Source organism: Mycoplana azooxidifex (assembly GCF_014196765.1).
Lineage (GTDB): Bacteria > Pseudomonadota > Alphaproteobacteria > Rhizobiales > Rhizobiaceae > Mycoplana > Mycoplana azooxidifex.
Genome location: NZ_JACIEE010000008.1, coordinates 1 through 57,671, shown reverse-complemented (window position 1 = coordinate 57,671; position 57,671 = coordinate 1). Strand labels below are relative to the sequence as shown.

Genomic DNA, 57,671 nt, shown 5'->3' with positions numbered 1-57,671 from the left:
CCACCGATCCCGCGCTGTGGCAGGCCCTGCAGGCGCCCGGCCGGAGCGCCTTCGACGCCGCGGCCGCCCGGCTGTCGGTGATCGCCAAGTACTATACCGTCTACCTCGACCTGGTCATGACCGACGCCGAAGGACGGGTGGTGGCCTCCGCCAACCCCGGCTATGCCAGCTCCGTGCGGGGCGTGAACCTCTCCGACAAGGACTGGTTCCGCGCGGCGGCGGCAACGAAGAGCGGCGACGACTATGCGGTGGAGCGGGTCCAGCCGAGCAACCTGCACAACGGGCGGCATGCGATCGTCTATGCCGCGGGCATCCGCGAGGGCGGCCTGCCGAACGGCCGGCTGCTCGGCAGCCTCGGCGTCTACTTCGACTGGCAGCAACAGGGCCAGTCGATCGTCGAGAAGGAGGCGAGCCTGCCGCCGCACGTGGCCGAGCGCACCCATGTGATGCTGCTCGACGGCGACAACCGCGTCATCGCCTCGAACCGCCCCGCGATGATCTTCACCAGCTTCGGCCTCAGCAATCCGAACGGCGCGATGCGCGGCAGCTACTACGCCCCCGACGGAACCATCGTCGCCTTCGCAAGGACGATCGGCTACGAGGACTATGACGGGCTCGGCTGGACCGGCGTGGTCGTCCAGCAGACCGAGAACGACGCCGAGATCCGCGCCGCGCTGGCCGCGCAGAAATAGGGCATCCGCCCTCGCCTCCACCGCCCGACCGATCCGGCCTGCGGCCGGCCGCCCCCTGCTGGCAGCTTGCCAGCCGCGGCAACCTTCGGCACACTCCCTGCATCGATGACAGCCGTCAATTGCATAAAGTCATGCGGGCGGGGCATCCGGCAATGAGATGTTAAGCCCGCACGAATATGAAGGGACCAGCCGAAGACCAATCGTCCTTTCCCCTCTTGGCTGGTTCCTCTAAAACGACAAGAGGCGAAGGACACGAGCAGGACCGAACATGCGCACTGAGAACGGCCGGATCATCCATCTGGCAGATTACCGCCCGACCGATTTCGTTCTAGAACGCGTCGACCTGACCTTCGAACTCGACCCGACCAACACCAAGGTCGACGCCCGCCTGATCTTCCATCGCCGGGAGGGAGCCGATCCGGGCGCTCCGCTCGTGCTCGACGGCGACGAACTTTCACTTTCCGGCCTTCTCTTCGACCAGGGGGAAATCCCCGCCAGCCAGTACGACGCAACCCCCGAGAGCCTGACGATCCGCGACCTGCCGGCGCAGACGCCGTTCGAGATCACGATCACCACCTTCATCAACCCGGAGGCCAACACCCAGTTGATGGGCCTCTACCGCACCAACGGCATCTACTGCACTCAGTGCGAGGCGGAAGGTTTCCGCCGCATCACCTACTTCCCCGACCGCCCGGACGTGCTGGCGCCCTACACGATCACCATCATCGCCGACAAGGCCGCCAACCCGGTCCTGCTGTCGAACGGCAATTTCCTCGGCGGCGGCGGCTATGACGAAGGCCGCGCCTTCGCCGCCTGGTTCGACCCGCACCCGAAGCCCAGCTATCTGTTCGCGCTCGTCGCCGGCGACCTCGGCGTCGTCGAGGACACGTTCACCACCATGTCCGGCCGCGAGGTGGCGCTGAAGATCTATGTCGAGCACGGCAAGGAAGCGCGCGTCGGCTACGCCATGGATGCGCTCAAGCGCTCGATGAAGTGGGACGAGGAGGTTTTCGGCCGCGAATACGACCTCGACATCTTCATGATCGTCGCCGTCTCCGATTTCAACATGGGCGCGATGGAGAACAAGGGGCTGAACGTCTTCAACGACAAGTACGTTCTGGCCGATCCCGAGATCGCGACCGACGCCGACTACGCCAATATCGAGGCGATCATCGCCCACGAGTATTTCCACAACTGGACCGGCAACCGCATCACCTGCCGCGACTGGTTCCAGCTATGCCTGAAGGAAGGCCTGACCGTCTATCGCGACCACGAATTTTCCGCCGACCAGCGTTCGCGCGCGGTCAAGCGCATCGCCGAAGTGCGCCACCTGAAGTCGGAGCAGTTCCCGGAGGACGCAGGCCCCCTCGCCCATCCTGTCCGCCCGACCAAGTACCGCGAAATCAACAACTTCTACACCACGACCGTCTACGAGAAGGGCTCCGAGGTGACGCGGATGATCGCGACCATCCTCGGGCCGCAGCTCTTCAAGGCCGGCATGGACCTCTATTTCGAGCGCCACGACGGCGAAGCGGCGACGATCGAGGATTTCGTCAAGTGCTTCGAGGATGCGAGCGGGCGCGACCTGACGCAGTTCTCGCTCTGGTACCACCAGGCCGGCACGCCGCTCGTCTCCGTCTCCAGCGCCTTCGACCAGCCCAAGGGGGTCTTCACGCTCTCCTTCGAGCAACTGGTGCCGCCGACGCCGGGCCAGTCCGCCAAGGAGCCGATGCACATTCCGCTGCGCTTCGGCCTGCTTCTTCCCGACGGAACCGAGGCGAAGCCGACTGCGATCGAGGGCGCCGAGGTCACCGGCGACGTGCTGCACCTCACCAGGCGCAACCAGGTCGTCACATTTTCGGGCATCGCCGGCCGCCCCGTGGTCACGCTCAACCGCGGCTTCTCCGCGCCGGTCAACGTGCATTTCGAGCAGGCGCCGGCCGATCTCGCCCACATCGCCCGCCACGATGCCGACCTGTTCGCCCGCTGGCAGGCGTTCAGCGACATCGCGCTGCCGAACCTTGTCGAAGCCGCGCGCAAGGCCCGCGACGGCGGCGAGATCACCGTCGATCCGCTGCTGGCAGAGACGTTGATCGCGGTTGCCGGCGACGAGACGCTGGAGCCCGCCTTCCGCGCCCAGATCCTGGCGCTGCCGAGCGAGGCGGACGTCGCCCGCGAGCATGGCAGCAACAACGATCCCGATGCGATCCGCGCCGGGCGCGAGGCCGTCCTCTCGGTCGTCGCCCACCAGGGTGCGGCGCTGTTCGCAGCGCTGTTCGACCGCAACCACACCAGGGGCAGCTTCACCCCGGACGCTGCAAGCGCCGGCAAGCGGACGCTGCGCAACGCAGCCCTCGGCTACCTCGCCATTGCCGAAGGTACGCCTGAGCGCGCCGCAAAGGCCTTCGCCACAGCCGACAACATGACGGACCTGAGCGCGGCGCTGACCGTCCTCGCCCACCGCTTCCCCGAGGCGCCGGAGACCGAAGCGGCGCTCGAGAGCTTCCGCGCCCGCTTCGCCGAAAACCCGCTGGTGATCGACAAGTGGTTCGCGATCCAGGCGACGATCCCCGGCAGCGGCGCGCTCGCCCGCGTCGAGCGGCTGATGGAAAGCCCGCTTTTCAACGGCAGCAACCCGAACCGGGTGCGGGCGCTGGTCGGCACCTTCGCCTTCTCCAACCCGACCGGGTTCAACCGTCCCGATGGCGAGGGCTATCGCTTCCTCGCCTCGCAGATCCTCGAGATCGATCCGAAGAACCCGCAGCTCGCCGCGCGCATCCTCACCTCCATGCGCTCCTGGCGCGCCCTGGAAGAGGTTCGCGCCGAGCATGCGCTCAACGCGTTGCGGCGCATCGCCGGGGCGGAAAAGCTTTCGGCGGACGTCTCCGACATCGTCGAGCGAATGCTGAACGGCTGAGAACGCGGCCTTTTTCCCTTCCGGCGGCGCTACGTCGCCGGACTACAATTTTCCAACGATGAGAACTGGTTAAGAAGTCGTTACCTTTTCCTCTGGACAAGGCGAATCGCGAATGATTCATTAGCTTAGATTCGGACGCGGCGTTTTCGAATCACCAGAAGAAACAGGATATTGGACATGGCGGACGCGCAGCGGGGACGCGCAGCCGAGGGGCGGATTCGTCTCAAATTTCCGGGCTCGGCACCCTGGAACCAGGACCTGGCAGGGCATGCCAGGATCTTTGCCGGGCCGGCTTCGTTCCGCCTGTCGCGCGCAGAGCCCGTGCTGAAGCGTTCGATCCCGATCCTGATCATCGCCTTCCTCCTGGTCGTCGGCATCTCGCGCCTGACGGGGCTCATGCTCGAGCACCAGCGCATGGACGCGAGCCTGCGCGACGGCACCACGCTGATGGCGGCTGCCGTGTCGATGCTCGTCTCCGCCGACGATGGCCGCCTGATGGCCGAGGGCCAGCGCGCCGGGATGGAGCAGGCGCTGTCGAAATTCCTCCCGCAGGACCGGCTTCCCGAAGGCGCGCTCGTGCTGTTTGTGCAGAAGGGCGGACAGGTCTTCGCCGCTTCGCTCTCCGGGGCGTCCTTCGTCGGCATGTCGGTGGCGCGGATCGCGCCGGACGTGGCCGCGTCGCACTATTTCGGCGATCCTGCCGGGATCATTCGCGCCCGGTTCGGCGACGTCGAACACTACGTCTCGATCGTCAACGGACCCACGGACGGCAGCTACGCGCTGGTGGCGAGCCCGGTCGGCACGATCGACGAATCGTGGCGCAGCGAACTGTCGCTGAACGTCACGCTGTTTGCCGGCATTTCCGCCATTCTCGGCATCATCCTCTACGCCTATTTCCTCCAGGCGAAGCGCTCGCGCGATGCCGATGCGATCTTCGCCGAATCCAACCTGCGGGTGGAGACGGCGCTGGCGCGCGGACGCTGCGGCCTGTGGGACTTCGATCTTTCCGGTCGTCGCCTGTTCTGGTCGCGCTCGATGTACGAGATGCTCGGCATGACCCCGCGCGAGGACTATCTTTCCTTCGGCGATGCCGCGCGACTGATGCATCCCGACGACGACGGCATCTACCAGGTCGCCCGCGCCATCGCCAAGGGCGAGGCCCGCCAGGTCGACCAGGTGTTCCGCATGCGCCATGCCGACGGGCACTATGTCTGGCTGCGCGCCCGCGCCCAGCTGATCCGCATGGGATCGGGCCGCACCCACATGATCGGCATCGCCATGGACGTGACCGAGCAGCACAAGCTGGCGCAGCGCTACCACGAGGCCGACCAGAGGCTGGCGGTCGCGATCGAATGCACCTCGGAGATCTTCGTCCTGTGGGACAAGGACGATCGCCTCGTCATGTGCAATGCCCATTACCAGCAGGCCTACGGGCTGCCGGACGAGGTGCTCGTGCCGGGCACCGAGCGGCTGGTGGTACTGGCCGCGGCCGCACGGCCGGTGATCGCCCGACGCATCGCCGACAGCGGCGGCAACGCCGGTTCGCAGACCACCGAAGTGCAGCTCGCCGACGAGCGCTGGCTGCAGGTCAACGAACGGCGCACGCGCGACGGCGGCCTCGTCTCCGTCGGCACCGACATCACCATGATCAAGCGCCACCAGGCCCGCTTGCGCGAATCCGAGCGGCGGCTCGTGGCGACGATCGGCGACCTGTCGGCTTCGCGCGCGACGCTGGAAAAGCAGAAGGCCGAGCTTTCCATCGCCAACGCCAACTACCAGGCGGAAAAGGAGCGCGCCGAGGCGGCCAACCGCGCCAAGTCGGAATTCCTCGCCAACATGTCGCACGAGCTGCGCACGCCGCTGAACGCCATCCTCGGCTTCTCGGAAATCCTGCAGAACCAGATGTTCGGCCCGCTCGGCTCGGACAAGTACGACGAGTACGCCCACGACATCCACGAGAGCGGCCAGCACCTCCTGAACGTCATCACCGACATCCTCGACATGTCCAAGATCGAGGCCGGCCACATGCGCATCAGCTGCGATGCCATCGATCTCGCGCCCCTGATCGAGGAGACGCTGCGGCTGACGACGATTTCGGCAAAGCAGAAGAACATCCGCGTCGACCAGCAGGTGTCGTCAGGACTTTCGCTCATCGCCGACCGCCGCGCGATGAAGCAGATCCTGCTGAACCTTTTGTCGAACGCCATGAAGTTCACCAACAGCGGCGGCCAGGTGCATGTGCGGGCGAAGAAGCGGGGCGGTGCCGTGACGCTGACGATTGCCGACAGCGGCATCGGCATCCCCAAGGCGGCCCTTGCCAAGATCGGCCAGCCGTTCGAGCAGGTGCAGAGCCAGTATGCCAAGAGCAAGGGCGGCTCGGGCCTCGGCCTTGCCATCTCCCGGTCCCTGACCCGGCTGCACGGCGGCAGCATGCGGATCTGCTCGCAGGAGGGCAAGGGCACCGTCATCTCGGTCCGCATCCCGGCTGCCGACGACCTCGTCGCACCCTGCCGGCAGGCGGGCTGACGCGCCGGAAGCGCCCCGGCCCAATCACCTGTCGCAAACCCCCTCTGGCCTGCCGGCCATCTCCCCCACAAGGGGGGAGAAGACTTGCGGTGCCCGTCTGCCCGAATGGAACCTCGACAGCGCGGCCGGGTTAAGCCCTCCCCCTTGTGGGGAGGGTGGGGAGGGGTCTTCAGCCAGATGCGACGGCGCCCAAAATCAGATCGCGACGGTGGCCTGGAAGATGCGCCGCACGGCCTTAGAAAGCCGCTTCAGCTCCGCCTCCAGCGTCTTCAGGTCCGGGCAGTCGCCCGCGCGGCAGACGAGATCGACCAGCCCGGCCGGCGCCTCCTTCGGGTCGAACGGCCCGTCGATGCACAGCCGCACGATCTGGGAGATCTCGGAATAGATCCGCAACGCCTGCTGGACCGTGTCGAGGTCGTTTTCGTCCATCTGCCCGCGTGCGACGACCGAAAGCGCGTCCGCGGTCGGCAGCGCCTGCTCCGGCAGGGCCACGCCTCGCGCCGGCGCCACCAGCGCCAGGAACTGCGCGATGAACTCGATGTCGATCAGACCGCCGGGAATGAGCTTCAGGTCCCAGATGTCGCGCGGCGGCTTCTCCTTGTCGATCAGGGACCGCATCTCGGCGACATCCTTCGCGATCACGGCGACGTCGCAGGTCCGGTCGAGCACGGTGGCGATGGTGGCGCGGGTTTCTGCCGCAAGGTTCTCGTCGCCGCAGACGACGCGGGCGCGGGTGAGCGCCATGTGCTCCCACGTCCAGGCCTCCTCCTGCTGGTACTTCGCAAACGAGGTGATGCGCGTGGCGACCGGCCCCTTGTTGCCGGAGGGGCGAAGCCGCATGTCCACCTCGTAGAGCACCCCTTCCGCGGTCGGCGCGGACAGGGCGGCGATCAGCCGCTGCGTCATGCGGGCAAAGTATCGCGTCGCGTCGAGCGGCCGGGAACCATTCGATTCCACCGAGGCCGCGCCGTCATAGTCGTAGAGCAGGATCAGGTCGACGTCCGAGCCGGCGGTCAGCTCGAAGCTGCCGAGCTTGCCCATGCCGAGGATCGCCACGCGCCCGCCCGGAAACGTCCCGTGCGCCGCCTCGATCTCGCGCTTCACTGCGCCCAGTGCCGCTTCGATGATCAGGTCGGCGACATGGGTCAGGGCGCGCCCGGCCTGGGCGCCGCCGATCGATCCGGTCAGAAGCCGGATGCCGATCAGGAAGCGCTGCTCGGCGGCGATGATGCGCAATCGGTCCAGCACGTCCTCGTAGTGGCTTGCGCCGGCGAGAAAGCCCTCGATGCGCTCGGCGAGGTGGCTGCGGGTCGGTAGTTCGGCCAGAAGCCGCGGGTCCAGCATGCCGTCGAAGACGTGCGGCCGGCCGGCGATGATCTCGGCCAGCCGCGGCGCGGACGACATGATGTTGACGATCAGCGAGAGCAGCCGCGGATTGTTGCCGAGCAGCGAGAACAGCTGGATGCCCGCCGGCAGGCCGGAGATGAACTGGTCGAAGCGCAGCAGCGCCTCGTCGGCGCGCTTGCTCTCGCCGAACACCTTCAGGAGTTCCGGCGTCAGTTCCGTCAGCCGCTCGCGCGCCTCCACCGATTGCGTGGCGCGGTAGCGGCCGTAGTGCCAGGTGCGGATCGTCTGCGAGATCGCCTCCGGCCGCTGGTAGCCGAGCTTGCGCAGCGTCTCCAGCGTGTCCGGATCGTCGCGCTGGCCGGTGAAGACGAGGTTCCCGCCCTCCGTCGAAAGCTTGGCCTCCTGCTCGAACAGCGCGCCGTAGCGTCGCTCCACCGTTTTGAGTACCTCGACCAGTGCTGCGGAAAACTCGGCCGTATCGGCAAAGCCCATCATGAAGGCGATCCGCCTCAGTTCGGACTCGGTCTCCGGCAGCAGGTGCGTCTGCTCGTCGCGCACCATCTGGATCCGGTGCTCGATGTCGCGCAGGAACCAGTAGGCCGCTGTCAGTTCGTTGCAGGTCGTCTCGTCGATCCAGCCGGCGCGGACGAGTTCCTGCAGCATCGGCTCGGTGGCGCGCAGCCGCAGCGCCGGCATCCGGCCACCGGCGATCAGCTGCTGGGTCTGGACGAAGAATTCGATCTCGCGGATGCCGCCGCGGCCGAGCTTGATGTTGTGCCCCTTCACGGCGATCTCGCCATGCCCCTTGTGCACGTGGATCTGGCGCTTGATCGAGTGGATATCGGCGATCGCCGCATAGTCGAGGTACTTGCGGAAGACGAAGGGGACGAGTTCACGCAGGAAGCCGTCACCGGCGGGAATATCGCCTGCCACGGCCTTGGCCTTGATGAAGGCGGCGCGCTCCCAGTTCTGGCCGCGGCTCTCATAGTAGAGCAGCGCGCTGTCGACGGAGATCGCCAGCGGTGTCGCGCCCGGATCGGGCCTGAGCCTCAGGTCGGTGCGGAACACGTAGCCGTCGGCGGTCCGCTCCTGCATGATCCGGATCAGTCGGCGCACCAGCCGGGCGAAGGTCTCCGTCGCCTCGCTCGCGTCCAGAGCGATCCCGGCCTGCGGGTCGAAGAAGACGACGAGGTCGATGTCCGACGAATAGTTGAGTTCGCCCGCTCCGAGCTTGCCCATGCCGAGCACGATCACGCCCGAGCCCTCCCCCGGCCGGGTGGCGTCCTTGAGCTTCAGCTTGCCGGCCGACTGCCCGGCAAGGAGCAGATGGTCGATCGCCGCGCAGACGGCGGCTTCGGCGAATTCGCTGAGGAAGGCGGTGGTCTGGCGCCCGTCGATCAGCCGGGCGAGGTCGGCCAGCGCGGTCAGGAACGACAGCTTGCGCTTGGCCTGGCGCAGCCGCGCCATCACCGCCGCCTCGGAGGCGTCCTCGTGGATTGCGGGATCCCAGGCGCGCCGCACTTCGGCGATGACCCGCTCAAGCTGCGGCAGGAGCGGCCCGCCGATCGCGTTTGCCAGCAGGTCCGGCGATACGCGGGCGATATCGCGAAGATAGGGGGACAGCGAAAGTGCTGCGACGACGAAGTCCTTCAGCGCGCCCTCTGTGCCGAGAAGGGCTGCGACATCCGGCTGCCCGCGGGCGATATCCTTCAGGTCGGAGAGGACGGACTTGACCTCCGTCTGGCTCAGCGGCCGGATCGGGCAGGTCTCCATCTCGCTCAGTCGCACCGTCTCTCTCATCGTCATCGCCTCCCCGACGCGCATCCGTTCCGGCCACAAGCCGTGGTCGACGCGGATCCTGCTCTAGCAGGCCGATCGCTTCGGGAAAACCGATGCCAGCGCAATGCCAGTGCAAAATGCGGTGAGGAACGTGGCCGCCGCGATGGCAGAACGGGTCGCGTCAGGCCTTGCCGACCGCGCTTGCGGGAAAGCACATCGTCGCCGTCAGCCCGTGCTCCATCCCCTTCTCGTCGGCGGTGGCGCTCAGCTTGAGCGTGCCGTGATGCACCTCCATTACCGCCTCGACCAGCGACAGGCCGAGGCCCGTGCCCGGCTTGCTGCGGCTCTTGTCGAGGCGGACGAAGCGCTTGAGCGCGTCTGCGCGATGCTCGGCGGGAATGCCGGGGCCGTTGTCGGCCACCGACAGCAGCGCCGTCTCGCCCTCGCGCGCCAGGCGCACGACGATGCGCCCCTCGGACGCCCCTTCCGCATATTTGATCGCATTGTCGAGCAGGTTGCCGAGCGCCTGTCCGATCAGCTCCCGGTTGCCAATGATCTGGATGTCGGGCGCGATCTCGGACTTCACCGAAAGCCCGGCATCCTCGGCCGCCGGCTCGTAGAGCTCGACGCAGTCGGCGACGATCTGCGTCAGGTCGACCGGACCCATCTCGGCGACCGCAGAGCCCGCCTCGACGCGGGAGATCATCAGGAGCGCATTGAAGGTGCGGATCAGCTGGTCGGATTCGGCGATGATCTCCGACAGGGATTCGCGGAACTCCGCCGGCTCCGTCTTGCCGGCAAGGGCAGCTTCCGCCTTGTTGCGCAGCCGCGTCAGCGGCGTCTTCAGGTCGTGGGCGATGTTGTCGGAGACCTGCCTCAGCCCCTCGTTGAGCTTCTCGATGCGGCCGAGCATGGCGTTCAGCGATTCCGACAGCCGGTCGAACTCGTCGCCGGAACCGCCGACCGGCAGGCGCTGCGTCAGGTCGCCATCCATGATGCGCTGGCTCGCCCCCGACATGCGGTCCATGCGGCGCAGCGCATTGCGCCCGATCAGGTACCAGATCGCCAGCGCCCCGATGCCCATGATGCCGAGCGCCACGACCAGCGACTGGCGCACGAGCCCGCGGAAATTCTCAGGATCGCCGAGATCGCGGCCGACCAGGATCTTGAGGCTGTTGGGAAGCAGGAAGACCTCGGCCAGTGCCGCGTGACGTTCCGACTTGCCCTCGTCGCCGTAGCGCTCGTAGCGGAACGGCGCCGTGGTCCAGCCCTCCTGGTCGAGCACGCCCGGCTGCAGCGACAGCACGTTGCCGGCCAGGATCTCGCCGGCGGGGCTGGCGATGATGTAGAGGTTGGCGCCCGGCTGGCGGGCGCGGCGCTCCAGCGCCCGCAAGAGCCCGTTCATGCCGCCGCGGGTAAAGACCTGCTCAATCTCGGAAGCCTCCTGCGCCACCGTCTCCCGGATCTGGTCGCGCAGCAGCCCCTGCGACATGGATGTCACGTAGAAGACGAGAAAGGCGGCGCAAGCGGCAAACAGCAGCAGGTACAGCGCCGAGAGGCGGACCGCCGTCGTGCGAAACAGCGCTTTCACCCCTGAGGCCATCCTGGGCGCAGCCATGTCAGGCGGAAACCTCGTCCTTGATCATGTAGCCGGCGCCGCGCACCGTACGCAGCAGCGGCTGGTCGAAGTCCTTCTCGATCTTCGAGCGCAGCCGCGACACGTGCACGTCAATCACGTTGGTCTGCGGATCGAAGTGATAGTCCCAGACGTTCTCCAGCAGCATGGTGCGCGTCACCACCTGGCCTGCGTTCTTCATCAGGTATTCCAGCAGGCGGAACTCGCGCGGCTGGAGCAGGATCTCCTTGCCGCCGCGGCGCACGACATGCGCCAGCCGGTCGAGTTCGAGGTCGCCGACGCGATAGGTCATGTCCTGGTCGGGCGAGCCCTTGCGGCGGCCGAGCACCTCGACACGGGCCAGAAGCTCGCTGAAGGCATAGGGCTTGGGCAGGTAGTCGTCTCCGCCGGCGCGCAGGCCCGTCACCCGGTCGTCGACCTGGCCGAGCGCCGACAGGATCAGGGCTGGCGTGTGGATGGCCTTCGCCCGCAGTTCGGAAATCAGCGACAGGCCGTCGCGGCGCGGCAGCATGCGATCGACGATCAGCACGTCGTAGGTGTTTTCCGTCGCCAGAAAGAGGCCGCTGTCGCCGTCGCTGGCATGGTCCGAGACGATGCCGGCCTCGCGAAACGCCTTGGTCAGGTAGGCGGCGGCATCCAGATCGTCTTCTACAATCAGTATCTTCATGGATGAACCTTACACGTGTTGGCGCGCGCTTGAACAGACCGCCCCGAAGGTGACATGTCCCGATACGCAAGCGCCGCGAAACCTTGCGATTCCGCGGCGCACCGGATCGAGCTGTGCGGGTCAGCCCTGGTCGATCGGCAGGGCAACGAAGCGGCTGCCACCATCGGTCTCGACCTGGAACAGCGCCTTGGAGCGGCCGTCCTTGCGGGCCTGGTCGATAACCTTGGTGATGTCCTCAGCCGACTTGATTTCCTTGTTGTTCACCGAGGTGATGCGGTCGCCTTCCTTCAGGCCGCGGTCGCTCGCATCGGAGTCCGGATCGACGGCGGCGACGGTGACGCCGTTGCCGTCATCGGACGGGCTGACGGCGATGCCGAGGTCGGCGAGCTCCTCCTCGCTCGACTGCGGCTCGTCCGGCGTTGCCTGGTCCGGCGAGGCCGAAGCCTGCTGGTCGGCCTCGAGCTTGGCGATCTCAACCTTGACGGTCTCGGACTTGCCGTTGCGCCACACCGAGAACTCAGTCTCGGTGCCCGGCGCGATCAGGGCGACGCGCTTTGCGAGGTCGCGGGGGTCCTTAATCGGGTCGCCGTCAAGTGCGGTGATCACGTCACCCTTCTTGATGCCGGCCTTCTCGCCCGGCGAGCCGGCCTGCGGCTCGACCACCAGCGCGCCCTGCGCCTCGGCCAGCCCCAGCGATTCGGCGATGTCCTTGGTCACCGGCTGGATCTGCACGCCGAGCCAGCCGCGCTCGACCTTGCCGTCCTTCATCAGGTCGGCGACGACGTCCTTGGCGACGGAAGCGGGGATCGCGAACGCGATGCCGACATTGCCGCCGGAAGGCGAGAAGATCGCCGTGTTGATGCCAACGACCTGGCCGTCGAGGTTGAAGGCCGGACCGCCCGAGTTGCCGCGGTTCACGGCAGCGTCGATCTGCAGGTAGTCGTCATAAGGACCAGAGCCGATGTCGCGGCCGCGGGCGGAAATGATGCCGGCCGTGACCGTGCCGCCGAGGCCGAACGGGTTGCCGACGGCGACGACCCAGTCACCGACGCGGACCTTGCTGTCGTCGGCAAAGCTGACATAGGTGAACTTGCGGTTCTCCTTGTTGTCGATCTTCAGCACGGCCAGATCGGTGCGGCTGTCCTTGCCGACCAGCTTGGCGTCGACCTCGGAACCGTCGTTGAGCACGATGGTGAAGGCAGCGCCGTCATCGACGACGTGGTTGTTGGTGACGATGTAGCCGTCCTCGGAGATGATGAAGCCGGAGCCCTGCGAGGTCGGGCGCATGTGACCCTTGCGCTTGCCGTCGCGGTCACCGAAGCGGTGCGGGCCGCGGTCGGCGCGCGGGCCGTCCTGGCCGCCGCCGAATTCACGGAAGAAGCGCTTGAGCGGATGATCGTCCGGCAGATCGTCGAAGCCGCGGCCGCCGAAATTGAAGTTGAAGCTGTTGCCGTCACCCTCGTCGGAGACCGGCTTGACGTCGGACTGGACGCGGACGGAGACGACAGCCGGGGATACGGCGTCGACGACGTCGCCGAAGCTCGCAACCTGCGGCGCGGTGACCTTCACCGGCTCGGCGAAGGACTGCACGACCTGCGCGGGAATGCCGGTCGAAAGCATGAGCGCTGCCAGACCCGCGACGGTGGAGGTCTTCAGAACCGTCTTGAGCGAAGGGCGGAGGGAAATTTGCTTGGACATCGCGGAACCTTTTCTCTTGTGTCTCGACTGGAGATCGATGACCAACAGATAGGGCCCAACACATTACCGCGCACTATCCGCGGCATGAAATTTTGGTAATGTTTGCGCGAGGCCGGCTTATTTTTCGCTGCCGACACTCTTTGCGTGGCCCTCGCCGACGATTCGATCCAGCGCCGCCTTCTCCTCCACCGTCAGCGGCTCGCCCACGGCTTTGCCCGCGCGCCGGCGCACAAACAGCGTCATCGCGACCGCTCCACCGAGGAAGAGAACGATCGGTGCGCCCCAGAGCAGCAGCGTCTCGCCCCGCAACCGCGGCTTGAGCAGCACGAATTCGCCGTAGCGCGAGACGACATAGTCGATCACCGCCTCGTCGCTGTCGCCGCTGACGATGCGCTCGCGCACCAGCACGCGCAGGTCGCGGGCCAGTTCCGCATTGGAATCGTCGATCGACTGGTTCTGGCAGACCATGCAGCGCAGCTGCGCCGAAAGCGCCCGCGCGCGCGCCTCCAGCGCCGGGTCCGGCAGCACCTCGTCCGGATTGACGGCGAAGGCCGGCAGCGGGGAAAGCAGCAGGAAGAGGACCAGTGCCAGCCTGGCGAATACGCCGCGATGCCCCTCATCCGCCTGCCGGCACCTTCTCCCCGCAAGCGGGGAGAAGGACGATCGCGTCGCATGGGGCACGTCCCCTCTCCCCGCTTGCGGGGAGAGGGCTAGGGTGAGGGGCAAGTACCGGAACAGGAGGGGCGACCACCGCATCATTCCGCCGCCCCCAGCGCCGGGGCCGGCCTTGCCTTGCGCGCGCCCTGCGGGGCGCCGATGCGCAGCCGGCGGTCGCACAGCGATACGAAGCCACCCACCATCATGATCAGGGCGCCGAACCAGATGCACAGGATCATCGGCTTCCACCAGACGCGCACGACGATGCCGCCGTCGCTCATGGCGTCGCCGAGGGAGACGTAGAGCTGGCTGAAACCGAAGGTGCGGATGCCGGCCTCGGTCGTCGGCATCCGCCGCGCCGTGTAGAGCCGCTTGGAAGACCAGACCTCGCCCTTCGCCACACCGGCGCGGGCGATGGTGAAGTGGCCGCTCTCCTCGGTGTAGTTCGGCCCGCGGCCCTGACGCATGCCGTCGAAGGTCAGTGTATACCCCCCGGCCGTAACGCTCGCGCCCGGCTTCATCTCAACCACGTGCTCGGTCTCGAACGCGGTGACGGCGACGATGCCGATCACGATGACGCCGACTCCGAAATGCGCGAGCGCCGTGCCGAAGGCGGAGCCCGGAAGCCCGAACAGGCGCCGGCGCGCGACGCCCGCCGTCACCTTGCCGACGCCGGCGCGCAGCGCCATGTCGGTCACCGCGCCGGCCAGCATGTAGAAGCCGATCGCCAGCCCGAAATAGGCGAGCACCGGCCCGCCGCCGTGCGTCCATTGGACGATCGCCGCGAGAAAGAGCCCGACGCCTGCGGCCGCAAACAGCCGCTGGCCCGCCGCCAAAAGGTCGCCGCGCTTCCAGGCGAGCAAGGGGCCGAACGGCACCGCCAGCAGCAAGGGCAGCATCAGCAGGCCGAAGGTCAGGTTGAAGAAGGGCGCGCCGACCGAGATCTTCTCGCCCGTCAGCGCCTCCAGCACCAGCGGATAGAGCGTGCCGGTGAGCACGGTCGCGGCCGCCGTCGTCAGGATCAGGTTGTTGAAGACGAGCGCCCCCTCGCGCGAGATTGGCGCGAACAGCCCGCCGGCCTTCAGCGTCGGCGCGCGCAGCGCGAAGAGCGACAGCGCCCCGCCGATGAAGACGACGAGGATCGTCAGGATGAAAACGCCGCGGGTCGGGTCGGTCGCAAAGGCATGCACGGAGGTGAGCACGCCCGAGCGGACGAGGAAGGTGCCCAGCAGCGACAGCGAAAACGTCAGGATCGACAGCAGCACCGTCCAGATCTTCAGTGCCTCGCGCTTCTCCATCACCAGCGCCGAATGCAGAAGCGCCGTGCCGGCGAGCCAGGGCATGAACGAGGCGTTCTCGACCGGATCCCAGAACCACCAGCCGCCCCAGCCGAGTTCGTAGTAGGCCCAATAGGACCCCATGGCGATGCCGGCGGTCAGGAAGCTCCAGGCCATCAGCGCCCAGGGCCGCACCCAGCGCGCCCAGGCGGCGTCGATCCGCCCGTCGATCAGGGCCGCGATGGCGAAGGAGAAGCAGACGGAGAAGCCGACATAGCCGAGATAAAGCAGCGGCGGATGGATCGCGAGACCCACGTCCTGCAGGATCGGGTTGAGGTCCTGCCCCTCGCCCGGCGCCGGGTCGAGCCGCAGGAAGGGGTTGGAGGTCAGCAGGATGAAGAGCGCGAAGGCCGCCGTGATCCAGCCCTGCACGGCGAGCACGTTGGCCCGCAGCCGTTCCGGCAGGTTGCCGCCGAAGGTCGCCACCAGTGCGCTGAAGAAGGTCAGGATGAGAAGCCACAGCATCATCGAACCTTCATGGTTCCCCCAGACGCCGGAGATCTTGTAGATCATCGGCTTCATCGAATGGGAGTTCTGCCAGACATTGGCGACCGAGAAGTCCGAGGTCACATAGGCGAAGGTGAGGATGGCGAAGGAAAAGGCGGTCAGCAGGAAGCCCGCCACCGCTGCCGATGGCGCCACCGCCATCAGGGCGGGATCGTTCCTGGCCGTGCCAACCAGCGGCAACAGCGACTGGACGATCGTCGTCGCCAGCAGCAGGACCAGGGCGTAGTGTCCGATTTCGATGATCAACGGATCGTCTCCTTGCCGCCCAGCGTCACGCCCTGCGCCTCCAACCGGTCGGCCACGTCCTTCGGCATGTAGGTCTCGTCGTGCTTGGCCAGCACGGTGTCGGCCACGAAGACCTGGCTGCCGGCGGTGAAGGCGCCCTCGGCAACGACGCCCTGCCCCTCGCGGAACAGGTCCGGCAGGATGCCGGTATAGGTCACCGGAACCGTGCCGATCGTGTCGGTGACGACGAAGCTCACCGTCGAGCCCGAACCGCGCTCGACCGAGCCTGCCTCGACGAGGCCGCCAAGCCGGATACGGGTGCCCGGCGGAACCTCGGTCTTCTGAAGATCGCCGGGGACGTAGAAATAGGCGATCGACTGGCTGAAGGCGAACATGACGAGCAGCACCGCCGCAACCAGGAAGCCCACGCCCCCGCCGATGACTGCCAATCGTTTCTGCTTGCGTGTCATTGTCCGCTACCCTCGGCCGTTATCCGAAGCTCGCCCGCCAGCGCCAGCAACTGCCTGCCGTTGTCGCTCTCGGGTGGAAAGCTCTTCAGCGCCACGGCTAGCGCCTCTTCGGCGGCCCGTCTTTGATCCAGTACCACATAGGAGCGGATGATGCGCATCCAGCCCTCGAAATTGTCCGGATTCTCCTTCAGCCGCGCAGCCAGGCTGTCGACCATGCCTTCGATCATCTGCTGGCGGCCCTGCGCATCCATCTGCCCGGCCGCGGCCACGTCTTCCTCGGTCGGGCCGCCCGGCGCGCCGTTCCCTGGTTGAACGGGAGCCTGCCCTGCCGTCTGCCCGCCTGCGTCGCCCCCGAGCGAGGCGATGTGGCGGTCGACCAGCGGCAGCCACGGCGCGTCGGCCGGCGAATCCTTCGCCAGCGCCTCGAAGGCGCCCCTCGCCTCGTCCCGCTTGCCTTCCTGCTCCAGCGCCAGCGCCAGGTAGAAGCGCGTGCGCGGATTGCTCGCGTCGAGCGCCTGCGATTGTTCCAGCACCTCGCGGGCATCCTTGGTAACGATGCCGTCTGCGAGGGCGATCAGTGTCTCGGCATAGCCGTCGAGCCGCCCGGTCGAACCACCAAGGATCCGGATCGCCTGGCGGTAGGCGTTCGCCGCATCGTCAAGCCGGCCGTTGCGGGCATAGATCGGCGCAAGCAGCTCCCAGCCAGCCCCGTCGTCGGGGTTTTCGGCCAGATGTTGTTCGGCCCTGGCGAGCAGGATGTTGAGGTCGTTGCCGGGTGCGGCCAGGCGCGCCGCCAGGGGTTGGGCGGGAAGCTCCGGCCGCCCTTGCAGCAAGTAGAGACAGAGGCCGATCGCGGGCAGGAGCACGACGACGATGACCTGTGCCAGCCGGTTGCGGCGCGTTTCCGATGCCGGAAGTGCGGTTTCCGCATGCGCGGCCTGTCCGCGAGCGCTGGCTGCGATCAGGCGCCGTGCGATCTCCGCACGCGCAAGCTCCGCCTCGGCCCCGCCGATCAGTCCCGCCGCCTCGTCGCGCCGCAACTCGTCCAGCTGGTCGCGATAGACCTCGGCATCGTGCGCCTCGGCGCTATCGGCGTTGCGGCCCGCCCGCAACAGCGGCAGGAGTAGAACGATGGCGACCGCAGCGGTCAGGACGGCGACAAGGATCCAGAAAAGCATGACGTTCAATTACTGGAACGCCATGCCTTTTCCAATTGCAAAAGCCCTGCTGACGGAGATTTGAGGCGTTTCGCCGCATTTCCGCTTGTCAAGCATTTGCCAGGCAACTTGTCGGGCAGCGCCGGCCGTTCAGCTCAGCGGCGTCCAGGTTCCCGCCGACGTGCGGCAGGCAGCGCCACGGCTGACCGTCTCGCGGCCGCCCACCGTCACCGTATGTTTGTATTGCCGGCAGTTCTGCGAGCCCACCTGGTAGGGGGCTGCGGCGACGACCGACCCCTGCACGCCGCGACCCTGCCAGACCACGGGCTGGCCGCCGGGGGCGGCCTCGAGCGCGCGATACTCGGCCTCGAGCGCGCGCTGGCGGTCGGCGGCGGAAAGCGTCACCCCCGAAGCCCGCGAGACGAGCCCGCCGTCGAGCGCGGAGATATAGGATTCCGAGGACACGGCCACGCCGGTGGAGGCATTGGCCATGGTGACGGCGCGCCCCGATGTCGTGCTGCAGCCTGCAAGCCCGAGCGAAGCGACGACTACCGGAATGGTTACGACACGAGACTTTCTGTACATCCGGTCTGTCTGATTCATTTCAGGCCTTTTCCCGAGACAACCCGCTCATTCATCGAGCGCGGTGGACGACGTTGCATCGCCGGGACCTATCTTGCACTGTCTTCGGTATCAAGCAACATCCTTTGCGACCGCCGGCAGCGTCAATCGCGCCAGCAGTCCGCCAAGGGGTCCGCGCGCCAAAGTCAGCGTCCCTTGATACTCGGAGGTGATCTCCCGGACGATCGAAAGACCGAGCCCGGTGCCGGGCTTGCTCTCGTCCAGCCGCCGCCCCCGCTTCAGGGCTTCCTGGATCTGGTCGGGCTCCAGCCCCGGGCCATTGTCCTCCACCTCCAGCAGCACCCAGCGGCGGCGCTGCGCGTCGCCGCCTTCGGCAACGTCGGGGGCCAGCATCGCGCGGATGGCCACGGTATTGCGGGCATAACGCGCGGCGTTCTCCAGAAGGTTGCCGACGACCTCCTCCAGATCCTGCTGCTCCATCGCCACCATCAGGTCCTCCGGCTCGATCGAGACGGGAAAGTCGATGTCGACATTCAGCCGCCGCATCACCCGCGCCAGCCGCTGCAGCACCGGGCCCGCCTCCGTGCGCGCCAGCACCGATTCGCGCTGGGCGGCGATGCGGGCGCGATTGAGGTAGGATTGCACCTGGCTCTGCATCGCCTCGGCCTGCGTGCGCACCAGCTCGCCATGCGACGGCGAAAGCACGCGCGCCTCGTTCAGGAGGACAGCGATCGGTGTCTTGAGGGAGTGGGCGAGATTGCCGACCTGCATGCGCGCCCGCTCGATGATGCGGCGGTTGCTGTCGATCAGCGCGTTGACCTCGCTGGCGAGCGGCTGGATCTCCCGCGGGAAAGTGCCGCTCAGTTGTTCGGCCTGCCCGGCGCGGATCTGTTCCAGCGCCTTGCGCACGTGATCGAGCGGCTTCAGGCCGATCAGGATGGCGACCGCGTTCAGGCACAGGCTGCCGAAGCCGAAGCCGGCCAGCGCCAGATAGAGATTGCGGGAAAAGGCCCGGATGTCGTCTTCCAGCACGTTGCGGTTGCCGGCGATGCGAAAGCGCGCCGTGCGTCCGTCCTGGTCGAGAACCACCTCGGTCTCGACCACCTCGACCCGGTTTCCGAAGGTGTCCTCGGTCGTGTAGTAGCGCTCGTAGCGCGTATCGAAGGGAATGGTCTCGGTGTCGGGGATCGGGATGCTGCCGTAGCCCAGCGAAGTCGACGACATCGGCTCGGAAGGGAAATTGTCGCCGATCGGCTCGACGATCCAGTACCAGCCCGTCTGCGGCTGCGAGAAGCGCAGGTCGCCGAGCTGGGGGCTGCCGGTCAGCTGGAAGCTCTCGTCGGTGGAGACGGAATTGATGACGTTGTAGAGCTGGGCGCGCAGCAGGTCGCGGAAGGCACCCTCGGCGCTGCGCCGGTAGAGCGTCGAGATCACCAGCGCGATCACGACCAGCGCCACCGCCGACCATAGCGAGGCGAGCAGCAGCACGCGGAACGTGAGCGACCGCGCGCCCGCTTGTGCCTTAGCGGCCATCGCCGGGCGCTTGCATGCGGTAGCCGAGGCCGCGCACGGTCTCGATCAGGTCGACGCCGATCTTCTTGCGAAGCCTGCCGACGAAGACCTCGATCGTATTGCTGTCGCGGTCGAAGTCCTGGTCGTACATGTGCTCGACCAGTTCCGTACGCGAGACCACCTGCCCCATATGGTGCATGAGGTAGGAGAGAAGACGGTATTCGTGCGAGGTCAGCTTGAGCGCCACCCCGTTGACCGTCGCCTTCGAGCCCTTGGTGTCGAGCCGGACCGGGCCGCAGACGATCTCGGAGCTCGCATGGCCCGCCGCGCGCCGGATCAGCGCCCGGATCCGCGCCAGCACTTCCTCGACATGGAAGGGCTTGGCCACGTAGTCGTCGGCGCCCGCATCGATGCCTGCGACCTTGTCGCTCCAGCGATCGCGCGCGGTCAGCAGCAGGACGGGCATGCGCTTGCCGTCCGCCCGCCATTTCTCCAGCACGGTAATGCCGTCCATCTCCGGTAGGCCGATGTCGAGGATCACCGCATCATAGGGCTCGGCGTCGCCGAGATAGTGTCCCTCCACGCCGTCATGGGCCTGATCGACCACATAGCCGGCCTCCTTCAGCGCCTCGGCAAGCTGCCGGTTGAGGTTTTCGTCGTCCTCGACAACGAGAATGCGCATCTGTCGGCTTCCCTTTCTGATCGCCTCAGGACCCGTCGGTCCGTCCGGCTATTGCATCGGCACGCGCACGGTGATCTTGCGCGGCCGCGCATTTCCCTTGCCCGGCACCAGAACGGTGACCACGCAAACGCCGTTGCGCGGTTGCGCCGACAGCAGCTCTCCGCCCGTCTCGGCAATGACCTGGCGCGCCGCGTCGCTGCAATCGGCGGCAGCCAACTGCACACCGGGCAGGCGATCCTCGGCCGGCGGCGCGAAGAGCGCCATGCTGGCCGCTGTCGCAGCGATGATGATGGGCGAGGTCATGGACACACTTTCGATGGCACTAACAACGTGGCGTCAGAATTAACGCAACGACGCTGAATGGCAAATGAATGTGTCGATGAATTCCCCGCGACCAGCCGCCACCCTTCAGCGCAACCGCCTGCTGGCGGCGAGCCGTCCTGCAACCGCGACAATTCCGCCCGCGGCGGCCATCAGCGCCGTCATCTTGTCGGCCAGCTCGGCCTGGTCGGCCCCGCTGATCTCGATCCCGGCAAGATTGAGCACCGAAGCTGCGATCGCCAGTATGCCACCCCAGACCGTTCTCGACAAATACCAGACCTTGGTCTCCGCATCCATGGAATTGTCCTTTCCTCTCAGGTTGTTAGGGTTCTTTCCGCCGGAATGCCGTTGCGCACCGCAAGCCCGAGCTGGCGCACGCGAATGGTGATCGCCGGATGTGCGGCGCCGAAATCCAGCGCCTCGTCCGCCGCCGGATAGGTATGGGAAGGCCCGCCCGTCTCGATGGAGCGAACCACCGCGCCGCCGTCCAGGATCTCCAGCCGGTAGGCCTCGAACGGCTCGTCGAGCGGAATGTCGAAGCCCTCCCAGCCGTCGGCATCGCGTCGCGCCCGCCGGATCCAGGAGAAGAAGACTCCGCCGTCGCCGAGCCGACGTGCGCGCAGATGCACCGGCGCAAGCGGCGTCCGCGCCCGCATGCCGCCGGCAAAGGCAACCGGCGTGCTTGTCTGCGGGGCGCCGCGCGCCTCGACGATGATATTGAAGCTCCGCCCGGCCTCGTCGGCGGTCAGGGACAGCGGCCGCACCGCCTCGTCCAGCAGCACGGCCACCGACCCCGCCGGATGCCCCTCGACCATCGCATCCTCGCTGCCGCCGAGCCCGCGCAGCAGGCCGCCGAGCCGCCAGCGCCGCGGCGCCGTCTCCTCCGCCTCGAGGAAGCCGATGATTTCCCAACGCCCGGAGGGTGTGGTGACCGCGATCCTGTTGTCGCCGCCGAGGACGGCGTTGCGCGTCTTCGTCGAAAGCCCGCCGAAGGACAGGTCGAGTTCGATCGCATTGCCATGGTCGAACCGGCCCCAGGCGCCGGGCCCGAGGTCCGCCGCCAGCCGCCCGATTCGCGCCGGCCGCTCCAGCCGCACGCGCGGCGCATATCCGTCCGTTCCCGGCGACGAGGAGACCAGCACCGGCCGCCAGGGCTTCGCAAACACCCCTACGCGGGCGAAGCTCTCGTCCGCCCCCGCCTCGAAAGCGGGCAGGTCGAGCAGTGCACATCCGGCAGGAAGGCCGCCGCCTCCAGTCCCGCGGCCGCCCGTGCCGACTGTCGGGCAAAGGGGGCCGGCGCATTGATGTCGCCGCCGGCAAAGCTCTGCGCCTGGATCTCGCGCACCTCGCCCTCGGTCACGCGCGTGACGACGAAGCGCCCGTCCGGACCATCGGCAAGCCGGACGATGTCGCCCGGCATCACCGAGAGCGCGTTCGGCGGCAGGCGGAAGGTCAGCCGCCGCATGCCGGCGCGATGGTCCCTGAGCATCGCCTCCGCCGCGCCCGCCGCCGCCGCGCCATGCAGCACGGCCGGCAGCGACAGCCGCAGCACCCGGTCGTTCTCTGTCGTCCTGCGGCGCGAGCGCGCGGTCACCCGCTGATAGGCGGCCGTGTCGGAGAAATGGTCCAGCACCGCCTCGCCGGCGAATTCGCTGCCGTGGCCGCGCACCTCCTCGAATGCGGTCTCGTCCGGCCGTTCCGCCAGCACGTCGATCCGGATCGCCGGGAGGGCAGTCCGCAGCCGCGAGCGGAAGACGAGCGTCACGCCCTCCTCCACCGCATCGATCTGGAAGGCCGCCATCAGCGGCTCCAGCAGGCCGCGCGCCGAACCCGGCTCGGCCTGCACCAGCCCCATCAGGTCCCCGCCCACCATGGAGACGTCGAAGTCCGAAAAGCCGTGGTCGGTCAGGATCGCCGCAATCGCGTCGGCGAGCGTCGTCGCACCCAGCCGCCCGTTCAGCCAGTGGCCGAGCTGCCAGTTGTGGCCGTCGGCCCAGCGCGCGTCGTTTTCGGGAAAGGCCGGATAGGGCCGCGCATCCCAGGTCCAGACGAAAATATGATCCGGATCGACCATGCCGGTTTCCGGCCCGTCTCCCCGCCACCAGCCGAGATGGGCGTCGAGGAACCGCCGCTGCACCGCATCCGCGCGCCCGCCGCCGGAAAAATAGGGCAACGCATTCTCCGCGCTCTTCGGGTCGGTGAAGACGTTAGGCTGGTTGCCTCCCTTGTCGACCGCCGGGCAGCCGAGTTCGGTGAACCAGATCGGCTTGGAACGCGGCTGCCATGGCGTCGGCTCCGGCGCTTCCGCCCCGCCCGTCCGCTCATGATGGTGGTTGGTCCACCAGCCGTGAAGATCCTTGTAGCGATAGAGCCAGTGTGGCTTCGCGACTACCCTTGTGAATAATTTACCGAGAATCAACAACTTAGTAGCGGCATTTCAGCCATTCATTGTCCCTATTTTGTGCATTCCTGCGTTGAGGAAAGCAGTTTTCGGGCATTCCCTTGTGAGGAATCTACTTTTACACTTTCAGTTCGACGCGTTTCTAAATCGTCGGCGAGGCAACAGCAGTATGAGCAGCAGTCGAGGTTATTTTATTGGGCAGATCGTCGATGAACTTGCGGCGATAGCGCATCAGGTCGACATGAGGGGCAAAATCGGTGACGTTGCCCTGAACAGCCTACTGGAAAACTTTTTTAGAGACGTCCTCAACTTGGTTCACGGTTGGAACCTAGTAAATCTTAACACGAAACGCTCCAACGAACCTGGCCTCGATCTTGGAGACGCTGATGCAAAAGTTGCGGTCCAGATCACATCTTCGGCGTCGAGTCCAAAAGTTAAAAAGACCTTAGAAAAAGTGACGGCCGACCATCTGCGAGTCTATGATCGTATTCTTGTTCTAGCGATTGGCAATAAACAGGGGAGCTACACACTTGATACCCCAGACGTCGCCAGGACGGGCTTCAGTGAATCTAATATCTGGGACATGACCGACCTAATTCGTGACGCGGTCATGATGCCAATTTTGAAGCTTCAAGATTTACACCGGCTGATCATGGCCGAGACCGTCAGAATCCGCGTAGAGCTGGAGGTCAAAGGCGACGACGGAAAGTTTCCTACTAGCCTCGAGGACTTTGTAGAGCCGAAAAGCAGCGTCATAATAACAGACGGAAGTGTCTTCGCGACCTCGGGAATCGGTGAAGAGATATATGGCGGCGACGCCGACGATGCGGCGCGGGATTTAAATGGTTTTGCGGAAGCGATTGCAGACCTTCCAAGAATCTCTCGCGAGTTTTTAGCATGGATGCTGAGTTGGAGTGAGGAGCGCCCTGGAGCGGGCGCTTGGGGATTTCATGTAAATGCGGATCAGATAACCCGACGTTCAAGATACGGCGACACGGTCGGCGAACTAAGGTTTCTCGCGGACCGAGGGTTCATCTCGTACGACGCGCCAGAGGAACATGAATTTCACAAATCAGGATACTGGAGGCTTAACTTCCCTGGAACTGAGCGAGATGGGTTCGACGGCGCGTTCCTCGACTTTTTGACAACCCATGAGCTGGACCCAAAAAGCGTAGTCGTTCCATTAGATTTTTCATTCTTCGGGAAACCGCCATGAAGGAATCTCGAGCGAAATGTTGAACGAACCTTGTTGCCTCATAGCATCGGCGTCCCACAGGGCCGCTGTGGCCCCTCACCTACCCTTTGAGAGTCGTCGGTTCACATGGATATCCCCGAATTCCGCTCGGCTTATCGGGTCGTGTCCTGTAAGACCTTGAATTTTGCTACCACTGATGCCGAAGAACCGTCAGTTATTGACGGTATCTTAGTCTTGGTGGAGGCTAAGATACTGTACAGATGCGTTTGAGGAATACATGTGAGCATAGTTGCATACGGAGAGAGAGCTACCCGAACGCACGAAAACCAGATGCTGCAACAGTTCCTGGAGGGACTGGAAGATCGTTGGGCTACCAGCAACGATTGGATTTTCGTCATTGCCAACGCCCTTTGGAATGGTACGGAAATTGACGCGGTTTGTATCCTGCCCTCCGCGATCTTGGTTGTTGACTTCAAAAGCCATGGCGGCAGACTGACTGGAACCGAGAACGGCCCATGGCAAGCTGACGGAATCCTGGTGAAGGGCGGAAGCAAGACCAATCCATTTCAACAACTTCGCGACAACAAGTTTTCCGTATTGAACTGGCTGAACTCCAGATCATTGCTTCAGGGCCGCACCCTTGGCCATATCTCCGGGAGCGTCGTGTTTTCCGGTCGCATAGTTGACGAACTCGAACTCCCATCCAAGGTTCGCTCGTGGTTGTTTCCGACGGACATGGCTACCTGTGCGACCCTTTTGGAAAATCTCGGGTCGCCCGAGTTGAGGATTGAGCGGAGGGAAGCACAGGAAATAGTCCAACGTCTGGGCGTCCAGCCAATCGAGTGGAAGTCCACCAAGCCCGCGATCCGAACTATCGAAACCGGCACCGTAGAGCCCAGGCGTCAGGCATCGGCAACTCTCCATCAACAGGAAGCACTCGAGGCCCTACGCAGCTTCGTTTCATCTGGCGACCTAGTGAGTTTCTCCGTGCGGGGCATGACCTCCACAGGCAAGAGCAGGCTTTTAGCTTTGGCTGTCGAAGACGTTACTCTAGCCGGGCGAAAAGCGATTGTTCTGGGTCCGAATCGCCGCCTTGCCGAGCGCGCAGAGGTGGAAGCTTCGAGCATCTACGCGCACCTCTATTCTGGCAATGCTGATGAGGATGAAGGCCAAGACCCAAACTCAGAAGCGAAAAAAGCGAAGGTCATCCCGTTGCGACAATGCGACGACCCGCAGGATTGTGTCTATTTCCTAGATGATGCGCACCTACTCGGCAATTCGCGCTTCACCACGCCAGATGGAAAGCAGTACGGCAGCGGCCATCTGCTCGCCGACTATTTTGATTTTGCTGAACTCGGGAAAAGTCAGCGTAAGGTGATTTTCTTCGGCGATCATTATCAGATTCAACGCTCGGCGGATGACGAGTCCGCATTACTCGGAGAGTATCAGAGGAAGCGGGATATAAGTCATCAGTCCCTGGAGCTTGATCAGGTGATAGATGTAACGGGTGGTTCTGCAAAGCTGGCAAATGCAGAGCGCCTAGTGAATGCCATTCGTTCGAAACGGTTTACCGAACTGGAATTGAAAACGGACGATGGCTTCAGACAGTCGGAGAAACAGTCCGCGGCTGTGGAGATGCTCGAACACTTCCGTTCCGATCCGCTATCCACATGGTATCTAGCGGAGACACACGTCAAGGCCAATGGGTTCACTCAGTGGATGCGCGAACGCCTTCACGACAAGACGCTCCTGGCCAGTGTCGAGCCCGGGGATTTATTGGAAATCTATGTAGGACATGATGTTCGCGACCCTCTTGATCCCGGCATTTACAGGCAACTGGGTGGAAGGCAGAGAGTGGTACGGGTCGGCGAAAAGACCAGATACTCTCAGGGGCTGAACTGGGCGAAGAATAATCCCGTCACGTTTCATTCGATTGCCTGCGATGTTGGAAACCTGAACGAGATCAAGATCAACTTGTTCGAAGAGTTTTTGAACGCAGACAAGCCGGAATTGGAAAAGGAAATCGCAGTTGCCGAAAGCGTTTGGCGAGGCAATATTGAGCGGAATCGCAGAAGTGCTTCTGACGACGGGTATGATGGAAGCTTGGCGATAACCCCTCCACCACCGGATTTCGTATACGCGCGGTTCGGCTACGCCTCCACAGTTCACCACGCGCAAGGAATGTCGCAGCCGATTTGCTACGTTAACTGCGACCTTGCCGCGGGAAATCATACGGAAGCATACTTTCGCTGGCTTTACTCTGCGTTGACGGTCGGCGAACGCGAACTGGTCCTTGTCAACTTCACTGAAATTCATCCGTTCGATTCCGCAACCTGGAATGCGAGTACCGTCACGGTTGCCAAGGACATCGCGGTAGGCGCGGGCTGGTCGTTCGAAGCCAATGGCGTTGCCTCCGAGAGAGACTTGCAACGCGATCTGCCGCCTGGGCTTGATCAATCGAAGGATGTTCTCAGATCGGCTGCGATCTGGCTCCGGATAGCCCAGGTTCTGGAGAGCTTGGGTTGGCGGGTAGGCAAGGCAGAATGCTATCCCTACCAAGAGCAGTATAGCTTGATTGGTCCAAACGGGGCGCAGTGCAAAATGCGTGTTCCCTATAACGGCAAAAACATCGTCACGGCCATGCATCTCAGCGATCCGGCGTTCTGGCCGCTACTGACGGAGGCGGCGGCTGGGTGTTTGCAGACCAACTCCCACTCCCCGGAAGCAGATGACTTACTTCGATCAATCCGATCGCGATCTGGCAGAAAGGGCTGGCGGCTCGTATCCCATGAAGAGACACCATACCGACTGACGATCACCCTTGTGCGGCACCATGATGAGCGTGTCGTCATAGAGGTAAATTTCGATAAGCAGGGGTTGGTTTCCGGCCTGCGCCCACGCCAAGTAAGTGATTTGGAACTGCTCGAAGAGGTCAAGAGGATATTCTTGTGAACGAGTGGGACATCTTCAAACAAATCAAAACCCTCATCACCGATTTTGCCGCAGCGCTAGACAGAAATCAGCCTGTCAATCCGCGTCATGTGGATGAGATCATGGACTGGATGAGAAAGTTTTATCGGCTCAAGCCACGCGTTCCGGATATGGCTTGCTCCGCCATCCTCGGCCAGCTGACAAAAGTCGGACCGCACCTGCCTAAATTCCCCGACATCATCGGTTGGGTCGGACCCGAAGGCTTGAGATCGGAGGATTGGAAGCCCAATGAATTTGAAGGCAAGACCTACCCATCCTTGGCAATGAAGATTGCCCGCGCACTATGCAAATGGGTCAAGGCACATTCCGACGCCAGTAACAGCCAGATAGGCATGGCGCTTCAATGGGCAGAGCGTGTCAAGGAAACGGCCGCGGGCGATGACGCGCTCTGGCTAAATTGGGACGTGGCCGCATTGTTGCGACGCAGTGGCGACTTCCAACGTGCCGCCGAGCTTTTGTCTGGCGTCATCAAGTCCAAGCGCAATGAGTTCTGGGTCTGGGCGGAAGCAGGCCGGCTATATCAATCGGAACAACCGGAATTGGCGCTGGCGTGTTTCTGCCGTGCACTCGAATGCCCCGCCGAACCCAAGTTTCTCGTGCGAGCTCATGAAGAGCTTGCCGAATTGCTGGCAGGGCAGGACGAACACGCGCAAGCCAGCCTAGAGATCAATATTACCATTGCCATCCGCGAAGCGGAGGGCTGGCCGCTTGGTCGCAGGCTCGAGGAGTTACTTGCCAAACCCTGGTACGACCCGTCTGCAGGAGGAGCCGAGGAGCCAAAAGCCTTCTACGCTCGGCATTCGTCAGCCGCTCTTGCGCTCTGCTTCGACGTCGTCGAAACGAAGACCGCGACTTGTCTCGGCGTCCTTGTTCCGCATTCGCCCGCTGGAACTCGCCCCGATCGGAAGCAGAAGCTCTTAATGCGGTTCGCAATCAAGGACGCAAAAGGCCTCGCCTGGAGCTTGGTCGGCCCCAAGACAAGTAAAATGAAATTTGAGGCCGGGTCGCCGTTGACGCTCGTGATCGGTCGCCAGCACGGCGATGATCGGCGGACCGTCATCCACGTTGCAACGCGGCTGGATAGCGCATATTGGGATTGCCTTGAGGAACACATCGGTGTGGTCGTGCGCGAAGCAACCGACGACACGTCAATGAAGGTCTTCATCGACGGAACAGGAGAGGAAGCGGCTGTGGGCGTTTCCGAAGACAAATCCCTGCGCATAGGCGATTGCGTCCGGTTTAGAGTGGCCAGAAACCCCAAGAACGATCGACTGGATGCGTTCAACGTGGAGCGGAACGACTTGCCTACGAAGAACGTAAAGCTTGTACATGGCCAGCTCCGTCGTAATACCAAGGGATTTGCTTTTATAGACGATGTCTTTGTCGCACCTTTCTTGGTCGGTTCCATCGACAGCGCAACTGAGGACGTGACCGCGCTAGCCGTATTTGGCAAGCATCCATCAAGGGGCGATCGAACATGGCGCGCGATTTCCTTGAACGCTGCGATGTAGCGTTTAAGAACTTCCATTCCACCTGTGCTGTTAGGTGGCGAGACAGAGCTTGTTCACTTCCATTGATAGCGCTGGTCCATCCACTGGCCCGACGTCCTGTACCGTCCACGGCGAATACTTTCGACCACGGCATTCATTGCAACCACGGCGGAACAGCTGAAGCATTCCCGTGATACCTGCGGCTTTCCATCCTTTACGTAAGTCGCCTCGACACTGTAGCGCCTCAAGGAACGATGTACGTCGAGTTCAATCTTTCCAGACTGCTCGGTCGTCACCCAAAAGACCGGCTTCCAATCATGTGCGGTTCCATAAGCATCAAAATTCAGCTTCGCAAAACGTTGATCACGGTTCGTGGTGCTGCCGACCTTCGTCCATCTCAAACTGGGCGAGACGGCGATATAAACATCGCCCTGGACAGAGGCCCGGTTTTGATATCCGAGGTGTGCGGGATTGCATTGCGCGCAATGACCGTAGCGTGTCCGCAGCCGGTGCCCTGCTGCGGCACATGGAACACCGAGGATGATCTTCTTTCCCAACCGCTTGGCTTCGTCCTTCACCTCGATGGGCGCACGCCCCTTAGCATCGAAAACCTGACTTGCATCCAGGCCTTGTGAGTTCAGAAATTCCAGCTCGGATTTTGTCAGCATTCGCGTTTCTCCACGGGGTAGCGGCTGGTCATTCACATTCCGCAAATATGCCATTCCATCTGATAGCCGGCTTGGCCTTCACGACCATAGCACCATCCAACTGCCTTCAATTTGGCCCCGAGAGCTTCCCTTCGATCGCAGGCTTTCCAGGTCTCGTCGGAGTTGCCGGACCCTCCCCGGCATTCTCCGTTTTGCTGCTGCCATTGCGAAATAATCCGTGCAGGTTCTCGGACCTTCTTATCTGTCTGCAACACGTTACCTGTTTCGGATTCAATCTTTCTCGTGCTCGGGTTCCAGGTAAGGGTGAATTCGGCTGCGCCAGAGGAAGTCTTCGCTCGCTTAGGGCTATGGGCATACCATTCAACGATCGCGCTAACCGCGCAGGTCGAACTGCATAGCACCTGCTCGGAGCCGTGCTTCACGCTGTAAGCGCGTTTTGGCCATCGTTCAGCGAACACTGTCTTTTCCTGGAGAACGTCGTCCCTGGTGACTGTCTTACCGTAGAAAACTACGGTGTCGGCATAGCCCGCCTCCATGAAAGCGAGAGCCATGTCGTTCGGCCAAGACCACGCTTCGTGATACTTCTCAACGAACTTGAGTGCCTGATCCCGGGCTTCAGACGAAACATCCTCCGCTTTTCTGCTCGGTTCCACGGCATTCGGGGTGGCCTTGTCAGTTGCCGCCGCGACCTGCTGGCCAGCAGGCGAGGATGACGTGACGCCGAACTGCACCATTTCGCTCGCCGTCAGGTATCTCATATCCGAGCTGTCTACAGATAGGCTCAACTGAAGGAGCTTGGGGTCCACGCCCATCTCGATGAGGTAAGTCATAATGTCTGCCGTCATCGCCTGAACAGCCGCGACCGCTGAATGACCATCGATCTGAGCATCGCCCGAGAAGGAGGATCGGTGAACTCCAATAGAACCTGGTTCCGCCGTCCGCATCACACCGCCCACATACGCGAGAGCACAGGCGGACGCACATTGTGCGGATCGCACCTGGATCGTATCGAGGGCAAGGGAGCGGATAGCTCGGCCGAAGGCCATGGCGGCGTGAATATTGCCACCGTTGCTGTCGAACGTCACCACGCGCGCGCCCGAGGACCTTGCTTCACTGACGAGTGCGCTAGCGTCGTCAGTGAACTCGAACTCGCCTCGTACGACGAGTACGGTACCACGGCCATCCACCGAGATTTTTTGAATGGAAACGGCAGCCTCTGCGGACAAAATAGATGCCGCGAAGCCTACAAGCATACCCAACAAGGCCGAATAGAAACGCACGACGCTGCCCCAATTGCACTTCACGCGGACGAGAATATCTAACTTCAAGACAACCGCAATTGCTCGCAGTGCAACACTGGGTTCGATGAAATGACGCAGGTTAGCTGACGCGCATCCACCTGACGCGAGGGCAAGACTTCATCCGCAACACTCGGGGCTAGTGTACAGACCCCAGCGCGAGGCTCTCCGTTTACGACCTCCGGGAACTGCCTCGAAGGATCGAAATCCGCCAAGGCAGTTCCTCTTATGATGAGTGCTTTGTCAGAACCTCCACCTGCGGGCATCTTTCCTTGCGCGATATGCCTCAAAACCCGGCAATGCAGGCCGACGAGAGAGGCGCGGAGTGGGTCTGCCAAAACCGCGTATGGGCGTGCCGGAGAGGAAATGGTCGATGACACTCTGCCTGTGAACGGGAGTCGCGATGACGCGCTCTCGGGGAATATAGGTCAGCCACCAAATCAATCCTGTGGAAGGCAGCCAAGGCGATGAAAAGTCCACATCACCGAAATCCAGGAACACGGGGTGACTGCCTCCCCTCCAGCGTCCAATGATCGCCGATGTCTGATCCGGGAGAAGCCATGCCCGCGCCGTAGTCTCGGCCGATGGAGCGTAGGTCAGCGCCTCTTGGAATGACGGCAGGTCGCGCTTCAGCCGAGTGCCGTTCACGATCCACGCCATGCGGCCATAGAAGGCCTCGCGAGACGCCCTCTCTTCGGGGGTGATAGCAGAATGCTGGAACTCAAGGACGCTACCGCTCGCCGTTTTGACATCGGCTATGTGGACGTCGCCGTTGCTCGCGGCATGCCTGATCTCCTGCCACTCCGCAGGAAACTGATTCTTCCAGCCGCGATGCCATTCGGTTTCCGGCTCCCACCAGTGGTCACAGGCGATGGTACTCTTGTGCGCCCAATGGTGCAGCCGTTTGAGACCGCACTTGGGGATCATGGGCGAGGAACATCCCGGGCAAGTCCCGCGAACCCCTGTCGTTGCCTCCAGACGGGTTCCTTCTACGAGGGCATACTTCATTGTCATCTCCAAACAGCCATAAGCCGCGCCAGATACGACGCACGCTCGGTTCACAGGGGAAAATGGCGGGCGGCTTGGATACCGCTTGGAGGTTCTTCGGGCAGTTTCGGCTGCCTCATCTTCTTAATCGTCCGGTCCGCCTGACGACTGATCGAAGACTAGAGGCATGTTTCCAACAATGCAATGCGGCCAGGAGTGGGCAGCCTGCGACGCCCTAGACTTCAATGACGAGCTGTGGATCGAAAGCCTTCCCCTCTCCCGGATACCCGCGCGGATTGGCCAGGACCCTCGTCCCCCCGACACGGTAATCGACCCTCTTGTGAACGTGACCATGCACCCACAATGAAGGCTGCCCTTCAACGATAAGCTCCTCGAGATCGCTGGCGTAGCAGGCAGACAACGGATCACCTTGGAACGCCGGTGGAATCGATCTGGGCGACGGCGCGTGATGTGTGACGACCACCGTCTTCTCAGCCGAGGACTCCGCCAGCGCGGATTTGAGGAACGCCCTGGATTCGTGGTGTTTTCGATAAGCATGGATCGGCTTGAACTTCTGGTAGGGAAGCTTGGAAAACTTGACCTTTTTGTAATCGTTCATCCCGCTCTGGGCCGCCGCCATCGCCAACTCGGGCTCGCCGCCGTTGAGGCGGAAGTCGGTCCACAGTGTCGCCCCTACAAACCTGATGTCGTTGACATCCACCGCCTCGTTTTCGAGCCAGTGGATGTTGGGATAGCGGTCACGCATCAAGCGCGCTTCACGGATGCTCTCCTGCACGGAGGCTCCATAGTATTCATGGTTGCCTGCCGTGAACACGACAGGCATCGAGGAAGGGATGTTGGTTGCCAACCATTCGATGCTGGGGACGATGCCTCGTGTCAAAAGATCGCCCGCGCAGACCAGAACATCGGCGTCGGGAGGCTGCCCAACGAAAGGTTGGCCGAATTCCATATGCAAATCGGACATGATCCAGAGCTTCATGCTTCGGGACCTCGCTCGACTTTCAGGTGTCGCTTAGACGTCGTCCGCGCTGTCTTCGAACCGCGTTCCGTGCATTGCACGAGGTCGCACGCAACATTTGAACGGCCAATCGCGACTGCTGGTACTTTTGGCGAGATGTTGCTGGAAAACCCGACGATTTCGCAAAATGCAGACTGGTTATGATCTCTAAATGCCATTCCTCACCTCGATACGATAGCTGGAAACCTCCGCTTGCGCGGCTGAGGTCAAAGCACTCGTATCGGAAACAGGAGACTCTCGATCATGACGTGAACAGATAAGGAACATTTCTCAACCTGTCAACCAGCATGTGGCAGTGTCGCACAGACGAGCCGATCGGATTATGGACTATTCACCCTTGCCGGATGGCAGCACGGAGCCCAAGGTACACCTTCGAACTATAGGAGATCGAGATGACGCGGCTACCACGCCGTAAGGCCCAACAAAAGTCAGCAAATGAAACCTCGCTCGGCTTCGTCCTCGACAAGATGGGCTTCAAACCACTCGGTCGCAGGGTAAAAATCAAGCCGGGCGTGAATCAGGCAAAACTTCGCCGGCCTTTATCTATAAATACCTCTGGCGAACCTCGGGACTGAAATGGTCGGGCGTCCCTATCTCTTTGAGGGTAATTTAGCCTTCAGCTCGGTCCAAGCCTCTGCGGCAACTCTCCCGACAGATTCAGATTTTGAAGGCTCGGAACCGAGAATTCCCAACAGTTCTTTCAATTCCGCCTCGACAGCAATCGGATGAACCTTCGCTGCGTTCATGGCGGTAAGGCACGCCCGAGCCTTTGTTGGCTGCTGGAGCCTGGGAATCATGGCTTCGAGGTCATTGGCAACTTCGCATAGCGAAACGATGTCGTCGGAGAACCTCGAGTCAATCCAGTTTCTGACCTCGGGAACCTCGTCGGGCAGCTGCATACGCTTTTTTCGAAGCATGTCGACCTTAGCCCGGATGGCCTTCGAAAGCGCAGTTCGAAACCGATCAGTCGATGCCTCCAGTTCTACCAACCACTCCGAAGAAAGAAGGCGGCTGACCTGGACTTGCGTCCACCCTGCCCCGGCCAAAGCGCTAACGCCACCAACACCACCAAATACAAGAGCGCCCGCAGGCCCGAATGCCAGGAGGCCAAGGGCTTTCCCCGACAGAGCGCCGATTACCGAAAGCCCGCCTTTGACACTGGCATCCATCACAACTGAGAACGGAAGGTCGGACAATGGCATCCGGCCCCGCCAAACGCGATGAAGGTTACGCGCTGAGGAAACAGCCATTGCGAAGTACGGCACGTTCAGGTCGCCGAGAGCCTCGCCTGCCTCCAACGAAGTGCTCATGATCAGATCAGCAATTTCGCGATCGAACCCATCTACGTAGTAGACCAGATTCGCCCAGGCCGCTCCGCTGTTGACGACCTCCTCCGCCAATTCGGAGTTCGCATACACGGGCATATCCGGGTACTTCGCGAAGTGTTCCCGCAAGCCTTCGAGGTTCTGCAGGCACTTCACCTGGAACGGCACGCCGTCCACCAGAAGGTCGAAACCCGGGTTATTGGAGGTTTCGGGAAAACTGACCACGTAGCCAATTTCAGCGAGACGTGCCGCGACCAACTGCTCCGAAACGTATCCGCGCAGATTATTGCCCGCCCCAGCGAGAGCGGCACCCGTCATCGATCCCACCCTCTCGGCGAACGCTCCGAACTGAAAGATGTCCCCGATATCTTCGGAGCGGGAGAAATCCGCTGCGGCGAGAACCATAGGGTCGATCGATACGGCGTTATAGACGATGTCTCCAAATGTCAGACCAGCAACGGCGGCGACCTCTGCCGCATCGCCTCGGGTCTTCGACAGCACTCCTTCGAGCAAAGCACCGCATCGGTCAGAGGCAGGCGTGGAAACCTTGAGGTCGCCCAAAACAGTCGGCAACTTTCTACCCGTCGCTTTAGCGACCTCCGCGATACGAGACAGCGTCTCAACCTTGGTGTCTGCGGGGAGCGATTTGAAATCGGCCTCTGTCGCCGCCCTGAAATCATTGAGGGTGATCGCCAAACCGTCCCGTTCGGATGACAGGCCGCGCAATGCCAACTGGACCGCTACGATAGCCGCCAGCTTTGCGGCTTGCCCACCGTTTACGTGGCGGTTTGCGAGATAGCCGATGCCTACGACGGTGGGAATGCTGAACAGCGGGTTTGCCAGCATGAAAAGTGTCGAGACGACCGCTGGTCCGCTCATGAAGGGGATGAACGCCGAGGCTTGGGCAGCCAGAATGTAGGCGCTGAAGCCTGCCAGGTTTACGCCGACTCCGATCGAGAAGGCTGTCGTACCTGTCGCTAGCACGGCCAACGCTGCTCTGTCTCCGGCCGTCAAAGCGTTGCGCATCGCGTCATCGCGGAGCTCGGGCGGCAGGCTCCGGATATGATCGCGGACGCGTTCGCCGAGAGCGCTCCGGAGTTCTTCGGACATCTCGTCGGAATCAGCTGCTTCGGCAACCGCCCTAGCGACGAGTTGCGCCTGTTCGGCGACGAGGAAGGCGAAGTCTTGGTGCGGTCGGCCCCGAATGGATTTCACGGCGCGCCATACCTTTTGAAACCCTGTCTGCGTCGCATCGTCATTATCGGCTGCGATAGGCATGGCCAAGATGGCGGCCGCTTTGACGGCCACGCCTGCGCCAGCTGAATTGGCCGTTCTCGTAGAGAGTGGAAGCAATGCATCGAGGTCGAGCGCCTCGGCCACTCGCACCCACAAGCGAATCCGCAGCGCGCGTTCCGATGCCTCTGAAACGACCAGCGCATCCGCGGCGTCCTTCAAGCGGCGAGCAAAGGCGGTTGTCTCGGTAGTTTCGCCATCCTTCTGGAAACGCGACAGGACATCGCTAACACGGTCCATGGACATCGAGAGCAACGTTGTAGCCTCGAAGCTGGCAATAAGATTGCAGAGTTCGCGGCGATCAAGCGCCCCGAGGCCTGCGAAAATCGTCCATGGCGGTACGTACAAATCTTCCCCCATCAAGCACCCATGCCTTCATGCCGGAATACTCGATGTATGTCGAATGTTTTCCGTGGCTTGGGCGACTGTCTTTCAGAAGAAATACACTATCGACGCCTCCTTTGACGACCTTGCTCCGCCCTCATCACCGGCGGAGAGACATCAACCGATTTCGCCATATGATACTCCCAGGAGGAAACATCATGAAAATCGGTTGGAAAATCATAGCCTGTCTCGCGACTCTTTGCGGAGCGACGAGCGTCTACGCCCGTAACCCCGTGTACGCCATTCCGGGAATGGTCGCCACGTATGATGCGAACCTGCGTAGAGAAAATCCGCCGGAACTACTTCGAAAGCTCGGCGGCGGTAAGATGCTATGGTTTGCTTCGACTGGCGACATAGGAACCGGAGCCAGATTTTCGATGTCACAGCTCTCCGCGACTCCAATAGAGAATTCAGATGTCGCTTCAATGCCAGAATCGGTGATCGCCGAATTGATGAGCAAGCTAAGGCCTGAAATCGGGAGATGGTTCAATCAAATCGGATATGAGATGTCCGGAGACCTCAAGTCCTTCCGCAAGACGACGGCTCATGGCGTAAACCTCGTGGGTTATTCGGCGCAGGCCACCAAATCTTTCACTGCGTACGAGGGTTGGCCGACAGTCAGTTGCAAAACAGCGCTTGTCTGGAATCTGGCCGACACAATCTCTGTTACCGGGTGCTGGGACGAACCCTACAGAGACTACGGTCTCATTGAATTTGACAAAATCCTCGACAGCATAACTTTTGTCGATTTTCACTAAGCCGACCTGCACTGGGTTCCTCCGGTCTTGTGAATATTTCCGTGTAACGAGCAGGACCGGCTTGTTTTTCCGAATACACACAATCAAGAATTGCCCAACGATATTTGGAGTCCTCATGAGCAATCCTTTCGAACAACAGCCTTTTGACGGCGCAGAATTCATCGACAATCCCGAACCACGTTGCCCGTGCCTCCTGCTTCTGGACGTATCCGGTTCAATGCGCGGAAAACCTATCAGGGAACTGAACGAGGGTCTGGTGCAATTCCGAGACGAACTCTTCGCTGACTCCCTGGCGGCCAAGCGCGTCGAGGTGGGGATCGTGACATTCGGTCCTGTCAACGTGGTGAATGACTTTACAGGCGTCCAGAGCTGGGTCGCACCTGAACTTCATGACCAGGGCGACACACCCATGGGGCGCGCGATCGAGCAAGGCCTCCAGATGCTGCGAGAACGCAAGAATTCCTATCGGCAGAACGGCATTTCGTACTATCGCCCATGGATTTTCCTGATAACCGACGGCGGTCCTACCGACAGTTGGCAGGCTGCCGCACAGGCGGTTAAGGCCGGAGAGGCAGAAAAGGCCTTCAGCTTCTTCGCGGTTGGCGTTGACGGAGCGAACTTCGACGTCCTGTCCCAGATCAGCGTCCGTCAGCCCTTGGTCCTCAAGGAACTACGCTTCCGCGATCTGTTCAGCTGGTTATCCAGCTCGTTGAGCTCGGTGTCCCAGTCCAACCCCGGCGACGCCGTTCCGTTGGCAAACCCTGCAACCCCGGACGGGTGGGCATCGATTGCATGACGCAGGCATGGCGTTGGGCGGGCGCTAGATCGAAGGGCACCTCGCACGAAAGGACAGGATCACCCTGTCAGGATTATGGTTGCGCCAACGAGGTCGACAGCCCTGTCGGCCCCGTCTTCATTGGTGTGGTGTCAGACGGCGCTGGTAGCGCCGCGCATGCCGACGTCGGCTCGAAGATCGCCTCGACGACACTGGTGCGAATGGCACGGGCGTTCCTGCGCCACTTGCCGCGCTCGTCCGTCCAGGAAGAGACGGCATGGGAATGGCTCGACGCTGTTCGCGATCGGATCAACTTCGAAGCCGAACGGGTGGGTATACGCCCGAGGGACTTCGCCGCCACGATCGTGGCAATCCTTGCCGATGACAGCGGCGCGACGATCATCCACGTGGGTGACGGTGCGGTAGCCATCAACGCTGTCGGTTCGGACGAATGGACTGTTCCGTCATGGCCCTATCAGGGGGAATACGCTTCGACAACGAGCTTCGTCACGGATGACCCTCAGCCACGGCTGGACTTTGTGGTCGTAGACGCGCCGGTCGCCGCGCTAGCTATCTTTTCGGACGGCATCGAGAGGATGGTCCTCGATTTTGCCAACCGCACTCCACATGCGCCGTTCTTCAACAGGATGCTGAAGCCAATCACGGCTCTCACCAACCCCGGCAGGGACATCGAGCTGTCCAAGGCGCTCCAGAGCTACCTATCCAGTCCGGCAGTCTGCGAGCGGACGGACGACGACAAGACACTAATCCTCGGAGCCCGCATGTGAGTGAAACCTTCGTCATCGGTGGAAAGAAGGTCAGCCTCGGACCATTGCTTGGAAAGGGCGGCGAAGGCGCTGTCTACAACGCCGCCGGAAATCCGGATATAGCCGTCAAAATCTACAACGACGGGAAAGCCCCCGAGCGCCGCGAGAAGATCATGGCCATGGTTTCGGCTGGCCTGTCGCGCACCTCAGACCACGTCGCGTTCCCGTTGGAGGTCGTGAACCGCCAAAATGGTAAGTTTGCGGGCTTCACGATGAAGAAGGTCGCGGGCTTCAAGACGGTCCACGATCTGTACGGCCCGGGTAGCCGCCGCGTGGAGTTCCCTACCGCGGACGTCCGCTTCCTCGTCCGAGCTGCCTACAACCTCTCTAGCGCGATAGCTAGCATCCATCGGTCAGGATGCGTGGTTGGCGACATTAATCACTCGGGTATCCTCGTCTCGACACAGGCCCTCGTAACCCTGATTGACAGTGATTCCTTCCAGTTTCGGAACGGCGGCCAGACATTCCGCTCTCTTGTCGGCGTCGCCGAATACACGCCCGCCGAACTTCAAGGCGTATCCTTCGAGAAGACAGATCGTACGGCGAACCACGACGCCTTCGGACTGGCCGTCCTGCTATTTCAGCTCCTCTTCCTCGGCAGACATCCCTACGCCGGGCGCTATCTCGGTGGCGGTGACATGGACATCAAGACCGCCATCGCACAGAGGCGGTTCGCCTACAGTGACAGGCGCACGGAAACCCAGATGGAGCCGCCTCCACACGTTACGGCACTGAACGACTATGGCGACGAGGTCAAAAACGCTTTCGAACGTGCGTTTTCCAGAAGCACCGAGACAGGCGGGAGACCTTCGGCAGTCGATTGGGTGGGGATCATCGACCGCCTGCAGTCCAACCTCATTACCTGCGAAATCGATCGCTCCCATCACTATCACAAGTTCAAGGGCAGATGTCCCTGGTGCAAACTGGAGGCAGGGATAGGGCGATCCCTCTTTACCGCCCAGCTTGTTACGCCGACGCCGTCGTCGATGGCGAACATCGGTCAGGTCATCGCCCATATCGGGCGAATGAACTCGCCTCCACCCCCGCCCAATGCCGAAAACATCATGCCGCCCGTTCGCGACCTAAAGGTGTCGGCAGCCGCACGGTCAAAGAGAAGCAGTCGTGGCATTAACATGACAGGCGCGTTGATCGCAGCGGCCGTGGGCGCGTTTGTCACGTTCGCCGTCCAACCAGTGATCGGTCTCGTTCTCGCGATCGGTGCCCTCATCTACTTCTTCAACGTCAAGAATGAAATCAACCCGTTTGCGGCGGAGTTGAAGTTGAGTACGGCGGCATGGCATCAGCAGCGCGCGTTGTGGGAGAAGCATGCAGGCCCAGAGCACTTCGACGAAAGGAAGGCCCACTTCCTGAAGCTTGCCGCGAACCATGGTGCCTTGCCCCAGCGCGAACGGGAGAGGCTAGAGGAACTCGACCGAAAGAAGCGTGACCTCCAAATGCGGAAGCACATGGAATCTCATCTGCTGGACCGCGCGAAGGTTCCGAGCATCGGCCCCGGCCGTAAGGCCACCCTCGCCTCCTACGGTATCGAGACAGCATGGGACGCTAAATCGAGACGTATCACTAACATTCCAGGGTTCGGACCCGCAATGCAGGAGAAACTCAGAGCCTGGTCGAAGTCAGTTGAATACAAGTTCGTGTTTAACGCCAACATCCCGACCGACCCGCAGGCGATCCGGGACGTCAAAACCGACATCGCCAAACAGCGTGCCGAACTGGAGCGTGACTTGCTCAAGGCCCCTGGTGAGCTCCAGCGTATATTCGATGATGCGGCAAAGCTTCGGGCGACCCCGCCCGCCGGCCTTGTCGAAGCCCATCGACGGATGAAGCAGGCAGAACTAGACAGCGGCAGGACGATCTAAGTCAGTATCTTCGAGGAATAGCCTGATGAAGTTTTTTAAGGGTTCTGGATACACGTCGCCGCGCAACATCGATTTGATCACGGCCGTTGTCGCAGCCCAACCAAGGGACAAATCACGCAAACTGATAGATTGATTGCCGCCGACCAGAGGATACCGATGCTGATTCAAAGCTCGCTCCCTTTCAACGAATTGGCTCACCCCAGCGATGCACCGGCCATCCAGCGCAACCTATTTGTGGACATGCGGAACATAGGATGAACTCCGGTTGGCATCCGCCATTTCTTTCGGGCACAATGATCACTTGCCCGACTGCGGGTGAATCACCTGTGGGACTTCATGAGCGCAATCACCCGTACCCAGATTCCGAAGCCAGCCAATTTCCAAGACTTCGAACGCCGATGCGCCGTCTGGTGGGAACACAGGTTGAACGACCGGAACCTCCAGCGCTGGGGGAGGAACGGTCAACGGCAGAACGGCGTAGACATCCATGGCATTATGGATGGCGACATCCGCAAGGGTGTCGGCATCCAGTGCAAGCTCAAGGATGGGCATGCCGAACTCACGGAGGCGGAGGTCAAGAAGGAGTTCAAGGAGGCTTTGAGTTTTCGTCCGAAACTCAAGGAATTCCATATCCTGACGACGTCGCCGACGGACACGAAGCTCCAGAGGCTTGCGCTCGAACTTAGCGTCGAGCAACAGGAACAGGGGAATGACATCCGGTTCCTTGTATGGGGATGGAACACGATCAGCGACGAGGTCGGCCGACACCAGGAAACACTACTGGCGTTCGATGAAAGCTACGGGGTGTTCGGTCGCCAGCAGCAAGAGACCCTCAACACACAGACGACCATACTTACTGAAACCCGTGAGGGCGTTCAGACTATCGTCTCGCTGCTTCAGATGGGTAAAGGTACAGTGGACTCGACCGTCGAGATCGCGCTGGCCGTGGAAAAGCACCTGGATGCCGAGATCGATGGCTACCGAGATGCCAACAACGGCGGGCAGCGGGTAGCTGCCTTAGGGCATTTCATGCGATTGTTGGAACGAGTGGGAGACACTGCCAGCGGTCGCATACTGTTCCGTATCAAGGCGAACATCGGCGCATGCAATCTCAACCTCGGGGATGACGAAGCTGCAATCAAGTGGCTTCTCGAAGCATACGATCACGCGCCCAGTGAACCGAAGGCTATCTCGAACAAGGCCCTCGCCCTTCTTCTCCAGGAGAATTTTGATGAGGTCCTCGAGATGGGTCGCCAGAACTTGGAGAGCCAGGTGGCGGACCCAATGCTCTCTTCACATGTGATTCAAGCGGCAAGGTTCGGGGGATTCGAGGGTGACCCGCTAGCACTGGTGCCCGAAAAAGACCGTGACACGGAAGGCGTAGTGATCGCGCTTGCGCTCTACCAGCGCGGGAGGCGCGACAACGCATGGCGAACGACGTCATGGGACGCCGCGGATCGGTTCCCCAAGGAAGCCCGTGCGCGCCAACTCGGTGCGGAAGCTACACTCGACGAAGTAATCGGCGAGAGCGGACTGATGAGCCATGCCGCTGTTACCTTTGCGGACAGGGCCAGGCTTGAGGAAGTGGCAAGAGTCCTCCGTGAACTGTGGGAACACGAAAAGGAAGCCGAGGGTCGTTTCGACGAAGCGGATATCGCGCTCTGCGGGAATCTAGTCCTCGCCTATCGAGCGTTGGGCGACTTCGTTTCCGCTATGGACACGCTGAAGTACGCGCTGTCACTGTCCGAAATCGACGACGAATTCATTCTGCGCGCCAGCGTCACCGCGATGGAAGCAGGAGACCCTTTGCTGGAGGAACTTCTGCCGCGCATGGCCGACGGCGAAGTTAAGAACCTGCTGACCGTACAGAATGCCGTCACCAAGGGCGATTGGGGGCGACTGGCTGACCGCGATCCCAGCGACGATCGATATCCGGAGTCCGAGGTATTGGTATGCCAGACCGCCGTAAGGCTCGCAAAGCTTTGGAAGACGCCAGGCAACGAATGCGCGGCTGCGCTCACCCGCATCGTTGCTGACGTCGAGGGTGACGTCCGGTCAAGCGTGCTCGTCGCGCAGTTCTGCGGCACCAAAGGCTCCCCGAGCCTCGCCGAAACGGCATGGAAGAATGCGCTGTCACTGATCCGAGACGACACTCACATTTCAAGCAGAACGATGGCCGCCATGTATGCGGTCAAGCATGGCTTGTGGTCTGATGCTGCGAACCTCATGTACGGTCACGTTGCTTTGGATCAGGATGGAGAAGAACTTCGCGCCCTGTCGTCGGCTCTGGTGCAGGAACGCCCAATAAAGCAGAGGGCCGTCGACTTTTTCACGGCGCTGCCTTCCGAAATACGCACCCTTCCACGCTATCGCTACATGGAAGGGTTGATGGAATTCAACCGCGGTGACCTTCCCGCTGCGGAGGCGATTTTCAGGTCAACTCTCTCAGTAGCTCCAGACCTTCAGGTCCTCGGCATGACGGTGATGGCCCTTCGGCGTCAGAATCGCGAGCCGGAGATATCGGCCCTACTCGACCACTTTAACGTCGAGGAACTGGATGGCACCCCCATCGAGAAGATGACGATTGCTCATGAGATGCGTCGGGCTGGCCGTGAAGCAGAGGCCCTTGATTTCGCCTACCCTGTCCTCCGCGAGAACCCGAATGATCCAGAAGTCAACGTGGCATACGCCATCCTCGTCTTCTCGATGCAGAATTTCGGCGATCTGATCGCGGCTCCAACGGTAACTAACGGAACGTGGGTACGCCTGTCGGGTAGCCAGGAAAAGGATTTCGAGTTCGTAGTCGAAGAAGGTGCGAACGACCCCAAGGGCGGTTATCTCGCCCTTACCCACCCTTTGGTTGCTGCTGCGGCTGGCAAAGCGGCGGGTGACACGATCACCATGCCGCAGCAGTTCGGCGACGACATCACTTGGACGATCGCCGAGATCAAGCACCGATACCTGTACGCCTTTCATGACGTTCTGGCGAACTTTCAGACGAAATTCCCAGATGCCCATGGGATGTTTTCGGTCTCTATAAAGGACGACGATCTTTCGTCGGTAATAGAGCAGGTCCGCCTACTCAGCGAACGCGGCGAGAAGGCCATAAACCTCCATGTGAAATCTGGTCTACCGATCCAACTGGCCGCCGGCCTTTTCAACGAAAACCCCATTGCCTTCGCTCTCGGAATTCGAGACACCGAGTACGACGTACGTTGTTGCCAAGGAATTGAGTACGAACGCACTGCTGCCTTCGAGATCATCGCAAAGTCGGGCCGCAGTGGCGTCGTTATGGATGCCCACGCCGCTTGGACAGCTGCGACGCTCGACATTCTCGACCTAATTTTCTCGCTTCTCGGCCCGATATACATTCCTCAGTCAGGGCGCGACGACCTTCTCGCTTTCCGCGGCTTCGATGAATTCCATACAGCACCAACCATGACGTTGGTCCACCGCAACGGGGAAACCTATCGTCAGGAACATACTCCAGAGGCGATAGAAGCCCGCAACCAGTATGTCAGCCAACAACTCGAAAAAATCGAGAAGTCCTGTGCGGTCGTCCCTGCCATCGCCCCGAACCAGCTTTCCGCTCTTGAGGATATGATCCTTGAGAAGTGCGGTGATCGGGTGATGGACGCGATATTTCTTTGCACTGGTGATCGTATTCTCATTTCGGACGACCTGGCCTACAGGCAGTTTGCCGCGCAGACCGTGCAGGCGAAGAGCACTTGGTTACAGGCAGTGCTGTTGTACGCCCGTGAGACCGGGGAGATTAGTGAAGAACGGTATGCCGAAGCTGTAATCAACCTCGCATATGCACGCCATTCTCCTGTCGCCGTGGACGCACGCCTCTTGAAGACGGTTGTCGAACAGGACCCTAGCGGGGAATTGAGGACATTGGAGGCTGTGGCCCGCTACATCGGCAACGCCAACGCTGACTACGGTTCGCACATTGGCGTTGTCAGGGATTTCATCATCGCTTCCGCGTTGGATCGAGATATGGATCGGCTGAGGCGTCAACGGGCCATCAGTATCCTCGTGCGTAACCTGATTCGGCGAACCGGCGAAAAGTGGCACTGGGCAATGGAAAGATTGACCGATGGGCTGCCGCCTGCGGACAGGGAATATCTTCATCAATGGATGAAGGGACACTTTCTCAATCCGTGGCAGGTTTACGGTCTACGGCGAGCTATCAAAAGCTACGTCCTTCGTGAAGTCTTGGCTCGAGTTAAAGGCAATGCGGAGACAACCTCCGTTCGGGAACTGCCAGGACCAAGTGTCCCGGTGCTTTCGGGTGGCCCCTCCCCGCACACAGCAGCAGCTGGCAGAACGCCTCTGATCTCCAAGCGAAAGCGTAGGCGGCGCAAACGTTAGAGGGCCAGCTTGAGCCTGTCCGACCTCCTCTTCCCTTTGTTGTAGTCGGAGCGTCGCTTCAGGAACTCGCCCTCGCGTTCCAGCAGCTTCGAAAACAGCTCGTCGAGACCTTCGGTCCACTCGGCGGCATCGAGGTCGAAAATGAAGACCGGGCCATCCCTTGCAGGAGCGACTACCGCAGTAACGGTTCGAGTCTTCAAATCATAGCTGATCGGCATCACCGAGAGCCGTGTCGTCATCCCGACTGTCTGTCCGCCTGCCATCGGTCGGTCCGAAAACAGGAGCGCGGGGAGCCGCGCTTTCGCGACAGCTTTCAACTGTTCCCAGAATTCGATGAGCCTGGGGTCCGATGCGACCGCTGGGTCTTCCGTCAGGTCCAACGCCTCCATGACCTCGGCCCTGTTGTAGATCGTATCGACAAAACTCCGGGCATGCGATCTTACGAGTGGCGTCACGCCCTTTTCCGCCATGAGATCGCGAAGCCTGTATTTGGTGATCCCGAGGCCGCCACAGATATCAGTGCTACGGGTGTATGTCCGCTGAATGGCATCGACGTCTTCCCTCCTGAACGCGTGAAGACGAACGTAATTGCCCTGCGGCACGAGGATACCCATCTTCATCATCTCCCAGACCGTCTCCTTGCGGAAATTCAGGAGAGCCTGGACGTTAGCGAGGGATAGCCAAGTGGGATCGGCCGTCACGCGCGGGCGCTTGTTCGTCTTGCCCGTATCGATAACGAGGGCCCGGAACCCGTGTACGTCAGGCTTGCGACCCGCGACCTTTACCTCGCCTTTCAGAACCTTCACCGCAAGATCACCATGTTGAAGTCCTGTTTTGGCGAGGGCGTAGGCATGGAAGGGCTTAGATGTCAGCACGTTACCCGTTGCGGGAAGCGCGTCGAGCTGTCTCAGGACGTCGTCCAGATCAGGGACATGGAAGCGAGGCCCGAGATACTCCCCGACGCGGAGTTTGACAAAACGCCGGACGAACCCTGCCCTGATCAGGGCGTCCATCCCGTGCTCACTGATGTTGAGGCGATCTGCCGCGACTTGCCGATCGACGAGCTTGGCGACGAAATCTAGGATCGGCGGGATGTCGGCCTCAATGAGAGGTTTTCGCTTCTTGAAGCGATGCACGCCAATAGTCCTGGCGATCTGGGCGACAGAACTGGCGTCAATTCCGTAGCGGTCCTCTACCTCCTGCGTCGTGACCCGTCTCGAGTTTACATCCCGCTCGGCGATGATGCTTCCTGTGGGACGCAACTCGGCCGATACAGCCTCCTCCATCGCACGCACGACCACCGTCCGCATCTCGGCGCTGAATGTCTGGCCTGCAGTCGCGTACGCCCTGCCAAAGCATTCCTTGATAGTGGTGCTTGCGTCGAAGCCTGGAATGCGCCTGACCAGCGGACGAAGAGCCTCGGCAAGCTCCGCATGCGTCCCGCGGATCATCGAGAAGCCGACTTCGGCATCCTCCAGTTTGATCTCGGTTCCAATCTTCGCCTCCTTTCCCAGGACTTCGCAAACAGGCAACACGTCGCAAAGATCGAAGCGGTCCAGGACTGGAGCAGGCAGCCTCTCTTCGAAGCCAAGCCTGCCAAGCAGATAGTGTGCGAAGGTCCCTGCTTTGAGTTGGCCTTCAGCTCCTGGCCGACCGAGCGGCGTGCCGTCGGCGTTTTGGGAGAAGTCTGTGGCGTACCAAGGTAATTTGTTGCCTTTGGTATCCTGGTCGACGATTTCGTCGCCATGGTACGGGCAACACTTCAGCGAGAGGAAATCGAACCAGACCCGTCGATATGGCTTCTCGGAGATGCAAGCTGGGCACCAGCGAGGAGGAGTGATGGCAACGTCCGAAAGGCGGACGCGCTCGCCGCAAAGAACGAACAGTCCTCCTTTACGGATCGGCGTCGCCCATTCCATTCTCCGAAGAGCCTCGTCAGACAGCGGCAGGCGCTTCGTCTTCCGCAGCGCCTGCTCTGGAGACAAGGAGAACAGGCTAAGATCATTGGCAGCATTGAAATCGGCAATGCTCTCATCACCGTTTTGGCCTACGGTCCTGGCGAACCAGCCCAACAGGCTTTCATCGCGTTCGAAGGGGAGGTCCCAACGCATGAAGGGTAGTCGGCGCAGATCGAAGTCAGACATCGTCAGTCATCCTCCCCATGGAATGCTTCCTGGTCGAACAGGAGAACGTGTTTGACGGCGGCCGCGATGTGATGATCCATGATGCATGCGGCTTTGGCCGTGATGGCTGTTCTGGCCGCCCGCTTGATGACGCTCATTGTCAGGCCCACCGAGCCTCCGCTTCCAAGGAAAAGGCGCTCGACTGTCGCTGGATTGCCAAGGCCCGATTCCTTCGCGAAGGGCAGACGTTGATCGACACCCACGAGAAACGCCTGGTAGTGGCGGGCTTCCGTTGCGGCATCGAACTTAGGAAGGGGCTCGAGGAAGCCCGTCCGTCTCGCCAACTGATACTCTGCCTTGACGACCTCCTCCAGGTGAGGAAGGCCAGCGAGCAGGACGTTGGCAAACTGCGCGTCCGCGATCTGTTTCAACAAGCTGTAGTTTTCGTCGTAGTATCGCTTCTGGTGAAACAGGAAATGAGCGTCATCGATGATGATGAAGACGGTCTCATACTCCAGTAGCCGCTCCACCGCCGAGGCGGCCAATTGGTCGACGTTCTGCCTTTTGGTTCCATTGGACTTGCCCGTGGCTGCGAGCAGCGCGCGTGCAAATCCGCCGGCCTTCCACCCTGGCAGCACCTCGATGTAGATGACAGGGAACCGCATGCGGTCGCCCTTTGGTGGGGTGATTGCCTTCTGATAGAAAGACTTCAGCATGAAGGACTTGCCATTCCCCGACTCTCCGAGGAGCAGGCCCAAATCACCGATCTCGGCCGGACCAGCGTCGCCAACGGGTTTGTGCCACTCCGAGACGGCGTCCTGGACGTCAAGAAAGCGGTTGTAGGGATAGAGTAGGTCTCGAACGAAACGGAGGCGTTCGCCATCGTCAAGTTTGAAGACCTCTTTCCTCGTGATCTCGTCGAACGGGGTGGTGTGAAACTGGGGAAAGTGGATCATTTTCAGCCCTTCCTGCTGTTTTCGAGGCGGCGAACCATTTCCTTGAGGTCGCCCTGTTCGAGGTCGAGGGATGCATGGATGGATTTCGCGGCCCCGCGTTTCTTCTCGGGCTTGGAGACAGCGACCGTCTTGCTGGAGCTTGTGGTTGTCTTTTCCTTCGCCTTGCGGGACACGGGGTCGCTGGTGTGGGCCTTGCCGTCGGAGTAGGAGACCTCGGCTCGAGGGGTTTTAGGCGGCACCGATGGCGCGTCGGCTTCGGACCCGCTTTCCAGCGGCTCGACCTCGAACGGGTCGTCCCAATCGATTTCCATGTCGCCGAGGTCTTCGCTGTAGGGCATTTCCACAACCTCACCGTGGACACGTCTGCCGACGAGATCATGGTGGTAGGAAGCAAGCGCGTGGGCGGTGCCCGCCTTCTTGCGCTCCATGTGCATTTTGTCGAGCACGTCCATGTGTTCGTTCAAAGCGTCCATCAGTTCGACGGTATTCTCGGCCGCGCGCTTCATCTTCCGCTTGAAGTGCTTCTTGGCCTTGTTGTGCTGATAGAGACGCAGGCCGTTGGCGTACGCCCTGTCTCCGTCACAGACAGGAACCTCGATCACGGTCCTATGGAAATGGTCGACGAGCCACATGCGGCCGAGATCGGAGGGATCACGGTAGCCGACAAACTTGGTGGTATCGACGCCTGGAACGGCGGACCTGTGCCTATGGTCGAAGCTGGGAACGAGCAGCGCTTCGCTGTAATAGGTGATGCAGTCCCAGCGAACCTTGCCATCCTGGATCGTGATGTCGCCACGGCGGTTGCCCGTAAGTCGGACGAACGTCTGAGGATTGATCGGCCTGCGCGCCTTCACATTGCGGATGTCCTCGTTCCAGATGGCCTGGGGGATTCCAGGCATCAACCTGGTAGCGCCAAGGCCGATGTGCGGGTTTACGTGATAGTCGGCGCAGATGAAGACGGTGATGAAGTGCTCCAGTTCGGAAAGCGTCAGGATAGGCTTTCCTGCCTCCTTGTCTTCGAAGTCCTTGCGCCTCGTCGGGTTGTGCTGGACCGAACCGCGGATGTTGTTGACCAGGTCCTCGAGGGTCAACATCATCCGCTCGACGCCGCCCTTGGTGTTGGGCTCGCCTGGGCGCGTCTGTACGAGCCTGATGCCGAGAACATCGCAAGCGTGCTTGACGTCGGCGGCGCGCAAATGGGGATCGTTATCGATCAGCAGCCTTTGAGGCTTTCCGTACATCGGCCACGACAAGCCCGGGTACCTCGACATGTTCTTCGGGTAGATCGCGTGCCTCAGGCCGTGAATGAAAGCCTCGTAAGACGGGTTTCCGAAGAAGATCGAGAAACCGAGGATGGCCCCCGATTTGCGATCCCTGAACAGGATGATCTTGGGGCGGCCGTAAAGCAGTGGCCGCTTGTCATCGATGACGAAGATGTTCAGTGTCGTGTAATCGGCCTCGACCTCGTCCAGAATGGCGTCTGGCAGCGGACGTCGCGTCGTCATCGGGTTTTTGCGGCGGGCTACTTTGACATCGTGGCGCAATTCATCCTTGGTGAAGTCATCTGGTGCCGCCAATCTTCGGGAAAACCAACTGTTATGAGGTTTCAGCTCACCAGCGGGGGTGAGGACGTGCTTGCGCAGTTCCGCGTACCTCGGTTTCTTGAGCTCCTTCCGCACAAGCCGCTTGAGCGTGCGATAACTTCCCTTGGGTTGGCTCCATGTCGCCATGACGCACTTCGTCACAAGACGCTCGAATGCCTCGCCGTATGCCTTGGTCGTGTTCCCGCTGGAGGTCGGAGGCACCAGTGAAGAAAGCAGGTCGAACGGCGCGGCCTCGTAGATGTCGCGGTACTTTTTGTATGTGGTCACGCAGATCGGCTTATCGCCGGTCTTGCGAGCATGGTCCTCCAATGCCGCCCTGATCTTGGCTTCCGTCATTCGGATGTTGCCGTTATCCGAGGCTTCCTGGACGGCGTTGAGGTAATCCAGCATCCTGTTCGCGGAAGCGGTCTGCTCCGGAGTTAGCCCCATGTCGGGGGGCGGACGCCGCCCTGGTTTCTGTTCCCCGTTGACGACCAGACGTCCCGCTTTTTCCAGCACCGCGAGTTGCCAGTCCGTTACCCGGGTCTGGTTGTCGGTCTTCACATGTTGAATCGTGAACACTCGCCCGAGGATTTCATCGTAGTCGATCGACCGGACTTGGAAGGCGGCGGCGTTGATCTTCTTCTCGCCGAGGATGCTGATGACTTCGTTCTTTTGGAGATCGATTGGCTGTACGTCGGCGTGCTGGCCGTCGTCGGTGGGAATCTTCAACTCCTTTGCCGTCATGGCAGGGCGGAGAACTTCGAAATTCACAAACGAGGCGGCGGGTTCGAATCTGGACATCAGATGCTCCTTTGCTTCCAGGTAACGAGGGATTGGTCGGTGATCTCGCGGCATTGATCGATCCGGAGTTCTCCGGCGGCGGCGAGTTGCATGATGGCGGTGTAGGCCCGATCAACGTCGCGAAGCGGCTCGGTGAATGGTCGACCTCCAGGGTCGAGCATCCGGTATCCGACCCGCCTGAGGACTGCGGCTTCAGACAGAGCGGCGATGGTCATGGGAGGGGTCAGCTCCGTCACCAGCCATCGAATGCGCGCCTTGGCACGCTCGTCGCGAACATGGAGGTGACTGTAAATGTGCCGACGATTGTAGAGCAGTGGTCGGCCGTGCAGCACTTTCTCGCTGATCACCGTGTACATGGCGTCGAGTTGACGCGGGACCCGGTACTTCATGGCCTGCGTCCGAAGCTGGAACCATGTTTCGTCGTGATGGGAGACCTTTTCGACATCGATGTAGGTGCGTCTGCCACCCTTCCACCGGATGGCGAACTCGATGTTATGCTTCATTTCCTTGATCGAGCCGTCTCGCCGTGTACGAGACCATTTGATTTCGACGGGGTAGTGCGAGATCGCCTCGACGCGAGGATCGGTCTCCCAGAAAATGACAGCATCCTCGGAAAGAGGCTGGCGGACCCGGATCGACGTGCCCCGGCATTTGGAGCTCGGTACGTTCACGGGCATCGCCCCGTTGTGCACCACGGCAGGGACTGTGTGTACGGGAACGTGGTCGGGTTCGAAGCCTGTCCTCATCGACCGCTCCTCGTACATTCGAGACTCGCGAAGAAACGCTCGATGCTGTCCTTCTCGCTGGGCCTCCCCACATGGCAGGCGACAATGCACCGCGTAGCGTGATCGATCGCGACGGTGACCTGCCACCCAAGAACTGACGTGCTGTCGATGTCGAGTTGCCGAGTCGTGGGAAGACCAGTTGTTTCCGCTTTCATGACAATGACTCTCCTATGCCGCTGACGCTGTGCGTCGCTGCTGGTTGGACTGAAATGGTTGCAATTGGGGCCTGACGGACTAAGGCGGCGGCCGAGCGAGATGGGCCAACGACTGTCCGCGACCGCAGGCGGAGGAATTATTCACCAGGACACGTCCTCCTCCGCTTCCTCTCGGCGACAAAGGTCAGTCTCGAGCCGGACATCGCCGTTTGCGAACATCGCGCGGATGAGACCGCCCGAATTATCAACTAGAAGAACCTCCGGGATGCCGTAGTTGGCCCAAAGGTCGGTGGACAGTTCTTCGGCAGGTTTGAAGGCGTCCTTGGGTACGAACATGACATACGTCTCCTGTTCCGCGGGCGCAGGGCCGTCGCGGATGAGTGAAATCGGAAATCCGGCATGCGGCTAAGCACCCGCACTCGGCGGGGTACGCTGAATTACTGCAAGTATATGAAGGTCGGGATCGACGATGATCGCACGGCCACCACTAGGATCAACGAACGCTGATCATATTCGGTGCTGGGCTGTCCAAACTCTCGTCATCGTGGTCTCTCCGGGTCGGGCGGTATAGGTTCTTCGCTCCGATGGAGGTGGAACATAAGAAGAACGCAACCTGCAGTCAACCGGGCTCCCGGATAAATTGTCAGCAGCCAACGCCGCGCAGATTGCACGCGTTAACGCGGCGCTAACCGTTCTGGATTACCGTCCAACTGTCTTTGTTTGTGTCTCGACCGATTTGCAGAGAGGTCAGCCACACCGACTAGAAAGGGGCCATTCTGAAGATGGCCCCTTTCTCATTTTCGGGTGCCGCAATCATTTACTCCTGTTTCGGGTGTCTCGCCGCCCCTTTTCGGCACCCGCCTAGAGTAGCGGATAAGCCGAGTGAAGCCGGAGCTGGTTAACAAAGCGTATATCCCAAAGGCTGCCTCTGCGCGTAAAAGTGGCCTTACGATTTGATGCAACCTGACGATTGGCGGCCGCCTGCCGGACCAAAAGGTTAACACGTCGCCCCGAAAAGGTCGTACGCGCGTCTTGAGCGTCCTAGCCGGGTCTTCCTCGCGAAGTCCGGAATTCCTGGTGCCTCGGCTCCCAAAGGTATCCGCGTGTGAAAATGGATCGCCCGCGTTGACGTGAGTTCCCCGAGCCCGGTACGAATGCCCCCATGCTCAGGACCCAGACAGACATCGCTCGGCGAATAAGTTGATCTTACCGCCCAAGGTGGGCCGCAGATCGTCGTCAATGTCAAATGCGAGTAATCCGATGGGAACCTTATATCGCGTGAATGGAATCGTAGCTCCCCAGCTAGCTCGGGCCATCACTGATTTCTATCCCCGGGCCACTGTGAAGGCGGAGGGTAACATCTCTTTCAGATCGCAAGTTACCCGAGACCTCGCCTGCCTGTTTGACGTTGATCCGGACATTGTTTCTTGGACTTCCGCGACGCCGGTCGATGATGAGGACCTCGACGAACCTCCTTTCGACTTCATCATCAGAGACCGCTTCGGCAACCCAAAAGTGGTGGATGCGCCGGACCGTGCGCGTCGCCGCGATGCCTTCGTGGCTACCCGAGCGGCCGAGAAAATGGGATGCGGATATCGGGGCTATTTGGCGAACGAAGTCTATTCGGGCTTTCGACTGAAGAACGCCCGTGATCTCCTGCGCTACGGCAACTACGAAGTCGGCCTTAACGATCGTGTTCGGTTATTGGCGGCCCTTGACGAGCACACCACCCTCACGGTCGCCGAATGCCTCGGCGCTTTCCAAGAGGTCAAACCCATGGCGGGACTTGCCTCGATGATCCTCCGGGAGTTCGTGCAAGTGGAATTGGATGACGAGCTTATCGGACCTCGGACGGCGGTGCGGCGAATAGCTGGGTGACAGCTGCACGCCGTTCCTGAATTCTGCTCGAGGTCCAACAATGCAAAGCTCTTCATATGCAGCTCGCCGTCGGGCACGTATCGATGATGAACTCACTCTCTCGTCGCACGTAGCCCTCGCAATCATTTCACGCGCAATCAGGCCGATGCTAAAGCGGTCACGTCGTTTCGTCGCCAGTCTCGTACTCGATGACCAGGCCAACCATGGAGCCTTTCGTGTCGCGGGCCTCCGTGTCTTGGACAAACCTAAGGCGGCGGATGAATTGGATTTCGCCAACAGCTTCGACGTCATCAGTATCGACACCGTTGAGGATGCGGCTTCCCAGCTTGGCAAGCTTCGGTACTGCGAACGAGCCATCGTCCTGTTGAAGCACAAGGACCTGGTGACGGACGAACTTATCGCAGCATCTGACGTCGTCGTCGCCATTCCTCCTCCGACAGGCGCGGACTTCATGATTGCCGCTTGGCGTATGGGGTTCGGGAGGATCAGCAGAGAAGATGCGGCATTCCTTGCAACCCAGGACCTCGGCAGGGTGTCGTTGGCATTCCGGATTGGTCGATCGGCGAACGCGGTTATCGGAAGACTTCGTCGTCTGAACACTCCGGGCGAACAGTCCGCATCAACACCGGAAACGGCTGGCCCGAGGTTGGAAGAACTCTCCGGCTACGGCGAGGCGATGGTATGGGGAATGGACTTGGCGCAAGACCTCGCCGACTGGAAGACGGGGAAACTTGACTGGAGCGCGATTGATCGCGGGGTCTTGATTTCTGGGCAACCAGGTTCAGGGAAGACACAATTCGCCTCAGCTCTCGCGCAGTCCTGTGGCGCGGCGTTTGTCGCGACCTCGGCTGCTCAGTGGCAGAGTCACGGTCATCTCGGCGACATGTTGAAGGCAATGAGACGCTCATTCAACGAGGCTAGGAAGGAATCGCCGACGATCCTCTTCATCGATGAGTTTGACAGTATCGGCGACAGGGCTTCGGCGTCGGGCGACAACGCCTCTTATCAACGACAAGTCATCAACGCCCTGCTGGAGTGCGTGGATGGCGCGCAGGAATTGGAAGGCGTGGTGGTTGTCGGGGCAACCAACTTCCCAGAGCTGATCGATCCGGCACTATTGAGACCGGGCCGGCTCGAGAGGCAGTTCGAAATCAAAATGCCAGACGCTGTGACCCGCGCTGATATCTTTAGATTTCATCTCGGTATCGACCTCCTGGATGCCGACCTGGGCGAACCCGCCAAATGGTCCGAGGGTTGGTCGGGCGCGGACATTGCCAAGTGTGTAAGGTCGGCCCGTCGAGTGGCGCGCCGCGGTAAGCGTCCTTTGACTATGGCGGACCTAATGGCCGCGATGCCGGAGAGGAATCCGATCCCGCTCGACGTCTTGAAAATGGTCGCGGTCCACGAGGCCGGCCATGCGATTGTGGGTGTCATGGTGGAAGCGGACCGACTGCAGTCAGTAACAATTTCCGAGACGGTGTCGAGCGCGATCAGAACGCAAAGCCTTGGCGGAACCCTGTTCGAAGAGCGTTTGTTCGAAAGACGGACTTCAACCTTCTTCGACAACAAGATCGCGGTACTGCTGGCAGGCATGGCTGCAGAGAGACTCGTTTTCGGAGAACATACGAACGGGTCCGGCGGTCATATGGAATCTGACCTCGTCCGGGCTACCGAACTGGCGACAATGATGGAAGTCAAATGGGGCTTCGGGTCTATGATTTCCTCACAGGCGGCCGAACGGACGGGCGAACTTGAGCGCCTTCGGGATGTAAGACCGAGGTTGGCGCAAGACGTCGAGGCTCGATTGAAGGCGCAGTACAAGCGAGTGGAGAAAATGCTCAGCGAGCGCATCGGGGTCTTGCGAAAGGTCTCCGACGCCTTGGTCAGGCAACAGTCGTTAACTGGCGACGAGGTCCGCCAGATCGTATTCGGATCACACCGCTCAATTAAAAAACTCGCCATTGATCTCTCCAACGACGTCTTTAATTAGAGCGACTTCAATTTTACTTAGAAAAATTCCAATCAGTGCTTCATGGCTGAGGTAGTAACCACGTCTTTTTAAACGCCCACCCCAGGAAAATAGTTAACGCCGGCCGAGGTCTCATCGGGCAGAGCAAGCGGGATGATAGCCAAGAACCCGCCAAAAACCAAAAAAACGCGGTACCAAAATTATTTTGAACCGATGTGAAAAAACCGCCTTTCTGGCGGTTTTTTTGTTCCTCCCTCCCAACGAGCCGCAAAAACTCGCGAATCAAAGGCGAATTGGATAGCCCTACTCAGGAGACCATGATGGGCAATTTTTGGAGTTCGAACCGCGCTTTCTGCAAAATATAAAAAATTGACATAGCGCCAGAGCAATGTATTATTCGCATCTCTCCCAAGTTCAGTTGCCATTTTCACAAGGGTAGTTGCCGGGCCGCAGCCAGTCCCGCCCGGCCATGCCGTCGGTGATCGGCGAGCGCAGCCTTGCCGCCCGGTCGGCCGGGCTCGCATAGTACCAGTCGTATCCCTCCCCGGCCGCGATCTGGCCGCGCATGGCCGCCGCGTCGTCTGCGAGGCGAAAGCCGTCCGGATTGCCGGTGATCGCATCGCCGTCGCGCCAGTCGGAGAGCGGCATGTAGTTGTCGATGCCGATCGCATCGATCGCCTCGGACGCCCAGAGGGGATCGAGGTTGAAATGCACCTCGCCGCTGCCGTCCGCCGGATGGTAGCCGAAGTATTCGCTCCAGTCGGCGCCGTAGGTCAGCTTCGTCTGCGGCCCGACGATCGGGCGAACGTCGGTGGCGAGGTCGCACAGCGCCTCGACGAAGGCAAACGCGCCCGCCCCGTCGCGCACCTGCGTCAGCCCCCGTAGTTCGGAGCCGACGATGAAGCCGTCGACGCCGCCCGCGGCTTCCGCCAGCAGCGCATAGTGCAGCACCATCCGCCGGTAGACTTCGCCTGCAGTTGGGGAAGTCCGTATGCTCGAACAGATCGATATTCATGGCGTCGCCACCTACGTGGGACCGCAGCAAACCCTGGTCGGACTTCGGCAGGTGAATTTCATCTATGGTGCAAATGGCTCTGGGAAGACGACGATATCCCGGGTGATCGCGTCACCGGCTAACTATCAGTCCTGCAGCGTGCGATGGGCGCAAAATCTGGCTCTCGAGTGCCTAGTCTATAACCGAGACTTCGTGGCGGATAATTTCACCTCGCGGATGCGAGGTATCTTCACCCTTGGCCAGCAAGACGCCGCGATTATCGCGAGGATCGAGAACGCAAGACATGAGGCTGCGACGCTTCAAGACGATATCAATCGTAGGCGTGCCGTCCTTGAAACTAAAAACACAGAACTCGACGAACTCAACAACAGCTTTCGGGAAGAGGGCTGGAAAACGAAACTCAAGCACGAGAACGTTTTCAAAGAAGCGTTTCAGGGCGTCCTGAATTCGAAAGAGAAGTTCGCCGAGCGACTGATCAAGGAAGACTCCGAGAATCAGGCCGAGCTGAAAGACCTAGCAGAGCTTTCCGAGCGGGCTACGACCCTGTTCGGCCCGACCAAAGCGCATGCGACGCTTCTGCAAGCCCCCGATGGTTCTCGTTTGGTGGAAATTGAATTAGCTCCGATTCTCGCCAAGAGAATCGTCGGAAAGGAAGACGTAGATATCGGTCCCTTGATCAAGAAGCTCCGCAACAGCGATTGGGTGAAGGCAGGTCTTCAGTATTTCCATGACGACCGCTGCCCGTTCTGTCAGCAAGATACCGATCACGCATTCCGCGAGAAGATTGACGAGTATTTCGATGAGCAATACCAGGCGGAGATCGACGTGATCAGTGGCCTAATCGAGAGGTACACGGCACTTTCAGATGCCGCCCTCACACACGTCGAAGCTTTGATCTCTTCAGGTTCCGATCACCTTGACATTCCCCTAATTTCCCGATTGCACGATACTCTCCAATTGTCATTAAGCCACAATGCGCAGCACCTCGAGAGGAAGAGGAAGGAACCCAGTGCTGCGGTCACGCTCGAGCCGGTCGCGACGATCCTCAAGGAAATCGAGGACGCAGTCGACGCCGCAAACATTGACGTTCGGCGTCACAACGATCTCGTAGACAATCTCGCGACCGAGCGCGCGGCGCTGGCAATGGACGTCTGGCGGTACATTCTCGAAGAAAACTGTCTTCTCCTAGCAACCTACCGCGGACAACGCCAAAATCTGGTTTCGGCTCAACAAGGTCTAAGCCAGAGCATCGAAGCGAAAACAGCTGAACAAAGGACAAAAGTCACGGAACTGCGCGAGCTTGAGAAGTCCGTCACCAGCGTCCAACCCACGGTCACGGCGATAAACCAGCTACTCACATCATTTGGATTTAGAAACTTCAGGCTGGCTACTGCGGGCGAGAATGAGGTCTTCTACAAGATAGTCAGGTCGGACGGCTCGGACGCGGGAGAGACTCTGAGCGAGGGGGAAAAGACGTTCGTCACCTTCCTCTATTTCTACCACCGCATCAGTGGAAGCATGTCAGAGTCGGGTACGAGGTCCAATCGCATCATCGTATTTGACGACCCCGTTTCGAGCCTTGATAGCGACATCCTGTTTGTCGTCAGCAACTTGATCCGTAGGGTCATCGTGCGGGCTTGCGATCCGACCAGCACGATCAAGCAGGTGTTCGTTTTGACCCACAATATTTACTTCCATAAGGAAGTGACTTTCGACCCCCAGCGGACGGGAGAGCGTCGGGCATTCGAGACGTTCTGGGTTGTCCGAAAAGGCACAGGGCATTCGGAACTGGTCAGCCACGCCACCAACCCAGTGAAGACGACTTATGAGTTGTTGTGGCAGGAAGTCAGGGACGAAAATCGGTCCAATCTAACGATCCAGAACACCCTCCGACGCATTCTGGAGAACTACTGACCTGCCACTGAACTTTCATCCAAAGGCGATTAGAGTTTCGGCGTTTTTTGATACGCCAGTTGGCGCGGTGTGAGCAACCGGTGGCAACGCGA

Annotated in this window: 39 protein-coding genes and 1 pseudogene (1 of these 40 running past the window's edge); 14 read left to right on the top strand and 26 right to left on the bottom strand. The window is 61.2% G+C overall.

What is annotated here, in order from left to right:
• The 3 genes from GGQ64_RS19035 to GGQ64_RS19025 form a co-directional block, all read left to right on the top strand.
• A protein-coding gene (locus GGQ64_RS19035) for a methyl-accepting chemotaxis protein (RefSeq protein ID WP_183806908.1) crosses the window boundary here: on the top strand, positions 1–692 show its 3' portion. It extends 421 nt beyond the left edge of the window; the window shows 692 of its 1,113 coding nt (coding positions 422–1,113); the start codon falls outside the window, past its left edge; it ends in the stop codon at positions 690–692.
• A 268-nt stretch (positions 693–960) separates the two neighbouring features.
• Positions 961–3,609, top strand: a complete 2,649-nt coding sequence (gene pepN, locus GGQ64_RS19030; protein ID WP_183806907.1) for an aminopeptidase N — start codon at positions 961–963, stop codon at positions 3,607–3,609.
• Between the two features lie 177 nt (positions 3,610–3,786).
• Entirely contained in the window at positions 3,787–6,135 is a 2,349-nt protein-coding gene (locus GGQ64_RS19025) for a PAS domain-containing sensor histidine kinase (RefSeq protein ID WP_183806906.1), read from the top strand.
• A 195-nt stretch (positions 6,136–6,330) separates the two neighbouring features.
• Here the strand turns inward: GGQ64_RS19025 and GGQ64_RS19020 are convergent, their stop codons facing one another.
• The 15 genes from GGQ64_RS19020 to GGQ64_RS18950 all read right to left on the bottom strand — a co-directional run bounded on the left by GGQ64_RS19020 (position 6,331) and on the right by GGQ64_RS18950 (position 23,134).
• The gene (locus GGQ64_RS19020) at positions 6,331–9,288 is read right to left on the bottom strand and encodes a bifunctional [glutamine synthetase] adenylyltransferase/[glutamine synthetase]-adenylyl-L-tyrosine phosphorylase (protein WP_425488525.1); all 2,958 of its coding nucleotides are present in this window, start codon (positions 9,286–9,288) and stop codon (positions 6,331–6,333) included.
• 154 nt (positions 9,289–9,442) lie between these two features.
• The gene (locus GGQ64_RS19015; protein ID WP_183807148.1) at positions 9,443–10,864 is read right to left on the bottom strand and encodes a sensor histidine kinase; all 1,422 of its coding nucleotides are present in this window, start codon (positions 10,862–10,864) and stop codon (positions 9,443–9,445) included.
• A gap of 16 nt (positions 10,865–10,880) precedes the next feature.
• Entirely contained in the window at positions 10,881–11,564 is a 684-nt protein-coding gene (locus tag GGQ64_RS19010) for a response regulator transcription factor (protein WP_183806904.1), read from the bottom strand.
• A 120-nt stretch (positions 11,565–11,684) separates the two neighbouring features.
• Entirely contained in the window at positions 11,685–13,262 is a 1,578-nt protein-coding gene (locus GGQ64_RS19005; RefSeq protein ID WP_183806903.1) for a Do family serine endopeptidase, read from the bottom strand.
• A gap of 117 nt (positions 13,263–13,379) precedes the next feature.
• Complete coding sequence (locus GGQ64_RS19000; RefSeq protein ID WP_246422797.1) at positions 13,380–13,853, bottom strand: cytochrome c-type biogenesis protein; 474 nt, start codon at positions 13,851–13,853, stop codon at positions 13,380–13,382.
• A gap of 164 nt (positions 13,854–14,017) precedes the next feature.
• The gene (locus GGQ64_RS18995; RefSeq protein WP_183806901.1) at positions 14,018–16,009 is read right to left on the bottom strand and encodes a heme lyase CcmF/NrfE family subunit; all 1,992 of its coding nucleotides are present in this window, start codon (positions 16,007–16,009) and stop codon (positions 14,018–14,020) included.
• A complete protein-coding gene (gene ccmE / locus GGQ64_RS18990; RefSeq protein ID WP_183806900.1) occupies positions 16,006–16,458 on the bottom strand; it encodes a cytochrome c maturation protein CcmE in 453 nt (150 codons plus the stop codon). Before ccmE ends, GGQ64_RS18995 begins: the two co-directional genes overlap by 4 nt.
• Positions 16,455–17,636 carry a c-type cytochrome biogenesis protein CcmI gene (ccmI, locus tag GGQ64_RS18985; RefSeq protein ID WP_183806899.1) on the bottom strand — a complete coding sequence of 394 codons (1,182 nt, stop codon included), beginning with the start codon at positions 17,634–17,636 and terminating at the stop codon, positions 16,455–16,457. Before ccmI ends, ccmE begins: the two co-directional genes overlap by 4 nt.
• A gap of 129 nt (positions 17,637–17,765) precedes the next feature.
• On the bottom strand, positions 17,766–18,218 hold the full coding sequence (locus GGQ64_RS18980) for a hypothetical protein (protein ID WP_246422782.1): 453 nt from the start codon (positions 18,216–18,218) through the stop codon (positions 17,766–17,768).
• A gap of 90 nt (positions 18,219–18,308) precedes the next feature.
• The gene (locus tag GGQ64_RS18975; RefSeq protein ID WP_183806898.1) at positions 18,309–19,730 is read right to left on the bottom strand and encodes an ATP-binding protein; all 1,422 of its coding nucleotides are present in this window, start codon (positions 19,728–19,730) and stop codon (positions 18,309–18,311) included.
• The gene (gene feuP / locus GGQ64_RS18970) at positions 19,720–20,391 is read right to left on the bottom strand and encodes a two-component system response regulator FeuP (RefSeq protein ID WP_183806897.1); all 672 of its coding nucleotides are present in this window, start codon (positions 20,389–20,391) and stop codon (positions 19,720–19,722) included. Before feuP ends, GGQ64_RS18975 begins: the two co-directional genes overlap by 11 nt.
• A 48-nt stretch (positions 20,392–20,439) precedes the next feature.
• On the bottom strand, positions 20,440–20,694 hold the full coding sequence (locus tag GGQ64_RS18965; protein ID WP_183806896.1) for a hypothetical protein: 255 nt from the start codon (positions 20,692–20,694) through the stop codon (positions 20,440–20,442).
• 105 nt (positions 20,695–20,799) lie between these two features.
• Positions 20,800–21,009: a hypothetical protein gene (locus tag GGQ64_RS18960; RefSeq protein WP_183806895.1), complete on the bottom strand. Its 210-nt coding sequence runs from the start codon at positions 21,007–21,009 to the stop codon at positions 20,800–20,802.
• A gap of 17 nt (positions 21,010–21,026) precedes the next feature.
• A complete protein-coding gene (locus GGQ64_RS18955; protein ID WP_183806894.1) occupies positions 21,027–21,878 on the bottom strand; it encodes a GTA baseplate fiber-binding domain-containing protein in 852 nt (283 codons plus the stop codon).
• A 2-nt stretch (positions 21,879–21,880) separates the two neighbouring features.
• A complete protein-coding gene (locus GGQ64_RS18950; RefSeq protein ID WP_183806893.1) occupies positions 21,881–23,134 on the bottom strand; it encodes a baseplate megatron protein TIM-barrel domain-containing protein in 1,254 nt (417 codons plus the stop codon).
• A gap of 148 nt (positions 23,135–23,282) precedes the next feature.
• Here GGQ64_RS18950 and GGQ64_RS18945 point away from each other — a divergent pair, with 148 nt between their 5' ends.
• From GGQ64_RS18945 to GGQ64_RS18935, 3 genes are all read left to right on the top strand, one after another.
• Positions 23,283–24,329: an SMEK domain-containing protein gene (locus GGQ64_RS18945; protein ID WP_183806892.1), complete on the top strand. Its 1,047-nt coding sequence runs from the start codon at positions 23,283–23,285 to the stop codon at positions 24,327–24,329.
• A 309-nt stretch (positions 24,330–24,638) separates the two neighbouring features.
• Positions 24,639–27,260, top strand: coding sequence for an NERD domain-containing protein (locus tag GGQ64_RS18940; RefSeq protein WP_183806891.1), 2,622 nt, complete (start codon positions 24,639–24,641; stop codon positions 27,258–27,260).
• Complete coding sequence (locus tag GGQ64_RS18935; RefSeq protein ID WP_183806890.1) at positions 27,257–28,810, top strand: tetratricopeptide repeat protein; 1,554 nt, start codon at positions 27,257–27,259, stop codon at positions 28,808–28,810. The genes GGQ64_RS18940 and GGQ64_RS18935 overlap by 4 nt, the downstream gene beginning before the upstream one ends.
• Positions 28,811–28,863: 53 nt before the next feature.
• On the opposite strand, the gene GGQ64_RS18930 is transcribed toward GGQ64_RS18935, so the two are convergent.
• The 5 genes from GGQ64_RS18930 to GGQ64_RS18905 all read right to left on the bottom strand — a co-directional run bounded on the left by GGQ64_RS18930 (position 28,864) and on the right by GGQ64_RS18905 (position 35,759).
• Positions 28,864–29,457, bottom strand: a complete 594-nt coding sequence (locus GGQ64_RS18930; protein ID WP_183806889.1) for a GIY-YIG nuclease family protein — start codon at positions 29,455–29,457, stop codon at positions 28,864–28,866.
• Positions 29,458–29,489: 32 nt separating this feature from the next.
• A complete protein-coding gene (locus tag GGQ64_RS27870; RefSeq protein WP_246422781.1) occupies positions 29,490–30,785 on the bottom strand; it encodes a COG3904 family protein in 1,296 nt (431 codons plus the stop codon).
• Positions 30,786–30,998: 213 nt separating this feature from the next.
• Complete coding sequence (locus tag GGQ64_RS18920; RefSeq protein ID WP_183806888.1) at positions 30,999–31,763, bottom strand: competence protein CoiA; 765 nt, start codon at positions 31,761–31,763, stop codon at positions 30,999–31,001.
• A 214-nt stretch (positions 31,764–31,977) separates the two neighbouring features.
• Positions 31,978–32,742, bottom strand: coding sequence for a metallophosphoesterase (locus GGQ64_RS18915; RefSeq protein WP_183806887.1), 765 nt, complete (start codon positions 32,740–32,742; stop codon positions 31,978–31,980).
• A gap of 629 nt (positions 32,743–33,371) precedes the next feature.
• The gene (locus tag GGQ64_RS18905; protein ID WP_246422778.1) at positions 33,372–35,759 is read right to left on the bottom strand and encodes a hypothetical protein; all 2,388 of its coding nucleotides are present in this window, start codon (positions 35,757–35,759) and stop codon (positions 33,372–33,374) included.
• Between the two features lie 182 nt (positions 35,760–35,941).
• On the opposite strand from GGQ64_RS18905, the gene GGQ64_RS18900 reads away from it, so the two are divergent.
• From GGQ64_RS18900 to GGQ64_RS18880, 5 genes are all read left to right on the top strand, one after another.
• The gene (locus GGQ64_RS18900) at positions 35,942–36,541 is read left to right on the top strand and encodes a hypothetical protein (RefSeq protein ID WP_183806885.1); all 600 of its coding nucleotides are present in this window, start codon (positions 35,942–35,944) and stop codon (positions 36,539–36,541) included.
• A 115-nt stretch (positions 36,542–36,656) separates the two neighbouring features.
• A complete protein-coding gene (locus GGQ64_RS18895) occupies positions 36,657–37,337 on the top strand; it encodes a vWA domain-containing protein (RefSeq protein ID WP_183806884.1) in 681 nt (226 codons plus the stop codon).
• Positions 37,334–38,104: a PP2C family serine/threonine-protein phosphatase gene (locus tag GGQ64_RS18890; RefSeq protein WP_183806883.1), complete on the top strand. Its 771-nt coding sequence runs from the start codon at positions 37,334–37,336 to the stop codon at positions 38,102–38,104. Before GGQ64_RS18895 ends, GGQ64_RS18890 begins: the two co-directional genes overlap by 4 nt.
• Entirely contained in the window at positions 38,101–40,023 is a 1,923-nt protein-coding gene (locus GGQ64_RS18885) for a helix-hairpin-helix domain-containing protein (protein WP_343059517.1), read from the top strand. Before GGQ64_RS18890 ends, GGQ64_RS18885 begins: the two co-directional genes overlap by 4 nt.
• Positions 40,024–40,359: 336 nt before the next feature.
• Positions 40,360–44,397, top strand: a complete 4,038-nt coding sequence (locus tag GGQ64_RS18880; protein WP_183806882.1) for a tetratricopeptide repeat protein — start codon at positions 40,360–40,362, stop codon at positions 44,395–44,397.
• On the opposite strand, the gene GGQ64_RS18875 is transcribed toward GGQ64_RS18880, so the two are convergent.
• The 5 genes from GGQ64_RS18875 to GGQ64_RS18855 all read right to left on the bottom strand — a co-directional run bounded on the left by GGQ64_RS18875 (position 44,394) and on the right by GGQ64_RS18855 (position 51,139).
• On the bottom strand, positions 44,394–46,541 hold the full coding sequence (locus GGQ64_RS18875; RefSeq protein ID WP_183806881.1) for a TniQ family protein: 2,148 nt from the start codon (positions 46,539–46,541) through the stop codon (positions 44,394–44,396). The genes GGQ64_RS18880 and GGQ64_RS18875 overlap by 4 nt on opposite strands.
• 2 nt (positions 46,542–46,543) lie before the next feature.
• Entirely contained in the window at positions 46,544–47,476 is a 933-nt protein-coding gene (locus GGQ64_RS18870) for an AAA family ATPase (protein WP_183806880.1), read from the bottom strand.
• A 2-nt stretch (positions 47,477–47,478) separates the two neighbouring features.
• On the bottom strand, positions 47,479–49,863 hold the full coding sequence (locus tag GGQ64_RS18865) for a DDE-type integrase/transposase/recombinase (RefSeq protein WP_183806879.1): 2,385 nt from the start codon (positions 49,861–49,863) through the stop codon (positions 47,479–47,481).
• Complete coding sequence (locus GGQ64_RS18860) at positions 49,863–50,609, bottom strand: hypothetical protein (protein WP_183806878.1); 747 nt, start codon at positions 50,607–50,609, stop codon at positions 49,863–49,865. The genes GGQ64_RS18865 and GGQ64_RS18860 overlap by 1 nt, the downstream gene beginning before the upstream one ends.
• 335 nt (positions 50,610–50,944) lie before the next feature.
• Entirely contained in the window at positions 50,945–51,139 is a 195-nt protein-coding gene (locus GGQ64_RS18855; protein WP_183806877.1) for a hypothetical protein, read from the bottom strand.
• A gap of 924 nt (positions 51,140–52,063) precedes the next feature.
• Here GGQ64_RS18855 and GGQ64_RS18850 point away from each other — a divergent pair.
• Positions 52,064–52,681, top strand: a complete 618-nt coding sequence (locus tag GGQ64_RS18850) for a hypothetical protein (RefSeq protein ID WP_183806876.1) — start codon at positions 52,064–52,066, stop codon at positions 52,679–52,681.
• Between the two features lie 262 nt (positions 52,682–52,943).
• The gene (locus GGQ64_RS18845; RefSeq protein ID WP_183806875.1) at positions 52,944–54,671 is read left to right on the top strand and encodes an AAA family ATPase; all 1,728 of its coding nucleotides are present in this window, start codon (positions 52,944–52,946) and stop codon (positions 54,669–54,671) included.
• 429 nt (positions 54,672–55,100) lie between these two features.
• Here GGQ64_RS18845 and GGQ64_RS18840 read toward each other — a convergent pair.
• Positions 55,101–55,619, bottom strand: a pseudogene (locus tag GGQ64_RS18840) (baseplate megatron protein TIM-barrel domain-containing protein); the annotation flags it as partial.
• Positions 55,620–55,641: 22 nt separating this feature from the next.
• Between GGQ64_RS18840 and GGQ64_RS18835 the strand changes: the two are divergent.
• A complete protein-coding gene (locus tag GGQ64_RS18835; protein ID WP_183806873.1) occupies positions 55,642–57,579 on the top strand; it encodes an AAA family ATPase in 1,938 nt (645 codons plus the stop codon).
• Positions 57,580–57,671 lie beyond the last annotated feature (92 nt).

Excerpts from the sequence above, each read along its gene's own strand:
- GGQ64_RS18915 (WP_183806887.1), bottom strand. The coding sequence starts at position 32,742 with ATGAAGCTCTGGATCATGTCCGATTTGCATATGGAATTCGGCCAACCT.
- feuP (WP_183806897.1), bottom strand. The coding sequence starts at position 20,391 with ATGCGCATTCTCGTTGTCGAGGACGACGAAAACCTCAACCGGCAGCTT.
- GGQ64_RS18875 (WP_183806881.1), bottom strand. The coding sequence starts at position 46,541 with ATGTCTGACTTCGATCTGCGCCGACTACCCTTCATGCGTTGGGACCTC.
- GGQ64_RS18890 (WP_183806883.1), top strand. The coding sequence starts at position 37,334 with ATGACGCAGGCATGGCGTTGGGCGGGCGCTAGATCGAAGGGCACCTCG.
- GGQ64_RS18835 (WP_183806873.1), top strand. The coding sequence starts at position 55,642 with ATGCTCGAACAGATCGATATTCATGGCGTCGCCACCTACGTGGGACCG.
- GGQ64_RS18855 (WP_183806877.1), bottom strand. The coding sequence starts at position 51,139 with ATGTTCGTACCCAAGGACGCCTTCAAACCTGCCGAAGAACTGTCCACC.
- pepN (WP_183806907.1), top strand. The coding sequence starts at position 961 with ATGCGCACTGAGAACGGCCGGATCATCCATCTGGCAGATTACCGCCCG.
- GGQ64_RS18940 (WP_183806891.1), top strand. The coding sequence starts at position 24,639 with ATGCTGCAACAGTTCCTGGAGGGACTGGAAGATCGTTGGGCTACCAGC.
- GGQ64_RS18905 (WP_246422778.1), bottom strand. The coding sequence starts at position 35,759 with ATGGGGGAAGATTTGTACGTACCGCCATGGACGATTTTCGCAGGCCTC.
- GGQ64_RS19005 (WP_183806903.1), bottom strand. The coding sequence starts at position 13,262 with ATGTCCAAGCAAATTTCCCTCCGCCCTTCGCTCAAGACGGTTCTGAAG.
- GGQ64_RS18980 (WP_246422782.1), bottom strand. The coding sequence starts at position 18,218 with ATGAATCAGACAGACCGGATGTACAGAAAGTCTCGTGTCGTAACCATT.
- GGQ64_RS18860 (WP_183806878.1), bottom strand. The coding sequence starts at position 50,609 with ATGAGGACAGGCTTCGAACCCGACCACGTTCCCGTACACACAGTCCCT.
- GGQ64_RS18880 (WP_183806882.1), top strand. The coding sequence starts at position 40,360 with ATGAGCGCAATCACCCGTACCCAGATTCCGAAGCCAGCCAATTTCCAA.
- GGQ64_RS18975 (WP_183806898.1), bottom strand. The coding sequence starts at position 19,730 with ATGGCCGCTAAGGCACAAGCGGGCGCGCGGTCGCTCACGTTCCGCGTG.
- GGQ64_RS18945 (WP_183806892.1), top strand. The coding sequence starts at position 23,283 with ATGAGCAGCAGTCGAGGTTATTTTATTGGGCAGATCGTCGATGAACTT.
- GGQ64_RS19025 (WP_183806906.1), top strand. The coding sequence starts at position 3,787 with ATGGCGGACGCGCAGCGGGGACGCGCAGCCGAGGGGCGGATTCGTCTC.
- GGQ64_RS18965 (WP_183806896.1), bottom strand. The coding sequence starts at position 20,694 with ATGACCTCGCCCATCATCATCGCTGCGACAGCGGCCAGCATGGCGCTC.
- ccmI (WP_183806899.1), bottom strand. The coding sequence starts at position 17,636 with ATGCTTTTCTGGATCCTTGTCGCCGTCCTGACCGCTGCGGTCGCCATC.
- GGQ64_RS18920 (WP_183806888.1), bottom strand. The coding sequence starts at position 31,763 with ATGAAGTATGCCCTCGTAGAAGGAACCCGTCTGGAGGCAACGACAGGG.
- GGQ64_RS18895 (WP_183806884.1), top strand. The coding sequence starts at position 36,657 with ATGAGCAATCCTTTCGAACAACAGCCTTTTGACGGCGCAGAATTCATC.
- GGQ64_RS18850 (WP_183806876.1), top strand. The coding sequence starts at position 52,064 with ATGGGAACCTTATATCGCGTGAATGGAATCGTAGCTCCCCAGCTAGCT.
- ccmE (WP_183806900.1), bottom strand. The coding sequence starts at position 16,458 with ATGACACGCAAGCAGAAACGATTGGCAGTCATCGGCGGGGGCGTGGGC.
- GGQ64_RS19010 (WP_183806904.1), bottom strand. The coding sequence starts at position 11,564 with ATGAAGATACTGATTGTAGAAGACGATCTGGATGCCGCCGCCTACCTG.
- GGQ64_RS18930 (WP_183806889.1), bottom strand. The coding sequence starts at position 29,457 with ATGCTGACAAAATCCGAGCTGGAATTTCTGAACTCACAAGGCCTGGAT.
- GGQ64_RS19020 (WP_425488525.1), bottom strand. The coding sequence starts at position 9,288 with ATGACGATGAGAGAGACGGTGCGACTGAGCGAGATGGAGACCTGCCCG.
- GGQ64_RS18960 (WP_183806895.1), bottom strand. The coding sequence starts at position 21,009 with ATGGATGCGGAGACCAAGGTCTGGTATTTGTCGAGAACGGTCTGGGGT.
- GGQ64_RS18865 (WP_183806879.1), bottom strand. The coding sequence starts at position 49,863 with ATGTCCAGATTCGAACCCGCCGCCTCGTTTGTGAATTTCGAAGTTCTC.
- GGQ64_RS19015 (WP_183807148.1), bottom strand. The coding sequence starts at position 10,864 with ATGGCCTCAGGGGTGAAAGCGCTGTTTCGCACGACGGCGGTCCGCCTC.
- GGQ64_RS18900 (WP_183806885.1), top strand. The coding sequence starts at position 35,942 with ATGAAAATCGGTTGGAAAATCATAGCCTGTCTCGCGACTCTTTGCGGA.
- GGQ64_RS18870 (WP_183806880.1), bottom strand. The coding sequence starts at position 47,476 with ATGATCCACTTTCCCCAGTTTCACACCACCCCGTTCGACGAGATCACG.